The sequence below is a fragment of the Flavobacterium noncentrifugens genome, assembly GCF_900100375.1.
GTDB classification, from domain to species: domain Bacteria; phylum Bacteroidota; class Bacteroidia; order Flavobacteriales; family Flavobacteriaceae; genus Flavobacterium; species Flavobacterium noncentrifugens.
In genome coordinates this window covers 288,356-335,912 of sequence record NZ_FNEZ01000005.1, presented here as the reverse complement: position 1 = coordinate 335,912, position 47,557 = coordinate 288,356, and the positions used below count along the sequence as shown (strand labels likewise).

The following is a 47,557-nucleotide window of genomic DNA, read 5'->3' as shown; positions in this document are numbered from 1 at the left end:
CTTTTCCAAACTTTTTGAGCATTTAATTTGATAGTTTTTTGTTGAAATTATGTAACTCGCTGGAAGGTAGTTTTTTGAAGGCGAAAGTTTTTTTGAAGGTTTTTGCTTCGGTTTACCAAGATGCCCATTTTGAACACAATGCCCCTAGCCCCGATTGAAGCGGAAATCCTTTTTTATGGGTTTACTGTAGCGCAGCGGAAGGAAAATCTATAAAAAAGATTGCAGCGCAAAGCGGGAAATAGCTCCTGAAAGAATAAAAGCGGGACACGAGCGCAGCGAATTGGCGAAGCAAATAGCTCCTGTAAATAAAAACTACTCGAAACGGATCGCTTTGACCGGGGAAATTTTTGTAATCACGTAAGAAGGAATCAATAAAACAAGCAAACAAATTACAACGGTGCCAACATTTAAAGCCAAAATATACATCCAGTTGAAATAGACCGGCGCTTCGTTTACATAATAATTTTCGGGATTCAGTTTGATGATCCCGAAATACTTTTGCGCAAAAACCAATCCGATGCCAATGATGTTGCCCCAGAACAATCCGCGCAATATTAAATAGAATGCATTGTACAGGAAGACTTTTCGAACTGTCCAGTTGTTTGCACCGAGCGCTTTCAAAATTCCGATCATTTGCGTGCGCTCGAGAATGAGCACCAACAATGCGACGACCATATTAATAGTCGCGACGATGATCATAATGACAAGAATCACGACAATATTGAAATCAAACAATTGCAGCCATTCGAATATATAGTAATATTTCTCAACAATGGTTTGGGTGTCGAGCGTCGAGCCGGTTTCTTTATACACTTCTTCGCCTTTTTCCTTGATCTTTGAAAAATCATCTACGAAAACCTCAAATGCGCCCACCTGATCCGGCTTCCATTTATTGATGCGCTGCAAATGGCGAATGTCTCCTATAATATATGCGGCATCGAATTCCTGGAAACCCGAATTGTAAATTCCGGCGATTTCAAAAACGCGCAGGTTTGGCAGGCCGTTTCCGTTTTCCTTCATGAAGAAGGTATTGAAACGGTCGCCGGTTTTAAGGTTTAACCGGTCGGCAAGGTATTTTGAAATTAAAACCTGCTGATTGAGTTGATGCGAAACATCTGGGATTTTTCCCGAAATGAGGTATTCTTTAATATTGTCCCATTGGTAATCTTTTCCGACTCCTTTATATATGATGCCTTCAAAAGCATCGGCGGTGCGGATGATTCCGGCTTTGCTGCCCACGGCCTGAATGTGGCTGATCCCGGAAACGGAAGTAAATTTCGGGTAAAAATTCTGATGCGTCGAAATCGGCGTCATACTCACCTGCGACTGGTTGTCTTCATAATTCGTAATGATAATATGCCCGTTGAAAGCCGAAACTTTCTGGCGTATTTTTTGTTGCAGCCCGATTCCTGTCGCAACCGAAACGATCATCATAATCATTCCGATGGCGATCGCCGAAATGGCAATTTTTATAATTGGCGCAGAAATACTACTTTTACTGCCTTTAGCAGTAATGAGTCTTTTGGCGATAAAATATTCTAAATTCAATTTAAAGTTGGCTTTGTGATTTCAAAAATACGGCTTTAGACAGGATTTTTTACTGCATTTAGACAAATTAATATTCACAGCAAGACATTTTATGAGTTCTTACACCGTTTCAAAAAAAATTCCTTTTTCGTTCCCGATATTTAAAAATACGCATTTATGGTTTCTGGCTTTGGTTTCGATCGTAGTCGTTTCGTGTAAAACGCAGCAGATGAAAGGAACGCAGACGGCAAATTCAGTTCCGGCGCAGGCAATGGTGAAAAGCCGAATCAAATCGACCAAATTCCTAACTGGCGCAGACAATATCGAGAGTTACATTTCGATACTGAAGAATAAGAAAGTTGGCGTTTTAACGAATCAAACAGGAACCGTGACTTTTGAATATCCTTATTCAATCTACGATAGCGTCACGAAAATGCAGGTTAAAGGAATGAAATCGGCCACCAAACACATTGTAGATTATCTGGTGGAAAACACTTCCGTGGATGTCGTAAAGATCTATGCTCCCGAACATGGTTTTCGCGGTGAAGCTGCCGATGGCGAAATGATCGTCGACGGAAAAGATACCAAAACAGGCTTGCCGATCATTTCGTTATACGGAAACAGCAAAAAACCTTCACCGCAGCAACTCGAAGGAATCGATGTGATGCTTTTCGACCTTCAAGACGTTGGTACGCGATTTTATACTTACATTTCTTCGCTGCATTATGTGATGGAAGCCTGCGCCGAAAACAATATTCAACTGATTATTCTCGACCGCCCAAACCCGAACGGAAATATGATCGACGGACCAACACTCGAAAAAGAAAACAGCAGTTTCGTTGGCATGCACCCGATTCCGGTTTTACACGGCATGACCATTGGCGAATATGCACTGATGATCAATGGCGAAAAATGGCTTAAAGACAGTATTCAATGCAAAGTTAAAGTCGTTCCGTGTGAAAATTACCGCCGTGAAATGCACTACAGTTTGCCTGTAAAACCTTCTCCAAACCTACCAAATGACCAGGCGATCAATCTGTATCCGAGCTTATGCTTTTTTGAAGGTACGAACGTGAGCATCGGGCGAGGAACCGACAAACAATTCCAAATTTACGGCTCGCCTTTCCTGACAAGTTTCCATTACAGCTTTACGCCGATGCCAAACGTTGGGTCGACTGCGCCACCAAATAACGGAAAAGTGTGTTGCGGCGAAGACTTATCGCATGCGCCAAAAATGAATAAGATTGAATTGAAATGGCTGATCAACGCCTATCGAACCACAGAACAACCGGAAAAATTCTTTATTCCGTATTTTACAAAACTTGCAGGAACCAGGAAATTGCAGCAACAGATTGAAAATGGCATGTCGGAAGATGAAATTCGTGCGACCTGGAAATCCGGAATTGATTCATTCCGGGAAATGCGCAAAAAATACCTGATCTATCCTGACAGTTTTCTTACGGTAACGAGCGCGAATTAAAGCGGCATCCGTTTTTTCATTTCTTCAACAATCCGATACGTCGCTGGGCAAATTGGAATATTCTTTAAAGTAATGGCTGAAATTTGCTGAAACTTTTTCCGGTCGGTGTGCGGAAATTCGCGACACGCTTTCGGCCGGACGTCATAAATCATACAGTAATTTTCAGCATCCAAAAAAGTACACGGAACACTTTTCAGCACATAATCATTGTCTTCATCAATCCGCAAATGCTGGTCGATGAATTGCTGCGGCTTTTGCCGAAAGTGTTTTGAAATCCGTTCAATGTCGGCAGTTGTAAAAAGCGGGCCGGTGGTTTTACAGCAGTTTGCACAGGTCAGGCAATCGGTTTTTTTGAATTCGGAATCATGCAATTCCTGCATCACATAATCCAGATTTTTGGGCGTTTTCTTTTTAAGCTTATCGAAATACTTTTTGTTTTCGTTATGCTTATCTTTGGCGAGCTTGGGAAGATTTTTTAAAAATGCGTCCATCCGGATGTTGATTAGATTCAGATCAGGCGGCAAAATTACAATATTTGAACGATCAATATTGAATACTGAATAACGAATTTCGAAATACAGCCATGAAAGACCTTTTTGGAAAAGCCATTTTAGATTATCAAACCAACAATTCGCCCGAAGATTTAATTACCGAAACTTCCATTTCAGAAGCAGATGACATGTCGGTCGCGTATTTGTTTCGGTCGTTTAATGACATGCCTGCGACGGAGCAAAAAGCGCTGACATTGGCAGAAGGCAAAATCCTTGACGTAGGTTGCGGCGCCGGAAGCCACAGTTTGTATTTGCAGAATGAACGCAATCTCGATGTTACAGCCATTGATATTTCTGCAAATGCTATTGAAGCTTGTCGTTTGCGCGGCATCAAAAATGCGAAAGCCCAAAATGTCATGGACTTGGAAAACGAAAAATTCGACACCATTTTACTGATGATGAATGGCGCCGGAATGTGCGGCAAATTGAAAAATGTTGCGAAATTCCTGCAAAAACTAAAATTTTTGCTGAATGAAAACGGACAAATCCTGCTTGACAGTTCCGATATCATTTATATGTTTGACGAAGATGAAGACGGCGGAAAATGGATTCCATCGGAACATGAATATTACGGCGAAGTCATTTTCAATATTTCATATAAAGGCGAAGCTGAAGACGCTTTCGATTGGATGTACATCGATTACAACACGCTTCAAAACGCAGCTGTAGCCAATGGCTTAAAATCAGAACTCATTTTAGAAGGCGAACATTTTGATTATCTCGCGCGGCTTTCGGTTTAAACTTTTTGTTGTCTCAAAATAATGAGTCTTTATTTTTAGCCGCGAATTACAAGAATCATCATAAATTTTTCGTGCAAATTCGTGGCAAACTCTCAAATTTTGTTTTACACAGTAAGTGAAATTCGAAATCACATATTATTTTAGGACTGTGCTAAACTTTTAATAAATCTGTTGTTGCAATAATGTCTTTTAATGCGAATCGCAATACTTCAAGGTCGGATTGTGAATTGTAGCCATTCAACGAAATCCTAATAAACGTGCGGTTTTCGATTTTCATCACCGGAATTTCAATTTTATATTTTTCGAATAATAGTTCTTTAAGTTCGAATGGTTTTTCAGTCTGAATCGGAACGCTGCACATTTGCCCTAAAAATTCTGCTGTCACCGGACAAATCGTTTTCGTGTTCAACAAATCGCAAAAACTTTCATAATTTGAAAGTATCTTTTCTTTGGAAAAGGCTATTTTTGTGTTCCAATCCTGATCTTCGAAAAATTTCAATGCTGCCGGAATGGTCAAAAATGCTGAAATATCACGCGTTCCCTGCTGTTCGTGATAATCTAAAAATTGGCTTTGGCCTGGAAATTCAGGTTCGTAGCCCCAGCTTACTATTAATGGATCGAGCATCTTCTGAAAATCTTTCTTCACATATAAAAAGGAACTGCCTTTTGGCGTGAGCATCCATTTGTGTGAAGTTCCGGTATAAAAATCTGGATTGAGTGTGCTGATGTTTAAATCGATATGGCCCGGAACATGCGCACCATCGACAATGGTAATCAATCCAAGTTCGCGGGCTTTGTCGCAGATTTCCTTTACAGGAAAAATCAACGCGGTCGCACTTGAAATCTGGTTGATGAAAATGACTTTTGTATTGGCATTGTAGCCGCTCCAGAATTCTTCCAGCAGTTGTTCTTTCGAAATGACCGGAATCGAAATTTTCTGCCGAATGTATTTTGTTCCGGTTTGTTTCGAATAAAAACTCCAGGTTTTGTCCATTGCGCCGTATTCGTGGTTGGTTGCGAGGATTTCGTCTCCGGGATTTAATTTCAGGCTGCGCATGACTGTATTAATCGCAAATGTTGGATTTGTCGTGAAGAAAAAATCCTCGGCTTCACAACCGATGAAATTTGCAAGTGCTGTTTTTGATTGTTTTAAATATGCTGAAGCATTTTTGGTGATGAATTGTACAGGCTCACGCTCCAAATCAAGTTGCCATTTCTGGTAATCTTCAAAAATGGGTTTTGGGCAGGCACCGAAAGATCCGTGATTTAAATACGTAATTTCAGGATTGAGGAGAAAATGTGATTTCATATTGCTTTTTGATTCAGACAAATATAAAAAATCCCAGACAAGAATTCTGTCCGGGATTTTTTTTATTGATATTTAAATCTGATCAGGTTCGTTTAAATACCATGGGATATTTGATTTCGATACTAATTGCTTTTCCGTTTCTTTTAGCAGGTTCCCATTTTGGGCAGAGGTTTAAAACACGGATCATTTCTGCTGCAGATCCGGCATCAATATATTCTACAAGTTTAATTTTTTTCACGCTTCCGTCAACATCAATAGTAAATGCGGCTACCATTTTTCCGGGCTTTTTGACTTTTGAATAATTGAAATTCCCTTTTACAAATTCCTGGAATTTTTCTATTCCGCCGCCGTTGAATTTGGCCTCGATGCGGTCGCCTTTTAAATACACTTCGTTTTCACCCTGGATTTGCGCGGACGAAATCATCGGAATCAAAACAATGAATAATAAATAAAAGGATTTAATCATTTATGGAATGTTTAAATATTTATGGGTTTGCAGGGAAACTCGCCATTTTGGGTTGTTCATTACATAATCTACAATCAGCGGAGTCATTTCTTCTTTCTTGCTCCATTCAGGTTGCAGGAATAAGATCGCATTTTTGTTGACTTTTTCGGCCTGTTCTTCTGCGAAGATGAAGTCGTGCTTGTTGTAAATGATGACTTTTAGTTCATGCGCATGGTCATAAACCGTTTGCGTCGGCAATTTATTTTTCTTTGGCGAAAGGCAGATCCAGTCCCAGGTTCCCGATAACGGATAAGCGCCGGAAGTTTCAATATGTACTTTTAGGTTTTTTTCTTTGAGCTTGTTTGTCAATAAAGTCATGTCCCATGTTAAGGGTTCACCTCCAGTGATCACAACTGTATTTGCGTGTAAGTTTGCATTGTCTACAATTTGTTCGATGGCTGTTGGCGGATGTAAATCGGCATTCCAGCTTTCCTTGACATCGCACCAATGGCAACCGACATCGCAACCGCCGATCCGGATAAAATAAGCGGCGGTTCCGGTGTGGAAACCTTCGCCCTGAATGGTGTAAAACTCCTCCATTAAAGGCAACATCGCGCCTTTTTCAACTGCTGATTGTATTTCTTTGGGTAACATTTTTTGATTTTAAAGCGCAAAGATACGGAATTGGTTTTTGAATGGGATTCGATTTAGGATTTTGGATAAGAGACAGGTTTTTTTGGAATTCAATGCCCTAGCCCGGATTGCTTCGCCAGTTCGCTTTACTCGGGTGCAGCGGAAATCCTTTTTGAGGTTTTTCACCTAAAAAAGATTGCAGCGTATAGCCGGAACAGCTCCTAAAAAAATCAATAAAAAAACCGACAGCTTTTGACTGTCGGTTTAAAATGCTATTAAAATAGATTATTTCAAAGTTTTTAATGCGCTTGTTGCGAATTCGTTTGTTGCATCGATCGCCAATGTTTTGTTGAAATATTCTTTGGCTTTCGTTTTATCAGTGTTTGCGTAGCTTGAACCGATGTTGTTGTAAGCTTCAATGATTTTCGCTTTGTTTTTGGTCACTTCTTCAGCACCTTTTTCATTGACTACACGAACATAATCTTCGTAATATTTGATGATGTTGGGTTCATTTTCGAGCAATCTGTTTGTTCTTGCGCGGAAAATGTAAGCGTCTTGTGTTGTTGGAGAAGCTTCAGCTACTTTTCCGAAAGCGGCATCGGCTTTTTGAAGCGCGATTGGATCTGGTTTTACAACATCTTTTCTGGTGTTGTCGTAGTAAATTGAGTTTCCTAAGTAGAAATTGTCAAGCAGGAAGTTTTTTGATTCTGGGTTTGTCACGGCGATTTCGTAGATCGCTGCCGCTTGTTTGAACAATTTTTGCTCGTAGAATTTTTTACCGACTTCACTTAAATCGTTGGTCATGGTAATTTCCATTTCGACAGATTTCTTAATATCGGCTACACCTGAATCAAATGTTGGCTGATCAACAGTTTTTGTTTCTGCGTTGTTGGATTTTTTCAATTTAGATAGGCCTAAATACAAATAATCTCTTGCAATTACTTTATTTGCCGGGTTTGAAATGAAATCCTGAAGCGATTTGATCGCCACATCAATGTTGTCATTTTCGTAAGCAGAATATCCTAAGTAACGCAAGATTCTTGGGTTGACTTTGTCAAGCTCTTTCATTTTGTTTGCTTCCACTTCAAGTGCTTTGTAATCTTTTGCAAGAATCAGGAAGTCGGCGTGGCGCATGCGTGAAGCCAAAGAATAATCGGTAAGGCTCATGTATTTTTCGTAGAAACCTAAAGCTTTTTGGATGTATTCTGTATAATTTTTAGGGTCATTGTTTCCCCAGTAGTAATACGTTTCAGCCAATTCCCTGTAAACCGGACCATAATTTGGGCTGATCGCAATGACTTCATTGTATGCTTTTACCGCTTCATTGTATGCTTTTGCACCTTTTAACAAAACACCCAATTGCATTTTTGCACGGATTAAAGTATTATCTGCCTGAAATGCATTTCTGTAAGCTGCATAGGCTTCGTTTTGGTTTTTGTCACCGTAAAATGCATCACCCAAAGCCAATTGTACGTAAGCATTCATTGGATCTACAGCTTTCGCTTTATTTAAAATTGCGATGGCGCTTTTATAGTCTGGCTTGTCGGCATTTATGTAAGCGTTTGCTACGGCTACGTATTCTTCTGTATCTTTTTTCTTCACATCTTTGGTTGCAAGATCAAAGTTTGATTTTGCTGCGGTGGCATTTCCTTTGTCGAGATCGATCTGACCCAATCCGATGTAATTTAATTTTGCGCCTTCAGAGCCCGACAAACCTTTTTGGAAATAGATTTGTGCAGAATCGGCAACATCTTGTTTAAGATAAACATTTCCTAAGAGAAAAGCGGCGCGGCCATTTGCTGGTTTGGATTGTACAATTGATTTAAGCATTGCTTTTGCTTTTTCAAATTGTTCTGCATCAATCGCTTTTTTTGCCTGGTCAACATCCTGCGCCTGAGTAGCTCCTGCAGCAGTTAATAAGGCAAAACTAAAAATCTTTAATTTATTCATCTTGTGTGGTTTTTATTTTTTATTAGTTTCTTTACCATTTCTGATAAGAATTTGTCGTGATGGTGTTTTGACGGGCACCAATCCCGCTTTGAGTATAATCCGCTGCCCGGTTTCGCTGGTTACGAATGAAGAAAATCCCATTCCCAATCCGGCATAACCCTGACAATTGACGATGTACAAATCGCGTGCCAAAGGATAAATGCCTTCTGCTATATTATTCTGGCTTGGGAAGGTATAAGAATTTGATGAGTTTCCTTTTACACTTAAGACATTTATCTTTTCAAGATATGGTTGCGTTTCCGGTTTTGGATCATTGATCCAGTTCATTCCGACAACACCGATGATTCCGCTATTCTCAGAAACATATTTGATTACTTCGTCATTGGTCTTAAAAGAGAAAACGCCTTTTTCGGGAAAACTTTTTATTCCGGCCAATTCATTGATATATCTTGCGGTGCTTGAATTTGGATTGTCAAAAACCAATCCTTTGATTGATGAAGGCTTTTGCTGCATGAATGCAATGATATCCTGCAACGCAATAATTGTATCTTTATCGTTTTTATTTGAAATCAGCGCAATGGCATCGGTGGCGATCTTTGTAATTCTTGGGATAATTTTCTTGTTTTTGAAAATCTGCTCTTCGTTAGGATTTAATCCTCTGGACAAAACGGCAATCTGCGAAGTATCATTGGCCAGCTTTTGGATTACTTCTGCTTCAGATTTACTTTCTAAAGTAATTTTAGCATCGTATGTACTTTCAAATATCTGTACCTGGTCTTCGATGATCGGAGTTAGCGTTTCATCAACCAAAATTGTCACTTTGCCGGAATTGATCGATTCTTTCGAATGACCTGCTTCTTTCTTTTTGCAAGTGATCACTAAAATGGCCAATAAAACAAATGCTGCAACTTTGAACTTTGCTTTCATATTAATCCTTATTTGAATTGAAAAAACGCAGAAACCTGAAGAAAGAATATACGATCAGCAATACGCCGAAAGCAATTCTGTAATTTTGCTGCATCTGAATCGGAAAGCGTTTCCAAAAGATGACAGCCAATCCCAAACAGAGGTAAATCAGAAAAAACAAAATCCCTATAACGAGAAGAAATCGCTCTTTAAGCGATTTCTTCCTGATATTATTTATTATTTTATCGATCACTTATTCTGCAGATTGAATGTTGATTGGCAAGGAATACAATACCCTTACCTTTTTACCATTCTGCTCTCCAGGATTCCATTTCGGACAAGATTTCAAAACGCGGATCGCTTCTTTACCTGTTCCGTAACCGATATCCCTGATCACTTTAATATCTGTAAGTGAACCGTCTTTTTCAACTACAAAAGAAACGAATACTTTTCCTTTTAAACCTTCTTCTTCAGGAACCTGATAATTCTTACCAACGAATTTGTAAAACTTATCGATACCTCCTGGAAAATCAGGTTTTACTTCGATACCTGCGGTGTTGTAAATGTTGTTGTCTTCTTCCACTACATCTTTAGGCCCGTTACCAACTGGCTCAACAGTCAATTCAGCATCCGGATCCCCTTTGATGGTTTCAGCACCAATTTTTTTATCTACGATCTCTTTGATCTTTGGCGGTTCTTCAACGACCTCATCTGCTTTAGCTACGACTGGCTTCACAAATTTCACCTGGTCTACTTTTGGTGGCGGTGGCGGTGGCGGTGGTAAGTTTTCTTTAGGTTTTTCCTTTGGCGGTAACTTTACCGTTGTAATTTTCTGGTCCAAAGTAACTTCATCTGAACTATCCGGAAGCAAATTTGCCAGTACAGGAATACTTACTAAAAAGGTAAAAATCACTCCTCCGATAATAAGCGCCTTAGTGGTCGTTTTGCCATTTGAAGTTCTCAGTTCGTAAGCACCATACAACTTGTTCCGTCCGTCAAAAACGACATCCAGCCATTGTTTTTTTAATAAATCTAATTTCATTTTTATATTTTTTTTTAATTTATTCTGAAAGTATGTAAGCTGTTGTTAGAAAAGCTGACTTCCAATCTTCTTAAATTAATTAGATTATTTATTTTGTTAAGGATTAGGAACTGCTGCTGGAGCAGTTTTTTCTGCCGAAGCGCTTTCCCCTAACAATTTTGTTTCTTCCGGTGAAAACTCATTTACGATTGCATAAGTCGGAACATTTACAATTGCCATTTCATCAAGTATGTCTACGAGATTTCGGTAATTTGATTTTTTGCTCGGCTTGATAATTACAATCATTCCTTTGTCTTTGTTTCCTGTATATTGAAGAACTGCTTCTTTTCTACTCAACAATTCTTTTCGGATCCCATCGCTGCCGTATGCAAAATCTTTTGGTGCTCCACCTGAAACAGGCGTTGCCAATAAACCTACATAACGAACCAATTTGTTATTGTCTCCCAACAGTATGGTCATCGTACGATTTTCATCCACTTTGACATCTATGTTTTTATCTTTGTCCGGGTCTTTATCTGGCAACCCCAAATTCATAGATTGTGGTTTTGACAACGTTGTGGTAAGCATAAAGAACGTAATTAATAAGAAAGCCAAATCTACCATCGCAGTTAAATCTACTTTAGAGTTCGATTTTTTACTTCTTACCTTTCCACTGCCTTTTTTACCACCGCTGTCGCCAGTATTTAATTCAGCCATTTAGTATATTTTTTAAATTATTTTTCTTTTCCTCTCAAACCAGTAACCAAACTGAAGTTATTGATTTTTTGATCCTGCAAAATATCCATGACCCTTTTAATGACCGGATATTCTTCTTTGGCATCTCCTTTAATAGCGATCTCAAGTTCTTTATCCTGTAGTTCAATATTTGCGAGCCTTGCATTCTGGATCCACTCTGCCAATTGGTTGTCAAGAGAATCCTTAGGAATTCCTGGCTGAATAATATTCTTTCTTTCTGAAGGCTTCGCATCAAGCACTTGTTTCAGGCTTTGAATTGGCACACCAAAACTTTCCATTGAAGCAAATTTATTCTGATCGTCGTCTGAAAACTTCACACCGTATTTGTTGCTCATTAACTCAAGTGTTCTTTTTCGAACATCTTTTCCTTTCACGTCAAAAAATACTTTTCCATTACCTACGGTCAAAGTAGCCAGATCTTTTTCAGGCAACTTTGTTTGCACGGTAGATGCAGGTGTATCAACAGGCATTACTTCAGGAACTTTAGCGGTAGCAGTCAAAATAAAGAACGTAAGCAAAAGGAATGCAACATCACACATCGCCGTCATATCGGTAGATGTTGACTTTTTTTTCATTTTTATTGCCATTATTTTATTTATTTAAATTGATAAAAAATACCAACAATTATTGTTTCAAGCTGCCTCTGAAATATCTGTAAGTATTTACAATTGTAGTACCAGCTTCGTCAATTGCGTAAGTAAGGCTATCAATTTTTGATGTAAAGAAGTTGTAACAAATAATTGCCAAAGCTGAAGTCGAGATTCCAGTTGCCGTATTGATCAATGCTTCAGAAATACCGTTTGCAAGTTCAGCAGAATCTGCCCCACCACCACCTGCTAATCCAGCAAATGCTTTAATCATACCTGTTACTGTTCCAAGCAATCCTGCAAGAGTTCCCAAAGAAACCAATGTTGAAAGAATTGTCATGTGCTGCTCTAACATTGGCATTTCCAATGAAGTTGCTTCTTCGATTTCTTTGTGGATGGTTTCAGCAGCTTCTTCACTGTTGAATCCTTCTTTTTTAACATCCTGATATTTAACCAATGCTGAACGAATCGCGTTTGCTACAGAACCTTGTTGTTTGTCACAAGCAGCAATAGCTTCGTCAATATTTCCGCCTCTGATGCTGGCCTGAACAGTTTTCATGAATTGGTCAAGGTTTCCTTTACCAGTTGCTTTAGTAATTACAAAATATCTTTCAATTGAAAAAACAACAACCATTAACAACAACCCCATCAAAACAGGAACGATTGGGCCTCCTTTGTAAACCATTGCCAAATAATTTCCTTTTAGTGGTGCACCGGTATTCACGCCTCCTTCAAAATTACCACCATTACCCATGATAAAATTCCAGATAACCCATCCTACTAATATACATGCTACAATCACAATCCCAGAGAAAATTCCTCCTAAACTTGAACCACCTTCTTTTTTAACGTTTGCCATTTTTTTTAAATTTAATAGTTTTAATTAATTTATAATTTTAGTTGTAATAAAATTTGAATAGGAGCAAATTTAAATTTTTAGTTTAAATAAAAAAACTTTTTTTAATTTTATTATGATTAATTTATCGCTGAATATGCCTGAAAATCCAAGCCTTTTGAGATTATTTAACGAATATTGACTAAAACATCAGATTTATAATCATTTGAGTCCTCAATCGTTGTATAAGCTGTAAATAATGCACTATTATTTTTGGTGGCATTTTGGTAAATATTCTTACCAAATGCCTTAAATTGCATTTTTTAAACAATATTATACGCCAATGAACTATCATTTAAAATTCTCAGACAAACACGCACATGAGCAGAAAAGACGATTTTATACAGTATATTAACGAAGGTTACAGTTCAAAAGGCGACAGCATTATCCTAGGCGGTGCCATCTTCGAAGGTGAGCCGCTTCCGGATGCCCATGTCAAAATCCCTTTGAAGACCATCAACCGCCACGGGCTGGTTGCAGGTGCGACCGGAACCGGAAAAACCAAAACGATACAGGTGCTTTCTGAACAGCTTTCATCCTTTGGGATTCCTGTTTTAATGATGGACATCAAAGGGGATTTTAGCGGAATCGCCAAAGAAGGAACCGAACTTCCGTTCATTACAGAGCGCCACACAAAAATCAATATTCCGTATAATGTATCTGCTTTTCCTGTCGAATTGATGTCGCTTTCAGAACAAAATGGCGTCAGGCTGCGCGCTACCGTTTCTGAATTTGGCCCGGTACTGTTTTCACGGATTTTAGGGCTGAATGACGTTCAGGCCGGAGTGGTCGCAGTCATCTTCAAATATTGCGACGACAACAAAATGCCGCTACTCGATTTAAAAGACATCAAAAAAGTCATCAATTACATAACCGAAGAAGGCAAAGACGAAATTGAAGAACATTACGGCAAAATTTCCACTTCGACTACCGGAACGATTCTTCGGAAAATTATCGAACTCGAACAACAGGGTGCCGATATATTTTTTGGCGAAATGTCTTTCGACATCAACGATCTGATGCGCATCGATGAAAACGGAAAAGGCTACATCAACATCATCCGCCTGACGGATATTCAGGACAAACCCAAATTATTTTCGACTTTCATGCTGAGCCTTTTGGCCGAAATTTACCAGCAAATGCCCGAACAAGGCGATTCCGGCCAACCCGAACTGGTCATTTTCATAGACGAGGCACATCTCATTTTTAATGAAGCCAGCAAAGCGTTATTGGAACAGATTGAAAGCATCGTAAAGCTGATCCGCTCCAAAGGCATCGGGATTTTCTTTGTGACCCAAAACCCGATGGACGTTCCCAGCGGCGTATTGGCACAACTCGGATTAAAAGTCCAGCATGCCTTGCGCGCGTTTACCGCCAATGACAGAAAAGCGATTAAAATGACTGCTGAAAATTACCCGATCTCCGAATATTACAAAACCGATGAAACGCTTACAAATCTCGGAATTGGCGAAGCGCTTGTCACCGCACTAAATGAAAAAGGAATCCCAACGCCGCTCACCGCAACGATGATGCGCGCGCCAATGAGCCGCATGGATGTTTTGACGACTGCTGAAATTGACGACATCAACGCCCACTCAAAACTGGTTAAAAAATACAGCGAAGTCATTGATCGTGAAAGCGCTTATGAAATGCTGAATAAGAAAATAGAAGCAGTCGAACAGGAAACTGCGGCAAAAGAAGAACAAGTACAACAACAAAAAGAAGCTAAAAAGGAAGCCAGCGAACCGATGAGCCAAACCACAAAATCAGTGATTAAAGTATTGACCAGTGCCACGTTCATTCGCGGTGCCTTTGGGATCCTAACCAAATTATTCAGGAAATAATGAAAGGCTTCGCAACGATCGGATTGCTGGTTTTATCGAATGTTTTCATGACACTCGCCTGGTATGGCCATTTGAAATTTAAAGAACTCAAATGGTTTGAAAATGCCGGATTGATTACGATTGTTTTAATCAGTTGGGGATTGGCGCTGTTTGAATATTGCTTTCAGGTTCCGGCAAATAAAATCGGTTACGACGGAAATGGCGGCCCTTTTTCATTGATGCAACTCAAAGTAATCCAGGAAGTAATCACGCTTGTCATTTTTGTGATTTTCTCATTGTTGTTTTTTAAAAATGAAACTTTCAAGTGGAACCATGCCGTTGGATTTTGCTTTTTGATTCTTGCGGTTTATTTCATCTTTAAGAAATTTTAAACGTTAACAAAATCCTAAATTAATTGATACCTATACACAAAAGGTTGATTCCGAATGGTTCAAACACACAGCCGACTTTTTGTCGGCTTTTTTGCGAATTCTAATTCAAACCCATCGAATTCTAATTGGCTCAAAATAATTCGGCTTAAAAATGCCATCTTTAAAGTCTGAAGTTATTTATTATGAAAAAAACATTTCTGTTATTATTGATCGGCACGGGATTTCTAAACGCACAGATCGTACAAATCCCCGAAGGAAGTTTTAAAAATTTACTGCTGAATTACAGTCCGACAATCGACACCAACGGTGATCACGAAATCCAGGAAAGTGAAGCGCTGGGCGTAACAACGCTTAGTATTCTAAATCTTTGGATGGCAGATTTGACAGGATTGAGCGCTTTTCAAAACCTGACTTCATTATCAATTGAAGGCTATGCCTTGACGAATGCCAATCTAAACAGCCTCACCCAACTCAAAAATCTTGCTTTAAAAAATGTGAGTTTTGACGACCAGGCGAATCTCGACATTACGATGTTGCAGCAGTTGGAAACTTTGTACGTATACTTCTACACAGGCGATATCTTACTGCCTTCCGAAAACATCAATTTAAAAACGGTCACACTCGACGCGTGTCGCTTTGACATTTTAGATGTTTCAGGTTATCCGAACCTCGAGCATCTAGAAGTCCCAAAATCTTATTTAAACACACTTCTCTTGCCCGCATCAAGCGCAAATCTCAAATACATTTCGTTTACGCAATTGCTTTATAGCCAAGCTGACGTTACTTTTGATGCGTCTGTCTTTCCTTCGTTAGAATATCTGAATGCACAATCTTCGGGGATTGGTCATTTCAATCTAAGCGGCTTAACCCATTTAACTGAATTAAATATTTCGGGGAATGGGCTCACTCAAATCGACCTGACTGATCCTGTAAATCTGATAAGCCTTGATCTATCTGTAAATGAACTGACAACGATAAATGTCAACCATTTACAACAGCTCAAAAATCTGAATACCAACCGAAACTGGAGCTTACCGGAATTAAACATCAGCAACCTGACCAACCTGACAGCATTGGAATGCAACACAAATCACCTGACGTCTTTAGATGTAAGCCATCAACCAAACCTTCTTAAGCTTGACTGTGGACTGAATAGGATTACTACGCTTGATGTATCGCACAACACGGCACTTACAGAATTGTCTTGCAATTCGAATCTCCTGACTGCAATTGATGTGTCGCCTCTAACAAATCTTACCTTTTTGATGTGTTATGACAACAACATTTCAAACATCAATGTAAACATGCTTGTGCATTTAACAAGTCTTGACTGCGGGCTCAATCCGATACAAACCCTTAACGTAAGCAATCTGATAAATCTCGAATCGCTTCATTGTGCAACAAACGGGCTTGCCGCATTAGACATCACAAATCTTACACTTTTAAAAGAATTAAACTGCATCAACAATGCGTTAATGGCACTCGATGTTACGCATGCGCCACTACTGGAACGTTTATATACGAATGACAACCAACTTTCCTTAATAGATTTATCGAACAACCATATACTTCATTACGGCGATTTTTACAACAATCTTTTTACATCTATTGATTTTAGTCAACAAACAGATGGCCTTTTATTTATGAATGTTTCAAGCAACCCGAATCTTGTTTACATCAATTTTAAGAATGGCATACGAAACAACCAACTGTTCAGAAACAACGAATTTAATTGCCCAAGCTTAAGGTTCATTTGCGTGGACGAATTTAATGTAGCCAACATGCTGGACGAGATTAGATATGTTTCAGCAACAAATGTACAGGTCAATTCCTACTGTTCGTTTTCTCCGGGAGGTTTGCAAAACACCATTTTCGGGCACATTTCATTAGACGTGAACAATAACGGATGCGATGCAACAGATGCCTATTTTCCAAATATTAAAGTCAACCTTGTTAACGGATCTGCAACCGGGGCGACATTTACAAACGCGGCAGGAAATTATTTCTTTTACACACAGGAAGGCAGTTTTCAAATAACACCGCAATTCGAAAATGCTTTTTTTACGATTTCACCTGCATCGGCAAATGTCAATTTTGATGTTGTTGACGGTTCGTCGCAGACCCAAAATTTTTGCGTGACGCCAAACGGAATCCACAAAGACCTCGAAATTGCCATCATTTCTGTCGTTCCTGCACGGCCGGGATTTGACGCGAAGTACCAATTGGTATACAAAAACAAAGGAAACCAAACGTTATCGGGTTCCGTTTCGCTTGCATTTAATGATAACGTTACCGATTTCGTTTCGGCCGTTCCTGCAGTTTCAAACCAGTCTGTCGGACTTTTAAATTGGGCTTTCACCGATTTGCAGCCGTTCGAAAGCCGGGTCATTGATCTTACTGTAAATGCCAATGGCCCGATGGAAACACCTCCGGTAAATATTAATGATGTGTTGAACTATTCAGCTTCCATAACGCCATCCGATAATGATGAAACACCATTGGACAACGTGTTTACATTAAACGAAACCGTCACCGGATCGTATGACCCCAATGACAAAACCTGTCTTGAAGGAAATGCCATTGATCCTGCAAATATTGGAAAATATGTACATTATCTGATCCGTTTCCAAAATTCAGGAACCGCACCTGCCGAAAATGTCGTGATTAAAGATGTGATCGATACGGCAAAATTCGACATCGCTTCCTTGCAATTTACAAGCGCATCACATCCGCAAACGACAAAAATCACAGGAAACAAAGTGGAATTCTATTTTGAAAACATCAACCTTCCCGCAGAACAGGATAACGAACCCGGAAGCCACGGATTTGTTGCATTCAAAATCAAAACAAAAAGCAACCTGGTTGTCGGCAATACGATTTCAAACGTGGCCGATATTTTCTTTGATTACAATTTCCCGATTACAACCAATACTACCGAATCGACCTTTGCCATACTCAGGGCGAATGATTTCGAAAATGCGACAGTTTCTTTACAACCGAATCCTGTAGTTGACAAATTGCAGGTCACCGCAAAAGGCAACATGACGTTAATTCAGATTTTTGACGTTCAGGGCAGGCTGATCCAGACAATATTACAAAACAGCAATATAGCAACAATCGATTTCTCGAAACAAACAATCGGCGTTTATTTCATTAAGATCCAAACTGAAAACGGCACCAAAACCGACAAAATAATCAAGAAATAACACTGGTTTTTATTTTCTTTAATAAATGTTAATACGCAGAGCCAACGCTTTTTTAATCGGTAACTTTATGCTGCCAAAATAAAAAAACACATGGAAACGCGAAAACGCATCATCATTGCAGGCGCCGGATTTGGCGGCCTGCAACTGGCGCAAGATTTACAAAATACCGATTATGATGTCCTTTTAATAGACAAAAACAATTACCACCAATTCCAGCCTTTAATGTATCAGGTCGCGACAGCAAGGCTCGAACCGGCGAGTATTTCCTTTCCGCTTAGAAAAGTTTTCCAGTATTCTAAAAATGTCCGGATTCGCATTGCCGATGTATTGGGTGTAGACACTACGTCAAAAACACTCAGGACCTCAATAGAGGATTTCCAATACGATTACCTGGTTTTGGCCTTTGGCTGTACGACGAATTACTTCGGAAATAAAGAAGTAGAGCAGTTTACGTTTCCGATGAAATCCGTTCCCGAAGCGATCCAGCTGCGCAACCGGATTTTACAGACTTTTGAAGATGCGCTTATAGTAAAACCTGAAGATTTACAACCTCTAATGAATTTTGTAATCGTTGGTGGTGGCCCAACCGGAGTCGAACTTGCAGGCGCTTTGTCTGAAATGAAAAAGAACATTTTGCCGCGCGATTATCCCGATAAAGATTTTTCAAAACTCACCATTTATCTACTCGAAGGCTCGCCGTTCACATTAAGTCCGATGAGCGACGATTCCAGAAAAATGTCGCGCAAATATCTCGAAGATCTTGGCGTAATCGTAAAAACCAGTACCGTAGTAAGCAATTATGACGGCCGTACTGTTTCATTGCAAAGCGGCGAAAAAATCGAAGCGTTAAACGTGATTTGGGCAGCCGGCGTTACCGGAAATACGATCGAAGGCATTCCCACAGAAAACATGACGCGCGGCAACCGTTTTACAACAAATCGCTTCAGTGAACTCGAACATTTAAAAGATATTTACGCCGTTGGCGATATTGCATTTATGCCCACACCAAAATACCCGAAAGGACATCCGCAGGTGGCAAGCGTTGCTATTGCACATGCGAAGGCATTGGCGAAGAATTTTAAAAAATTATCTGAAGGAAAAAAATTAGAGCTTTTCGAATACCACGACAAAGGATCGATGGCAACCGTTGGGAAAAGAAAAGCGGTAGTTGATTTGCCAAAATTCAGCTTTCAGGGAAGATTGGCGTGGCTCACCTGGATGTTTGTGCATTTGATGCTGATCTTAAGCGTTAAAAACAAACTGTCGATTTTCATTACCTGGATGTACAGTTATTTCAACAACGACAGCACACTTCGGGTGTTACTGAGATCGACAAACAAAAAAGTAGAAAATATTCCGTTACCGAAAATCCCTAGCCCTGATGGCAGCGGAAATCCTTTTTTGTAGCGCAGCGGAGAAAAAGATTATAGCGAACAGCAGGAAAAAGCTCCTAAAACTATTTCAGTAAATCTAAAATTCTGTTTTCAACTGCTTCACTATCCCAGATTTTTTCAATTTCGGGAAGCTGCATCACTTTGCTCATAATCTCGTTTTGTTTGTCGCCAATGGCCAGCGCTTCGCTATATGGATTGTGGCTAAATGTCACGCGGCTGTACAATGGCAGCCATTTATCAGGGAATTTTTCTGAAAAGCGCTTTTCTATTTTTTTCTGTAATAAGAATTTTTCATCTGCGGTGTTCGAGCTCATTTCCATGAAATTGCGGTAAGACAATTCGGCTATCGCATCGGCATTTGGCTTCCTGGATTTTTGGTATTCTGAGAAAACTGTTGTCCAGTCGTCGCCAAATTGTTGCATCATTTCATAAAGCACAGTGATGTCTTCAAAACCCGCATTCATTCCTTGCCCATAAAACGGAACGATCGCGTGGCAGGCATCGCCAATGAGTGCCACTTTATCTTCAAAAGTCCATGGAAAACATTTCATCGTAACCAGTGTACTCGTTGGATTTTTAAAGAAATCCTCAGCAAGTTTGGGGATCACGTCAATCGAATCCGGAAAGTTTTTCTCAAAGAAATCTTCCACTGATTTCCGGTCGGTCAATGCTGCAAACGAGTTTTCGCCTTCAAACGGCATGAACAGCGTGCAGGTAAAACTGCCGTCCAGATTTGGCAAAGCGATCAGCATGTAATTGCCGCGCGGCCAGATGTGGAAAGAGTTTTTATCTAATTTGTGCAAACCATCTGCATTTGCCGGAATGTTCAGTTCTTTGTAACCGGTGTTTAAAAATTCCTGCGAATAATTAAACATGCTCTGGCGTTGCATCCTGTGGCGGATCCTCGAAAACGCCCCATCGGCACCAAAAACCATGTCGTATTTCACGTCTTTCCACTCGCCTCTTTCGGTTTCGCCAATGTGCAAAGTAGCTTCTGCGAGCGACACATCCCAAATGCGCTGTTCGAAGAAAAATTCGGCTCCGGCTTCTTCCGCCAGATCGATCATTTTCCGGTTTAATGTCCCACGTGAAATCGAGTAAATGCTCTCGCCTTCTTTGCCGTAATGCTGAAAATTGAGTTTGTCTTTTAAATGAATTGCGCGCTTGTCCATCGGGATTGCAATTTCGCGTACTTTATCGCCCACGTCCACGCCGTCAAGCGCTTTCCAGCCGCGGTGCGACATCGCTAAATTGATTGATCTTCCTGAGAACTGGATTTTGCGAATGTCCGGACTTCTGTCATAAACATGCACCGTATGCCCGGCTTTTTTGAGGTAAATTGCGAGCAGCGAACCCACAAGTCCGGATCCGACCACTGCAATTTTTAATGATTTCTGCATCAGCAACAAATAATAGTAAGTGCGTAAATTTAAGCAATAATTGAAAGCATCGCTTGGTTTTATTGATTTATTTGGGCGTGTCCTTCGTGCCTCAGGCCGCGCTTTCGGCTTTATCTTTCCGCTGCGCTGCAAGGATACCGCCTTAATCGCTCACGCGGATCAACATTGCATTCAAAATGATGTTTGTCGCAAACAAAAAAGACGGACAAACTGTCCGCCTTTGTATTAATTCCTCTTGAAATTGATCTTTTGTCCCACTTCGAGCCCGTTGTTTTTCGCAAGGACACCGCACATGTGGTATAGCATCCTGGCGCCCACGTTTCCGTCCCAGTCGTCATCGCCGGGAGCGACTTCAACAAGATCAAACCCTATGATTTCTTTTCCGCTGCCGGCCAATTTGCTTAACAAATACGTTGCCTGCTCGAATGAAAATCCGCCTGGAACCGGCGTTCCTGTATTCGGGCAATACCACGAATACATGCCGTCGATATCAAAACTGATTGTGACTTTTTGCGGAAGCGCAGCGATAATGTTGTCGCATTGCATTTCCCAGGTCATGCCTTGGAAGCTTTCTGCTTTTAAATCCATATCGGTATGCACAACGACGCGGTCAGATTGTGCCACTTCCACTTCCTGTTTGCAAAAATCACGGATTCCGACCTGTACAATTTTTGAAACCTGCGGGATCTGCAACGCATTGTACATAATGGAAGCGTGTGAATATTTAAATCCTTCGTAGGCGATCCGCAAATCCATGTGCGCGTCCAAATGCAAAATCCCAAAGTTGTCATGTTGTGTTGCCAAAGCCTGGTAATAGCCGAGCGGCGTAGAATGGTCGCCGCCTAAAAGCACGACTTTTTTGCCTCTGCCCATCCAGTGCAAAGTGCGGTCACGGACTTCAGTATTGAGATCGCCACACACTTTATTGATCTTATCGAGATCAGCCTGAAGCTTAGGGTTATTTTCAATTGCTTCTCCGCTTTCAAGCGCTTCGATGATCGGTTGTGCGAGGTTTTTGTATCTGGCACTGTCGTCATTCCATTTTGCGGTTTGTTCATTCAGGTCGAGGTACATCCCGAGTTTCCACAATTCTGGGAATTCCTGGTGGTGCAAATCGACTTGAAATGACGCGTCTAAAATTGCTTCTGGACCTTCAGAAGCACCAGCGCCGTAGCTCACAGTCACTTCCCAGGGAACAGGGATGATGATGATTTCGCTTTCATCTGCCGTAAAGGGCAATCCGAAAATACTTTGGTCAGCTAATCCGGGTTGCGACGGATCGAAACTGTTTATTTTTTGTTCTTTAGTCATTTTTTAGTGTTCTTTCAATCGGACGCAAAGGTACTTTATTTGCCAAAAAAAAAACCGCAATGAAATGTTATTTTCACTGCGGCTTGCTTTAATGGTTTCTTAAAATTAGTTTTTCACGAATTTGTAAGAGAATTTGCTGTTGTTAAAATTGATCGTGTAAACGCCTGATTGCAATTTAGAAACATCTACTTTTTGCTCTTTAGAATCGATTGCTTTTTCGATTACTTTTTGGCCAAGCATGTTGTAGATCGAAATGGAATCAGTAGTATCAAGGTTTCCTTTGATAGTGATTTCATTGACGGCAGGGTTTGGATACACTACGATGTCATTTGCTCTTGCATTGTCATTAAGCCCTAACGCCGGCTCTACCACAAGGGTGAATGTATCAGAAGCAGTTCCGCTGGTCATTGTAATCACATAAGTTCCTGCACGAAAAACCGTTCCCGGCGGTGGAGATTGAACTGCGGGAACATCACAATTCGGACTGTATACAATCGTTTCTGAGGTAAAATCCCCAAGAATATAATTACCCTCTGCATCAACTGTGACAGTTTCAGTTTCGGGCGCACTCACCACCAACAATGCAGGCATCGTATAACCTGCAGCGGTAAATTTCTGGGTAATGGTCCTCACATCAGCACAACTGTATCTCATGTCTATGGCCGCTTGTCTTAAAGCCCTGGCGCTGTTTTGTTGATTGCTGCTGCTGTTTGTAAGTACTAAACCTTCTAGGAACATTTTGTCTGTTTTTTCCCTTCCGATGGCATCCCATATTTTCATCAGGACTGTCGCCCAGATCTGTCCGTCGGTATGTGCTGCGCCACCTTGCAATCCAACCAGTCCACCTGGATAGAGTGCTGCATAATTGGTAGTTCTTCCATCCCAACAGGTATTGTGACCGTCCCAGCTGAACATGTAATTGTATGCCGCATCAGAAGATGTCCATTGGTTTAGGCTTCGGCTGTAAGATTGAGCCCAGTAATCACCATTTCCTTCACCAATATATGGCGAAGTGCTTCCGTTTGTCAACCAGTCGTGAACGCCGTGACCAAATTCATGCCAGATGACATCAGCATCTTCAGCATCATCTACACAACCTTCACCAAAAGCGATTCTTTCCGTAGAAGGAACATAATGTGAATTGTCGTCACCATCCAATCCCGAAGGATCATATAAAAGAACCCCGCTATTTAAACTCGGCTTACATACAATGCCTAATGTTTCATTGATATATCTTAAACTTTTGTCCAATTGGTAAAAAACATTTACCGCTTCAAAACCGTCATTGTCCCTTGTAAAATTAAAATCACTTGTTGCCCGGGTAAACAAACCTTTATTTGGTGTTTCAAAGTCGCCTATTTGTACATAAGAACTTTTTAACTTATAAATGCCTGCCGTCAAATCAATTTCTGGCAACGTTACTGCTGTTCTTGCTGCAGCCAATTGCGTAGTATTTGCATCATTTCCATCAACATAACCTGTCGCTCCATAAGCAACATGTGCAGCAGACAACGGATCTGAAAGATACACCATCGCTGTTCCTGTTACGAAAGCAAAAGGTGCCATCGAAACAATTGAATTTGTTTTTTTAGGTTGTTCAATACTATTTTTTTCATGACGGTGGTATATTGCAACGTCTTTGGTGCTTAAAACAGTCCCTGTTTGAGCATCGACCAAAACTTCCCAACTGGCTTTTCCATTTGCTGGATTCGTTACGATTCTATAGACCAATTTGGTTTGGTCATTGATTTCGGCAACAATCAATTCTTTTTCATCAACCGTATAGCTTACGTTAAGTTTCAAGCTTTCTTTTGAAGCAGTTAAAGCGGCATCTGTAGAAAGGCTTGGCGTAGTCGTGATATTTTTTGCTGCAGCATCAAAAGACTCAGAAGTAAAACTGAGTTTGTCATTCTGATTGAAATGCACTACAATTTCTGAATGGTAAACCGGCACATTGTTGATCATTTGCTGAAAACGAAGCGTTTCCCCTGCAAGGCTTTTCTTTACAAAGTTCAGTTTAAATGTATGATAATCTTTAATTCCCAGTTCTTTCGAATGATCTGTAATCCATTTTCTTGCAGCGTTTTCGTTTTTTGAAACCTGCGCGTTAGTGGCAAACCCGAAAGCAGCAACCAATGCCATGAGAGGTAATTTCAATTTCATTTGTAGTAGTATTTAATTTGACACATTGTTTTCAGTAGCTTACAAAGCTAAAATATTTTGTTTATACTTTTTCAATTCTTTTTATTTTCATCAAACTTTTAAGAATTCGGCTTATGAATTTAGTATACCTGCTTTTAAAACTTGGCCAAATTCGTACATATCTTCATAAGAACAATACAAAGGAACCGGCGCCAGGCGAATTACGTTCGGTTCACGCCAATCGGTTATGACGCCATTTTTCATCAGGTAGTCGAAAAGCTTCCTGCCTTCGCCGTGCAGGAAAACCGACAACTGCGAAGCCCTTTCTGAAGGTGCCAACGGTGTAATGATTTCAAATGTGCTGTCGACTTCTTTGTCAATTTCGTGCAATATGAATTCGAGATATGCTGTTATTTTATCCCTTTTTTCGATGAGCGCGTCCATTCCAATTTCGTCGAACATTTCAACCGAAGCCAGATAAGGTGCAAGCGAAAGCACCGGAAGATTGCTGATTTGCCAACCTTCGGCGCCGTTTGCCGGATCAAAATCTGGTTCCATTTTAAAGCGGCGTTCTTTGTTGTGTCCCCACCAGCCTGCAAATCTTGGCAATTCTTTATTGTGGTGGTGTTTTTCGTGAACGAAACAGCCTGATGCATTTCCTGGGCCGGAATTCATGTATTTGTAACTGCACCAGGCAGCAAAATCGACATTCCAGTCGTGCAGTTCTAGTTTGATGTTTCCCGCGGCATGTGCGAGATCCCAACCCACTTTTGCACCCGCTTCATGACCGGCTTTTGTGATCGTTTTGATATCGAAAACCTGCCCCGTGTAATAATTGACACCGCCGATCAAGACCAACGCCAATTCATCTCCAACTTCTTTGATTTTTGCCAATACGTCTTCAAGGCGGATGTTGTGTTCGCCTTCGCGTCTTTGGATTTCAACAATCGCATCTTCTGGTTTGTAGCCGTGGAATTTCACCTGCGACTGGATCATATACTGGTCGCTTGGAAATGCTTTTGCTTCGCAGAGGATTTTAAATCTTTTGCCTTCGGGCTTATAAAAAGACACCATTAATAAGTGTAAGTTTACAGTTAACGTATTCATTACAGTGACTTCAGACGGCTTGGCACCGACGATCTTGCTCAACGGATTTGCAAAGCGTTCCTGATAATCCCACCAGGGTTTATGCGCGTAAAAATGGCCTTCAACGGCAAGTTCTGCCCAGTCGGTCATGATTTCATCGACATAGGCTTTGGTTCTTTTGGGCTGCAATCCGAGGGAATTTCCGGTGAAGTAAATCACTTTTTTGCCGTTGACTTTCGGGAAGTGGAATTCATCGCGGTATTTAGAAAGCGGGTCTTCAGCATCGAGTTGTTGCGCGAATGCTTTGGTATTTTGAAAGGTCATAGGTTGTTGTTTGTTTGGTAAAAGTAGGGAAAACAGTCGAAAGTCAAAAGTCAAAAAGTCGAAAGAAGGTATTGTCGAAGAAGTAATCCCGGTTTAAGGTTCGCGTTAGGGATTGCAGTGGAAATCCTTTTTTGGAATGACCTGCAGCGCAGCGGAAGGAATTCAAAAAAGATTGAAGCGGAAAGCCCGGCCGCAGGCAACGCCCAAAAACAAAAAATCCCACCATTGCTGACAGGATTTTATTTTTGAACAGGCTCAAGCTTTTGTCTTTTGCCTTTTTACTTATGCCTTACAAAATCAGCATCGCGTCGCCGTAAGAATAAAATTTGTATCCTTCTTTGATCGCTTCTTCATAGGCTTTTTTCATTAAATCGTGGCCGCAGAATGCAGAAACCATCATCAGTAATGTTGATTTTGGCGTATGGAAATTTGTGATCATACAATTGGCAACACTGAAATCGTGTGGTGGGAAAATGAATTTATTCGTCCAGCCTTCAAATGGATTGAGTGTTTTTGCCGATGAAACCGAGCTTTCGATCGCACGCATCGAAGTCGTTCCTACCGCACAGATCCTTTTCTTTTTAATTTTGGCGTCGTTTACAATATCACAGGCTTGTTGCGTGATGATGAGTTCTTCCGAATCCATTTTATGTTTGGAAAGATCTTCTACTTCAACCGGGTTGAAAGTTCCAAGGCCGACGTGTAAAGTGACCTCAGCGAAGTTTACGCCTTTGATCTCCAATCTTTTCAGCAAGTGTTTTGAGAAGTGCAAACCGGCAGTTGGAGCGGCAACAGCGCCTTCTTCTTTGGCGTAAATCGTTTGGTAACGCTCGGCATCTTCGGGCGTTACTTCGCGGCTGATGTATTTTGGGATGGGCGTTTCACCAAGTTCTGTCAGTTTATTCCTGAATTCTTCGTATGAACCGTCGTAAAGGAAACGCAATGTTCTTCCGCGTGAAGTCGTGTTATCGATGACCTCAGCAACCAATGAATCGTCGTCGCCGAAATACAATTTGTTCCCGATCCTGATCTTTCTCGCCGGATCGACTAATACGTCCCAAAGGCGCTGCTCTGAATTGAGTTCGCGAAGCAAAAACACTTCGATTCTTGCGCCGGTTTTTTCTTTGTTTCCGTACAAACGCGCAGGAAAAACTTTGGTGTTGTTGAGTACCAGAACGTCGCCGTCACCGAAATAATCGATCACGTCTTTGAACATTTTGTGCTCTATGGTTTTTTTCTCGCGGTTGATGACCATCAGGCGCGATTCGTCGCGGTTTTCAGCCGGATATTCTGCAAGCAATTCTTTTGGTAAATTAAAATTGAAGTGTGATAATTTCATATATCGTTTTGGTTTAACTGCGTTCTTTTGGGGCTATTTGGCCTGAAGTGGGTGCAAATATACGATTGTGCGACAGGCGTTGTCAAGTGTTTTGGGGTTTATTTTCAGGAAGCCAACAACAGCAAGGCATCGCGAAGTTTTAGTTTGTTTCTTCGATTAAAAATCCGAGTGTTTTTAAGTCGCTCCAGAAATCAGGATAGGATTTGGAAACGACGCCCGCATCTTCGATCAAAATTGGTTTTTTGATGGCCAATGGAGCGAAGGCCATCGCCATTCGGTGGTCGTTGTAGGTTGCGATTTTAATTTCAGGATTTATGAAGGTTGATTTTTCGAGAATCAGGCTGTCATTGGTTACAGCGATCGTGGCCCCGAGTTTTTCGAGTTCTGTTTTTAAAGCTTCTAAACGATCGGTTTCTTTGATTTTGAGCGTATGCAAACCGGTTAAGCGGCATGAAATCCCGAGTCCGAAACACGTTGCGGCGATGGTTTGCGCGATGTCTGGCGTTTTATTTAAATCGAAAGCGATGACTGGGGTTTCCCGATCGTTTTTGGTTATAATGATCTGGTTGTTTTCGAAAACGGTTTTTACGCCCATGGTTTCATAAATTTCAGATAAATGGCTGTCGCCCTGTAAGCTGTTTTCTTTGTAACTTGAAAGTTTAATTTGTGTACCGATCGGCGAAAGCGCAACAATGGAATAAAAGTAGGAAGCTGAAGACCAATCAGATTCCACAGTTACATTTGTTGGGTTTTTGATTTCAGATTTTGAGCTTACTTTGATCACATTTCCGATAAAAGAAGTGTTTACTCCAATCTCATCAAGCAGCGCCAAAGTCATATTAATATAAGGAACGGATGTGATTTTGCCTTCGAGTGTCAGTTCGAGTCCGTTTTCGAGTTTCGGTGCAATGAGCAGCAAAGCAGAAATGTACTGGCTGCTGACATTCGCATTCAGCGTGACTTGATTCTGAACCAGTTTTTTTCCTTTGATTTTTATTGGCGGAAAGCCTGCATTTTTAACATACGAAATATCGGCGCCAAGCTGTTGCAGCGCTTCAACCAAAATTTCGATTGGGCGTTCCTGCATTCTTTGCGAACCGGTTAGGATGATTTCCCGGTTTTCCTGAATAGCGAAATAAGCGGCCAGGAAACGCATGGCAGTTCCGGCGTGGTGAATGTCGGCCAGGCCGTTTTGGATGGTCAGCGCGCGCATCATGGCTTCACTGTCGTCTGAATTTGAAGTGTTTTTTATGGCGAGTTCGGGAAACAATGCCTGCAGCAATAAAAGCCTGTTGGTTTCACTTTTGGAACCTGAAATATTTAGAGCGGCATTTTTTACGGGCTGTGGCGAACTGATCCTTAAATTCATTGGAGTGCATTATTTTGAAGAATCCAAAAGTAACCCATTTTAATATTTTTGGACGTATAAAATGTCATTTCTATTGCTTAAAAAAAAGCCGTCGCGAAAATCGGACAGCTTTATATTTTTGTATTTATAAACTTATTTTAGCTTTTCATTGTTCTTGTGGCGGTCTTTGTCGCGCGAAGATTTGAGGTCGAGTTTTTTATCGAAAGCTTCCTGAAGATCGATTCCGGTTTGGTTCGCGAGGCACAATACGACGAAAACAACATCTGCCAATTCTTCACCGAGGTCTTTGTTTTTGTCGCTTTCTTTTTCTGATTGTTCTCCATAACGGCGTGCGATGATACGTGCGACTTCGCCTACTTCTTCGGTTAGCTGCGCCATATTTGTGAGTTCGTTAAAATAGCGGACACCGTGGTTTTTGATCCAGTTGTCTACTTCCAATTGCGAATCTTTGAGGTTCATATCATTTATTTTTTAGAACGATTTTCTCGTTCAGTTTTTCATTCATTTGTTTGTAGAACGCTTTAAGCGGCTCATAAAAATCGGCAGAGATCATAGGCATTCTGATCTCTGAGGACATGGTGACCTGGATTTTTGTACCAGTGACCTGCGCTGCATACGTAAAAAAGCCAACGTTCTCACCAGTTGAAATGGAAACCGAAGCCGGAACCGAAGCAATCTCAAATCCGTCAGGAATTTCAACATTAACCATGATTTTTTTCTGGGTCGGATAGGCATAATAAATCGGGTATTGCCTTTTTTCGGCCACGAACGGATTTCCGCTCCCTACAAAATCAAGCAGCGGCCTTATCATGATATTTCCGCCTAAAAACTCAGCACTATTGTTAGATGCAAAGGTAAATGTTTCGGTAACAGGTTTTGATACCTCTGCATCATTTTGAACTGAATAATCAGAAATTTGCATGTTGTTAAAATTCGCTTCAAGCTTATCGAGATAATCGTTTTTATTAAATCCCCTGTATTTTTGCCTGAAATCGTAAGCTTCGTAGTCTGTTTTAAGAATGCGCGCTTTTCCGGTAAATTTTCCGGTGGCATCCATATTGGCAACGACTGTAATCGCTTCTTTGGAAATCGCTTCAGGTGTCAGTTTAATTTCCTGCGATGTGCCGTCCTGCCGGATCAGCCTGCCCGTCCAGTTTAAATCGCGCAATGGCAAAATGTTAGCGGTGGCATTTTTATCGGTAGCATCCAACAGGAGCGTTTTCCCGTCTATTTCGGCAGCTGCAATGACGGCATTAAAAATGGTGCGGTTTGGGAACACCGGAATGCCGTTTGAAACTGTGCTGATTAAAACCGGATTGGCATTGATCCCGGCGTGGTTCAGCATAGCGATAAGCATCAGATTAATTTCTGCAACGTTTCCTGTTTTATCTTCAAATGCTTTTTTGACACCTTTTTTAGTCAGATAGCCATACTTTCCGTCCCAGTTCATCCTGGTTTTTACGAAATCGAAAACGGCGTTGACTTTCGCAGCAGCTGTTGCAGCATTTTTAAAATAAGGCGCGGGTTCGGCCTCGAAATACGAATGCGCATTGAGTTCTTTTCCAAAACGGTCTTCCTTATAAATCATTTTCGCAACACCTTCCCAGGTCATTGCATAATTTTTCTCAGGAACTTCAGGGAAGCGCGTTTTTTCGAGTTCGTGCGATACAAACGACCTGTAGTTGCTTAGGTTGTCTACGTAAGGTTCGCTTTTTAATGCGGGAACATTTTTAGCGGTATAAATGCTGTTGATCTGCTGAAACGACAGGTTTACGGTTTGGTTGTATTCATTGGCAAAGTTCTGGTAACCGTTGACGATTTTTGATTCTGATTCGACTTTTTTGAAACCCGACAATATCGGTTTGTAAATGAAAAATTCAGGGATTTCTGTACGGTATTCCGAATAATTGACCGGGATTTCATATTGGAAACAATAATCCGGAAACTCGGTGATGTTTTCTGAAACCAGCGTGTATTTGAATTCGATTACCGAGCCAACTTTTACATTTGGCATCGCAATCGAAGCTTCATTCCAAAATTCATTGACATCTTTTTTAAACTTTCCTTCGCCGGTGAGTTTGGTTTTTACGATCGCTCCATCAACTAAATTGTAAGTGATTCCATCCGAAAACCTTACCATTTCATTATTCAGGTTTTCATAGCCTACATAATATGGCACTTTAAAATCGGCCCAGATGAGTCCTTCTTTTTTATAAATTTTGATCCGGAATTCGTATTCATGCTTAACCGAAAAACCTTTGTGGTTATCGTATTTATACGTGGTTTTGCCTTTATTGTATAAAATTGCAGCGGCAGCGCTGGTGTCATTCGGGTTTGCTTTTTCCTGCAATTCGCTGATGGTGACTTTTCCCAGTTCGAATTTTTGGGCTGTTGCCGAAAGAAAGCCCAAAAGCAAGAAAACCATCCAGCATATTTTTATTTTCCGCATCATCAGGCTTTTATCAATACGATTTTCTCGTTTTCTTTATCGTACATTTTTTGGAAATAATCTTTCAGCACTGCGTAATAATCAGCAGGAAGAATCGCAGTGTTAATGTCTGAAGTGATCGTAATTTGTATTTTATTTCCAGTGCTTCCAATGATGTATTTGAATGCGCCAAACTCATCTGCGGTAATGATGTTTGCAGCGGCAGGCAGTGTTTGTATCTTGTAACCGTCGGGAATTTCGAGCGTCAGGTTGTATTTGCTTTGGGTTGGATAACCAAAATCGACAGGATATTCCCTGACTTCCTGCTTAAACGGATTTTCTTTCATCCGTAAGAAAAGCATTGGAGAAATGTATATTTTGCCATTGATGTTCTCTACTTCGTTTGTACTTTTAAAAGAGAAATTTTCGACAACGGGTTTTGCAATGTCCTGATCGTTATCACGCTGGTATTCGCTGATTTCAATATGATGCTTGCTTTCCTGGTTTTCCTGATAAATTTCCTGGTTTACCGATACATATTGCTGCCTGAACTGCAATGCTTCGTAATCGGTATATTGCTTCCTGATTTTTCCCGTTACAAAGCCCTCTGGATTGATCGTGCCATTCATGAATATGATTTCTTTCGAAGGCTTTTTAGGAATGAGTTCAATTTCTTTAGAGGTTCCGTCCTTTCTAATGAGTCGGCCAATCCAGTTTAAATCGCGCAACGGCAATATGTCGGGTTGCGAAAATTTCTCTGTGGCATCAAGCAGTGTCACGCCGTTTGGGTTTTCTATTGCTGCGATGACATAATTGAATGCGGTTCGGTTTGGAAAAAATGAAATTCCGTTAGATCTGGTGCTGATCAAAACCGGATTGGCGTTGATTCCCGCATAGCGAAGCATTGCCACAAGCATCAGGTTGATTTCGGCAACATTTCCTGTTTTGGTCTTATAGGCATTTTTCACGCCGTCATTGCACGAATATCCGTAGTAATTGTCCCATTTTACATTGGTTTTTACATAATTTAAAATAGCTGCAACTATTTCGGGTTGGGTTTTCAGGCCTTCAGTTAACGTTTTCAGGGCATTTTCAAAGTAGCCTGTTTTATTCAGTTCGATTCCAAAATCGTCATTGTCATAAATGGTTTTTGTAACACTTTCCCAATCGGTCGAATAATTTTTCAAGGGCACGTTTGGATATTTAACCATTGACAGTTCGTGCGATATGGTCGCCATGTAATTTTCGATATTATTCACGAAATTCTCATCGCGCAAAGCCGGCAGGTTTTCTGCAATATAAGTAGTCTTTGTTTCCGAAAATTTGAGGTTTTCCTGTGAACCTCCACCGATTGTTATGTCTCCGGGTTTGGCTTGTTCCCGATACGTATACATAATCGACCGTTCGAGTTTTTCAACACTCGCTTTCGGGAACAGGTAGCCTTTTTGATTCACCCTGTAAATGAAATATTCAGGAATGAAAGTTTTGAATTCCGAATAATTTACCGGAATCGTCGCCTGAAAATCCCAATCGCGGATTTTGCCAATGACTGGAGATTTAATCTCATATTCAAATTCGATGATCGAACCTTCTTTTACCGCAGGCATCGTAATTTTCTTTTCGCCAATATACCGCGTTAATTTTTCATCAAACTCGCCTTCATTTTTTAGTTTGGTTTTCACGATTTTGCCATCCACAAGATTGTAAGTTACCGCATCCGAAAAGAAAACATTTTCCTTCACATTGCTTTGCAAGCGGTACCAGACTTTTTGGTTGGCCCAATCAAATCCTTCTTTTTTATAAATCTTGATCTTTGTTTTTACGGTAGTGATCATCGTAAAACCGTCAGATTGGGTGTAATCAAATTTTGAAATCCCTTTTTTAAACAGGATCGCCGCAGGTGCAGATGGGTCTTTGGGATGGCTTTTTTCTTCGAGTTCCGCGAGGGTCACTTTCCCGAGCTCCATTTTTTGGGCATTTGCCATGGTGCTGAAAGCAAACATTAAAAAGGAAATGAAAATCAATTGTTTTTGGTTCATACGATTGTAGTATCAGTTGTCTATTTGTTTTGTCGTTCCTGAAAAACTCAATATTGCAGCGCTAATTTTTGAGCAATACAATTTTGGCATTGTCATTCCGCGCCACCTGATCGATGAAATTGCGGTATGTTTCATAATCATCACTTGGAAAACTTCCCTTTTTCATCCAGAGTTTTCGTTTGTACACAAGATGGTGCGCATCGGTTTGCACAAGTTCTGTTTTGTATTCCCCGAATTTTCCTGAAAGCTCAAAGTTTTTCGGTATTGATTCTATTGCAAATCCATCGGGAAGCGCAATCGCAATTTCGTCTTCATCATAAAATCCGCGCAAAATCTCAAAAGGCGTTTTGCGGTTTCTGATCCTTTTCAGATTGGCCGAATACTGATTGTAAAGATTCACAGGGAAGATCATCCGTGGCGCGGTAACACTTCCGTAATTCACCGCATCAAAAGTTACGTTTTCGGTAAACTGTACTTTTTCCTTGTCGTTGCGAAACGCAATTTTATTCATTTTCAGGTTGTTGATGTTGTTCCAATAGGATTTATAATGTTTTTCATTTTCTGTCGGAGCGTTATTTTCCAACGGAAATTTTGTTCCGTATTGCGAGCCTTCAGAAGTGATCGCGACATTTGCCGAAACCATGCCGTCTGCTGCAACATTGTATTTTCCAACGCTGAACTGCCTGTTGTCTTTGTCAATGTATTTTGTTGTATGCACGATTTCGCCGCCGTCCGGTTTAATGACAAGCACATCGCGGTCATCGGTAAAATTGGCCTGATAGCCAAACGGATTGTCCTGGCTCGTGCATTCCAGAAAAATGTACTCTTTACCACTCGGAAGCGCTAAAATCATGTGGTCGCCCTGCATGGAAACAAAGTCGCCATCAATGCTGCGCTGCCTGCGGTTCCCGTATAAAACGGTATGATATGACGGAACGTCAACGGCGTCAAGAAGCGCTTTGGTATAATTGGTCAGCGCTTTGCAGTCGCCATAACCAAGCCGGTCGACATCAGCGGCCTGCATGGGTTTAAACCCGCCAATCCCAACCTGGATGCTTACATATCTGGATTTCTTCTGAACAAAATCATACACGATTTTCGCCTTTTTAATCGGGTCATTTTCATTGCCGACGAGTTTTTTGACCGCCGCTACTGACGATTCGCTCAGCTTGGTGACATCCGATAAAATCTTCTCTGAATACCATTTTCCAAATTCCTGCCAGGTCGACGCATTTCCATCAACACCTTCAAGATGGAATTTTTCGAGGCCAAACATGACGACCGGGAAAATATCCAAATATTGCGGACTGTAATCTTCCTGCTTGCGTGCGATAAAATTTGTTGCTGTGTAAGATAGAAAAGTGGGAGAATCTGCAGTTTTCTGAATCTGAAAACCTGAAAAATGAAGCTCTTTTTTCTTAAATCCTAAATTTTCAGGATAAGTGACATTTACAATGCTTTTTTCAACACTCAGAAAATAATCGTTCATCGGCAGCCAAAGCGGAATAAATGCGGTATTTGAAGTCGATCTTTCGCTCTCAAAAACAATGGTAAACGGATATTGGACCGGCGTATAATCGAGGTAAATGATTCGGTTGTCTGAAAAAGTGGTCACGCCGTCAATCACACATTGGTCCCTGAAATCCTTACGCCTGATTTTTTTAATTTCTTTCCCAAAAGCATCATAAACAGTCGCTTCGATGCTTTTTACAGACGATGTTTTGTCATAATATTCAGTCGCATCAATATTGCCAAGCCCTTTTTCATTCAAGACCGTGACAATCCTTTTATTGCTGACCGATAGGTTGCGTTGCGATAGAATCCTGATGTCAGTCTGATCTAATCTCACTACGGCGTTCGCATTTTCCTTTAAGCTATCCGCAATTGTAGCAAATAAATAATCTGTTTTTTGAGCATGGAGAATTCCAATGGAAAAGAAGATAAAGGCGTATAGGAAAACAACTTTCATGGGCTATAATTTTCCCAAAAATATACTTTTTTTTAAGATTTAATTAACTTTTAGGATTTATTTTTCGTGTCGATTAAAATCGTTACCGGCCCGTCATTAACCAATGCCACTTTCATATCGGCACCAAATTTTCCGGTTTGGATTTCTTTTCCGAAAGCAGTCTCAAGCGCCGCTACAAATTGCTCGTAAAGCGGAATTGCAATCTCGGGTTTTGCCGCCTGAATATATGATGGCCGATTGCCTTTTTTAGTAGAAGCATGCAAAGTAAACTGGCTCACGACGATGATTTCGCCGTCAACATCTTTAACCGACAAATTCATCACGTCATTTTCATCACCAAAAATCCGGAGGTTTACGATCTTGCTGCAAAGCCAATCAATGTCGTTTTTATCATCGGATTCTTCAATGCCCACAAGAACGAGCAAACCTTTTTGAATGGTTGCACATTTTGCGCCGTTAATCGTTACGGAAGCTTCAGAAACCCTTTGCAAAGCGATTTTCATCAGTTCTTCCGGCTTTCATCACTCGCAATGCGGTCGTCGTTGTAAATATCGGTGCGGTAATGTTCGTCGTCGCCTTCGAGGATCTGAAGGTAGCTTCTGTAGCGCGACCACGCAATTTTATCTTCTTCCAGCGCTTTTTTGATCGCGCAATTCGGCTCTTCTTTATGCAGGCAATTGTTGAATTTGCATTGGTCCTGAAGCTTAAAGAATTCGGGGAAATACCCGCTGATTTCTTCCTTTTCCATATCGACAATCCCAAAACCCTTAATTCCCGGCGTATCAATTATTTTTGCATCAAATGACAGGTCATACATTTCTGCAAAGGTCGTCGTATGCTGTCCCTGCTTGCTTTGTTCTGAAATATTCTTGGTTTTTAAATGCAAACTCGGCTCCAAAGCATTGACCAAAGTCGATTTCCCAACGCCCGAATGTCCCGAAAACATGCTCACTTTTCCAACCATCATTTTCTTCAACTGATCTACGCCTTTTCCTTCAGTTGAAGAAACACGCAGGCATTTGTATCCAATTTCCTGGTAAATGTGCTGCAAATACAATTGCTCGTCAAGCGAAGTTTCATCAAGCGTATCAATCTTATTAAAAACCAAAACGGTTTCAATTTTATAGGCTTCGGCAGTGACTAAAAATCGGTCAATAAAACTCGTAGTCGTCGGCGGGTTGTTAATTGTAACCAACAAAAAAACCTGGTCGATATTCGCCGCAATAATGTGCATCTGCTTCGACAAATTCACCGATTTTCTTACAATGTAATTCTTCCGTTCATGGATTTTATAAATCGTTCCCGTTCTCGCATCCGAAGTTTCATCAATCTCATAATCTACAATATCGCCCACCGAAATCGGGTTTGTACTCTTAATTCCTTTCATGCGGAATTTTCCCTTCATACGGCATTCCATAAAATCGCCAGCATCAGATTTCACGGTATACCAGCTTCCTGTAGATTTATAAACGGTTCCAGTCATGTATTCGAGATTGAACTGCAAAATTACGTTTTTAGAATCATACATCCGAAACTTGCCTTAAATTATTATGGCGTGCCCCTGCGGGTCAGGCTATCCGCTGCAATCTTTTTTGCCATCAGCAGTATGGTTTGAAACACGCGCAATCCCGGCAAAAAAGGATTTTCACTACTATCCTTCACGCGAAACACCGCGCAAACCTGTCATTCCGACGCAGGAGAAATCCAGAACGCAACCGCATAAAAAACCATTTAAAACATCTGATTTTCAATAAATTATACTTATTTTTAATAACTTTTGATCTGTAGCTTAACCTCAAAACATTAATTTAAACCAACAAATTATGAAAAAAATGATGTTCAAAGGAATGGCTTTCTGCATGATTGCCGCAACCATTTTAGCCTGCACCAAAAAAGACGGTCCACCACCGCCTCCACCAATGGCAGATGCCTCACAAATCAAAACCGAACTCCAATCCATGGAAACCGCTTTCGCCGATGCCATGACTGCCGGAAAACCGGACGGAATTGTTTATTATGCCGATGACGCCACGAGTTTTTCACAAAACAAAGCACCTTTCGTTGGCCGGGAAGCCATTCATAAAAACATGAAAGAAGAAATGGCTACTGCACCAAAAGGCGCCAAAGTCACCTATGAAACGCAGGAGGTTTTTCCTTCCCCCGATGGCAGCCAGGTCGTAGAAATTGGCAGTTATAAAATGACTGACAACACAAATGCCGTGGTTTCAAGCGGAAATTTCATGGCTTTATTCCTTAAAAAAGATGGAAAATATGTTTGTATCCGCGACATGGGAACATCTGACATGCCGAAAAAATAAAATTCCCAAAACAAAAAGCGCTTCAATTGAAGCGCTTTTTCATATATTCTAATAAAATAAACCATTAAGAATAACGGCTTAATATGTCTTAATCCCTTAATGGTATTTTTTTTCAACCTAAGCGTTGATAATTTTCTCCTGGTGCGAAATGCTTTCCTGGTGAATCGCTTTAAAAATCCGCAGGATAAATTCCTCACTCAAGCCTTTCTGTTCACCGTCAAGGATCATTTTTCCAAGAATTTCATTCCATCGTTTGTTTTGTAAAACCGCAACGTTTTTGGCTTTTTTCAATGCGCCGATTTGTTCTGCGACGCGCATTCTGTTGCCCAATATCTCCAATAATTTACTATCGGCGATGTCAATATTCGCGCGCAGCTTGATCATTTCGTTGTTGTAATCCGATTCTTCAGTCGTTTCCTTCCGGATTTTCAGGTCTTCAAAAATTTGTTTCAAGGCAGTTGGCGTGACTTGCTGAGCCGCATCGCTCCAAGCATTGTCGGGATCAATGTGTGTTTCAATAATCAATCCGTCATAATTCAGATCCAATGCTTGTTGCGACACTTCTAAAATCATATCGCGCTTGCCTGTAATGTGCGATGGATCGCAGATCAATGGTAAATCCGGAAAACGGTTCTGCAACTCAATTGCGATCTGCCATTCCGGAATATTCCTGTATTTTGTTTTTTCATACGTCGAAAATCCGCGGTGAATCACGCCAAGTTTTTTGATTCCGGCATTGTACAAACGTTCGACGCCGCCAATCCACAAAGCCAAATCAGGATTTACCGGATTTTTGACCAATACGATTTTTTCAGTTCCTTGTAATGCATCGGCAATTTCCTGCACCGCAAACGGATTTACAGTCGTTCTTGCGCCAATCCACAACACATCAATATCGTGTTCCAATGCGAGTTTTACGTGAGCGGCATTCGCCACTTCTGTCGCCATCAACAATCCGGTTTCCGCTTTGGCTTTTTGCAGCCATTTGAGCCCAATCGCACCAACGCCTTCAAATCCACCCGGACGCGTTCTCGGTTTCCAGATACCCGCGCGGTAAATGCTGACATCGGAATTCTTGAGTTCGTGTGCAATCTTCAAAACCTGTTCTTCGGTTTCGGCGCTGCAAGGCCCGGCAATCACAAGCGGATGCGTTAAATTGAAATCATCGAGCCAGGTTCTCATTCGTTTGTTATTTTCCATAGTTTTTGTTTTTAGAAGAAAGACCGCTTCGCTGCAAGAAGCAGGAGCCAAGACTGATTTTGTTTGCTTTTATAACTCCGCAACCCGTCAATATTTTTCCTAATTATTTACTGTTAATTATTTCTTCATTCCATTCAAAATCTCCTTGATCCTGTTGACGCTTTCCATTTCATTGAAAATCGCATCATAATCGTCATTTTCGAGCAAGTTTTTGAACTGTTGCAAATTCAAAATATATTCATCGAGACTTTTAACGACCTGCTTTTTATTCTGCTGAAAAATCGGTGTCCACATCGCAGGTGAGCTTTTCGCCAACCGTACCGTACTTTCAAATCCGCTACCGGCCATGTCAAAAATATCGCGTTCGTGCTTTTCCTTTTCGATGACCGTTTTCCCCAGCATAAACGAACTGATGTGCGACAAATGCGACACATAAGCGATGTGCTTGTCGTGTGATTTTGGCTCCATATAGCGGATTCTCATGCCCAGATCTTTAAAGAACTGCATGGCTTTTTCCTGCAATTTAAATGTTGTTTTTTCGACCTCGCAGATGATATTCGTTTTTCCATCAAACAAACCTTGTATCGCTGCTGAAGGCCCGGAAAATTCAGTTCCGGCAATCGGGTGCGTTGCCATGAAATTGCGCCTTTTAGGATGGTTTGCCAATGCTTCACAGATTGGGTTTTTCGTCGAACCGGTTTCAATGACCAATGCCTGATCGGAAATTAAATCGAGGACTTTCGGCAACAATTCCAGCGCAACATCCACCGGAACGGCAACAATGACGAAATCGGCATTTTTGACCTCTTCGAGAACTGCTTTTTGATGGATCACACCCAATTCCAACGCCTGATCCAGATGTTTTTCAACACTGTCGATGCCGTAAATCACAGCTTCTTTAAATTTGTCCTGAAGATCCAAAGCAAATGATCCACCGATCAATCCTGGCCCGATAATGTATATTTTCATAGGATTAATTGTTAAATCGTTCGATGGCTTTTGCTATTTCTTCCTCTTTGACGCAAAGCGAAAAACGAATGTATCCTTCACCATTGCTGCCAAAAATCGTTCCCGGTGTAATAAAAATGCTTTTGTCGTATAAAATATTATCGATAAATTTTTCAGAGGAATCGATTCCGGCAGGCAATTTTGCCCAGACAAACATCCCGACAGCGTTTTTATCAAACGTGCAGCCGAGTTTTTCAGCGAGTTTGAATGTCAGTTCGCGGCGTTTCTGATAAATTTCGTTTTGTTGTTCAAACCATGATTTGTCGCTTTTCAACGCTTCGATCGCACCTTTCTGGATGCCGTAAAACATGCCGCTGTCCATATTGCTTTTAACTTTTAGAACCGCATCGATCAATTCCGGATTTCCCAAAACCATCCCAACGCGCCATCCGGCCATGTTGAATGTTTTAGAAAGGGAATTCAGTTCCAAAGCCACTTCTTTCGAACCTTCAATTTGTAAAATCGAAATCGGATTGGCATTCAAAACAAAACTGTACGGGTTGTCGTTGACCAGTAAAATTTGGTGCTTTTCAGCGAATGCGACTGCTTTTTTAAACAACTCCAAATTTCCTGCTGCGCCCGTTGGCATGTGCGGATAAGACAGCCACATAATTTTGACTTTCGATAAATCGGCTTTTTCCAAAGCTTTAAAATCGGGTTCCCAATTTTCATCTGCAGCCAAATCGTAATAAACTGGTTCTGCACCAACCAATTTCGTTACCGAACTATAGGTTGGATAACCCGGATTCGGGATCAAAACCTGGTCGCCTTCGTTCAAAAATGCCATTGAGATGTGCAGGATTCCTTCTTTCGAACCCATCAACGGCAGGATTTCATTTGCCGGGTTTACCTCAACATCAAAATGAATTTTATAAAAATCGGCCATTGCATTTCGCAGTTCAGGCAAACCCTGATAACTCTGGTATTGGTGCGCATTATCGTCGTGCATTGCATGCTGGATCGCTTCAATAACGGCTTGCGACGGTGCCAGATCCGGGCTTCCGATTCCCATATTGATCACTGGTTTTCCTGCTGCCATCAATTGGCGCACTTCCCGCAATTTGGACGAAAAATAGTATTCTTCAACGGTGTGTAAACGTGTGGCTGTTGCGATCATGGCTGTTTGTTTTCGTATTCGCCAAGCACTTTAAAATGTGAGGCCATAATTTCTAAAAGGGATTTTGCTTTTTTATAATCGTCGTATTTTTCGAAAGTCACATCGACGAAAAAAGCATATTTCCAGGGTGTTTCTATTTTGGGCAGCGACTGGATTTTTGTCAGGTTCAGCTTGCAATCGCTCATCACATTTAAAATCACCGCAAGGCTGCCGCGTTTGTGTTCGAGTTCAAATTTCAGCGAGGCTTTGTTGATTTTTTCTTCGGGCAACACCGTTTTTGTTTTTTGGACAATTACAAACCGCGTCATATTGTTGTTGATCGTCTGGATTTCGGGCGCAAGGATTTCGAGATCGTATAATTCCGCAGCAGCTTTACTGGCAATTGCAGCGATGCTTTTAAGTTGGTTTTGGTGGATGCGGCGTGCTGTTTCGGCGGTGTCTTTATCTTCAACCAATTTAATGTGCGGATGCTTTTTGAGGAATTCCATGCATTGCAAGAGCGCCATCGGATGCGAATGCACTTCGGTAATATCTGAAATCTGCTGGCCTTTTAAAGCCATTAAATTTTGGTGGATGTTTAAAAAATGCTCGCCGGTAATCTGTAGTTCGTGACGATCGATTAATGCATAATTCGGAATAATCGATCCGGCAATAGAGTTTTCAATGGCCATTACAGCTTCGGCAACTTCTTCTTTCAAGATGCTTTGCACCAGATCCTCAAAGGAAAGGCATTCATCCACCAAATGGTTTTGCCCGTAATATTCCAAAACCACCTGATGGTGGAATGATCCGACAATGCCCTGTATTGCAATTTTTGTATCCATATTTTTGGCAAAAAAAAATCCCGATTTGCATCGGGATTGTATATTTCGTTTGAATTAATAATTTTTCAAATAACGTTATACGACAATCCCTTTCAGCTTCCAAAAGAAGTAAAATGAATTGCTGTAATAAAAATTGTTATTTAACATGCCTTTATTTTGAATGGCTAAAATAGAGAAATATTTTTCTTATTCGGAAAAAATATTTTTTTTAACAAAAAAAAAGCATCCGTTGGAGAATGCTTTTAGATGGGTTGGGGTGGAACTAGAAGTTTTTAGAAATCCCGATGTTTATTGTTTTTCCAAAATTAAAATAGAAACGACGGTTATCACTTACGCTATGATCCTGGTTTAATGTTTCATAACCGAGTCCGCCAATGCTGAAATTTAACCCGAAGCTTTTCTTGAAGTTGATGAACAATGCCGGTGTTAAGCCTACATACATTCCATTTCCTTTGTAAGTTGCGCTCGTTGTACCAAATTCCTCAGTTTGTGTCAGTGTCGTTTTTGCATTCTGCAGTCCGGCCCCTAAATCAGCATAAACCGCAAAAGTTTCGCTTAAAGCCCTCGAATAACGCACGAATGCACCGGCAGCAAAAGTCGAATTTTTTTGTTCTGTAAAACTATATACCGGGAAAGCAGCAGCATGTTTTTCTTTTGATGAAGCGATATTTGCCTCAACACCAACGGTCCAATGGTCATTAAACTGATAGCCGACTTTTGGTCCGAAAGTAAATGTATTCAATGTTGCCTCGTTGTATACCTGATCTTGTTTGGTTGATTCATAACCAATGTTTCCCATAACTAAGACGGTTCCTTTTTGTGCATTTGCAAATGAAATTACAGCCAAAGCTGCCAAGAGTAAAAATTTTTTCATGTTTGTTTGTTAAATTGTTAAAACCGCGCAAAAGTAACAAAATTGAGTAACAAATCTTTTTTCTGCTTACTTTTGTTCCAAATCTTTTCAGACATGTCAATAGAAATCAGCAATATTTCCAAAAATTATGGCAGCCAGAAAGCGCTGGACAACATTTCCTTCTCTGTAAAAAGGGGAGAAATCGTAGGGTTTCTTGGTCCAAACGGTGCCGGAAAATCGACGCTGATGAAAATATTGACGACTTACATCAATGCCGATTCGGGAACTGCCGCCGTGAATGGTTTTGACGTGAATGAAAACGCAAAAGCCGTGCAGCAATCTGTGGGCTATTTGCCTGAACACAATCCGTTGTATCTGGATTTGTATGTGCGTGAATATTTGTCTTTTAATGCTGATGTTTATAAAGTAGCGAAATCGCGTATTGAAGATGTGATTGTTTTAACCGGATTGTCGCCTGAAAGCCATAAAAAAATCGGGCAATTGTCTAAAGGATATCGCCAACGCGTTGGGCTTGCGAATGCGCTTTTGCACAATCCCGAGGTTTTGATCCTGGATGAACCTACGACCGGACTCGACCCGAACCAATTGATTGAAATCAGGAATGTGATCAAAAATGTCGGAAAAGACAAAACGGTTTTTTTATCGACACACATCATGCAGGAAGTCGAAGCCATTTGCGACCGCGTGATCATTATCGATCAGGGAAAAATTGTAGCCGATAAAAAACTCGATACTTTAATTGCCGGAAAAGAACAGGTCATTGAAGTCGAATTTGATTTTCGTGTCGAAGAAGAAGCAGTGGCGAAAATCCCGCATTTAAAATCGTATGTAAATACGCACGACATGATTTGGGAACTGACTTTTGAATCGGATACAGATATGCGGCCGGCGGTATTTGATTTTGCCCATGACAACGGACTCAAAACGTTGCAGCTGAACCAGAAAAATAAAAACCTTGAAGCTGTTTTCAGGGAAATCACTAAAAAATAGCAGAATGCCCTAGCCCTGATTACCTCACTCTACTCTTATTTTCATAAAAGTTCGGTGAATGCTTACGCATTTGCAGCGGAAATCCTTTTTTGTGGCGCGCAGCAAAATAAAAAAGATTGCAGCGGAAAGCAGGAAACAGCTCCTAATCAAAAATCAACCTTCCGCGGTAATGCGCGTTTACACTAACGATTCCCGGCCTGAAAACCGCGTGAACATTACCTACATTATAAATATCTCCTGAAATTTTATTTAGCGGATGCACGAACATGTCGTTTGAGCCGCGGTGGAATATCTTGACAGCATCTGCCATTAAATTTTCTGCTTTGAGCGTGCTGTTGCCGCTGTAAAAATCGGATTCCAGGTATTTGGTTTTGCCTGAAAGATAAAACCTGGTTACGGTATTGCTTTCTACAATAACATTCTCATTTTCGATACTTAATATAAAATCTCCGGTTCCCGCGCCTTCCATTCCGTCTTCAGAATCGATGGCCGTGAGGTGTAAGTTATCGTATGCCAGAATGCCGTCAGAAGTGATATTTTGCTCAGTTTTGCTAAAAATATCGGTAATGTTTGGCGCGGTAATATAAACCGTCGTTTGCCCGTAATCGCGCACCCAGTTGCAGCTCGTGTTGTCGTTGAACGTGATCAGGCTGTCGGAAACTGTGACTTCAATATCATTGATCAGGTTTTCGCCAGAAACGACTTTTACAGAAGTTTCTGCACCTTGCTTTAAAACCAACGCAATGCCTTTATTGATGCGGATTTTAGTAAACTTTAAATCGGTGAAATCCTTTGATTGCATTGGCCCTGTCGACTTGACGCAATCGACACTGTCACAGCCTGCCACACATAAAATCACCGCTAAGAAGAATATTATTTGTTTCATTTTTATAATCTGACGCCAATTCCAAATTCGAGTGCTTCTGCGAGAAATCCGTGGGTTTTTACAGCCAGTCCGGTGAATATTTTTGGTGTAATGTAATATTTTACCCCGACGCGTTCGTAAACCACATCGTCGAGTTTAAAAGGTCTGTATGCATAATATCCGATCTGCGTTTCTACCGAAATCCTGTTGATGAACAATTCGTGGCCGATAAAAATCCCCAATCTTTTATAATCTGTCGATTGAGTAACGCCGGTTTCAGGATAGGCAATTGCCTGGAATTTCAGGTATTCTTTGAAGGAAGTCGTCAGGAACAATTCGGTTCCGATTTGGATCGCGCTTTTGCGGTTGAGGCGTTTGTCAACGTAAAACCCAAAATGGTAAAATGGTTCCTGCCCGCTGCCGATGATCGGGCTTTCGTTGACGCCGCCGCGAAAAACAATGTTGAGTTTGACCGGTTCGGTAAATTTCATTGTTGGCATATTTGTCGTATCGATAACTTTGAATTTGGTTTCGCCGAGGTTGTAGTTGAGCCCGACATTCAATCCATAGGTATTGATGCCGCTGTTTGGCGATTTCGTACGGCCCATTGAAAAATGCGTATAGATGAATCCGGCCTGAATGCCAAATTTATTGAAGATGTTTTCTTTTTTGTAGCTGAGCCCGAAATCGATATTTGCCATGATCTTCGAACCGAATGCGCTGTTTTTCGGGTTGCTGACCTTGTCGTATGGATTTGTAGTCATCGCAATTCCCTGTGCCACATTGAGCATCAGGTGCCGCTTCAGAAAATAGAAATTGTAGTGTACGCCGATGGCATAATTTTTTCCCAGAATCGGGTTTTTAAAATCCTGATATAAGAAATAGCCGCCATAATCCGGGTAATTGTAAAGCGATTCCCAGTCTTCGTTTCCGTCGGTTTTTACAGAATAACTAATGAGCGCACCTTCGGGATGGCCGGTGATGAGTTGGGTCAGATCGGGTGAATGGAGTAAAATGTTGCTTCTGAAAAAATTGGCGTCAACCTGTCCGCTCTGAAATACATTCTGAGCAACGCACGTTCCGAAAAATACTAAAAAGAAAACGCAAATTAGAGCTCTCATCTGACACGAATTGCGCAAATATATATTCTTTTTTAAAATATAGCCTGCGCGATCGCCTTAATATTTTCAGCTTTTCCCATCGAATAATAATGCAGCACCGGAATTCTCGATTTTACAAGTTCCTTACTCTGATTGATGCACCATTCGATCCCAATTTCCTTTACCGCGTCATTGTCCTTCGCCTTGACGACCTCCATAATCAGATCATCGGGCAAATCGACTTTAAAACGGTGCGGCACAAGGTTTAATTGCTTTTTGGTCGCAATCGGTTTTAATCCCGGAATAATCGGAACCGTAATGCCTTCTTTCCTGCATTTGGCCACAAAATCAAAATATTTTTGGTTGTCAAAAAACATTTGCGTGATGATATAATCGGCGCCATTCTTGATTTTTTGCTTCAGGAAATGAATATCGCTGTCCATGCTCGGCGCTTCCATGTGTTTTTCGGGATAACCTGCAATTCCGATACAAAAATCGGTTTTGCTTGAATTTTGCAAATCTTCATCAAGGTAAATTCCTTTGTTCAGATTTGAAATCTGCGAAACTAACTCGGTTGCATAATGATGGCCTTCTTTCTCCGGACGGAAATAAATCTCGCTTTTGATCGCATCGCCGCGCAACGCCACGACATTCTGGATGCCGAGGAAATCAATATCGATCAGGAAATTCTCGGTGTCTTCTTTTGTAAATCCGCCACACAAAATATGCGGAATCGCGTCGACTTCGTATTTATTCTGGATCGCTGCACAAATCCCAACCGTTCCCGGACGTTTTTTGACAATTTTTTTCTCAAGCAAACCGCTCGGCAATTCCTTGAATTCATATTCTTCACGATGGTAAGTGACATCAATAAACGGCGGATTGAATTCCATCAGCGGATCAATGCTGTCAAAAATCGACTGGATGTTCTGCCCTTTTAATGGCGGTAATATTTCAAATGAAAATAACGGATTTCCGTTGGCGTTTTCAATATGTTGGGTAACTTTCATTTAAAGATTTATTTTTTGGCGTGCCACCGGCGCACCGTGATTTTTCTGTTGATTCAAATTTGTCCTGCGCCGCTGTCAGGCTTTCCGCTGCAATCTTTTTCGGCCTTCGCTGCGCTGCGGCCGCAAAAAGGATTTTCACTTTAATCCTTCACGCAAATACTCAATCGGCTATATTCGGATTCAGCCATTTCATCGCCTTTTCCGTAGGAATGCTGCGGCGTTTGGCATAATCGACCACCTGGTCTTCTTTGATTTTTCCAAGCCCGAAATACTTGCTTTCCGGGTTTCCAAAATAATAACCCGAAACCGATGAAGCCGGCCACATCGCCATACTTTCAGTCAAGGTCACGCCAATAGCTTCTTCTACATTTAGCAATTTCCAGATCGTTGGTTTCTCCAAATGGTCAGGACAGGCCGGATAGCCTGGTGCCGGGCGAATGCCTTTGTATTCTTCTTCAATTAAATCCTGCTTCGACAAATGTTCCTCAGACGCATAACCCCAGATTTCGGTGCGGACTTTCTCATGCAGGTATTCGGCGAAAGCTTCTGCCAGACGATCGGCGAGCGCTTTGACCATGATCGAATTGTAATCGTCTAAATTTTTTTCAAATTCGGCTGCCCATTCGTCTACTCCAAAACCGGTCGTGACGCAAAAAGCACCCATGTAATCGGTTTTCCCGGAATCTTTCGGAGCGACAAAATCGGCCAAAGCCAAATTAAATGCGCCTTTTGTTTTTTGCGATTGCTGTCGTAAAGTCAAAAAGGTTTGCAGTTTTTTTCCGTTTTCGTCACACAATTCAATGTCATCGTCATTAATTGTATTCGCAGGAAAAATCCCGTAAATGCCTTTTGCCGTCAGTTTGTTTTCTTTCAAAATCACGTCGAGCATCGCTTTGGCGTCTTTGAAAACATCCTGCGCCTGTTCGCCCACGATTTCATCGGTTAAAATCGCCGGATATTTCCCGAACAATTCCCACGTCCTGAAAAATGGTGTCCAGTCAATGTACGGAACCAAAGTTTCGACATCAACTTCTATCGTTTTTACGCCAATAAATGTTGGTTTTTTCGGGGTGAAATTTTCCCAGTCGAGCTTTAATTTATTGGCTCTCGCCTGCTCTATCGTCAGGAAATTTTTATCGCGGGAACGGTTCAAATAACCTTCGCGCAATTCGTCATATTCTGATCTTAGCGCCTTTGAATATTCGAGTTTTGTATTGGCATTGACCAGA

The 47,557-nt window shown here is 41.0% G+C and carries 40 protein-coding genes (1 of these 40 only partly in view); 8 read left to right on the top strand and 32 right to left on the bottom strand.

Going from position 1 to position 47,557, the window contains the following annotated elements; all coding sequences use genetic code 11:
• Positions 1 to 312: 312 nt before the first annotated feature.
• On the bottom strand, positions 313 to 1,548 hold the full coding sequence (locus tag BLS32_RS15145) for an ABC transporter permease (RefSeq protein WP_091397718.1): 1,236 nt from the start codon (positions 1,546 to 1,548) through the stop codon (positions 313 to 315).
• Positions 1,549 to 1,639: 91 nt separating this feature from the next.
• On the opposite strand from BLS32_RS15145, the gene BLS32_RS15140 reads away from it, so the two are divergent.
• On the top strand, positions 1,640 to 3,007 hold the full coding sequence (locus BLS32_RS15140; protein WP_091397717.1) for an exo-beta-N-acetylmuramidase NamZ family protein: 1,368 nt from the start codon (positions 1,640 to 1,642) through the stop codon (positions 3,005 to 3,007).
• Here BLS32_RS15140 and BLS32_RS15135 read toward each other — a convergent pair.
• Positions 3,004 to 3,498 carry a YkgJ family cysteine cluster protein gene (locus BLS32_RS15135; RefSeq protein ID WP_091397716.1) on the bottom strand — a complete coding sequence of 165 codons (495 nt, stop codon included), beginning with the start codon at positions 3,496 to 3,498 and terminating at the stop codon, positions 3,004 to 3,006. The genes BLS32_RS15140 and BLS32_RS15135 overlap by 4 nt on opposite strands.
• A gap of 92 nt (positions 3,499 to 3,590) precedes the next feature.
• Here BLS32_RS15135 and BLS32_RS15130 point away from each other — a divergent pair, with 92 nt between their 5' ends.
• The gene (locus tag BLS32_RS15130) at positions 3,591 to 4,298 is read left to right on the top strand and encodes a class I SAM-dependent methyltransferase (RefSeq protein ID WP_091397715.1); all 708 of its coding nucleotides are present in this window, start codon (positions 3,591 to 3,593) and stop codon (positions 4,296 to 4,298) included.
• A gap of 151 nt (positions 4,299 to 4,449) precedes the next feature.
• Here the strand turns inward: BLS32_RS15130 and BLS32_RS15125 are convergent, their stop codons facing one another.
• The 9 genes from BLS32_RS15125 to BLS32_RS15080 all read right to left on the bottom strand — a co-directional run bounded on the left by BLS32_RS15125 (position 4,450) and on the right by BLS32_RS15080 (position 12,764).
• Positions 4,450 to 5,607 (bottom strand): aminotransferase class V-fold PLP-dependent enzyme, encoded by a 1,158-nt coding sequence (locus BLS32_RS15125; protein WP_091397714.1) that lies wholly within the window; start codon positions 5,605 to 5,607, stop codon positions 4,450 to 4,452.
• A gap of 82 nt (positions 5,608 to 5,689) precedes the next feature.
• Entirely contained in the window at positions 5,690 to 6,073 is a 384-nt protein-coding gene (locus tag BLS32_RS15120) for an energy transducer TonB (protein WP_091397712.1), read from the bottom strand.
• Complete coding sequence (locus BLS32_RS15115) at positions 6,074 to 6,706, bottom strand: 7-carboxy-7-deazaguanine synthase QueE (protein ID WP_091397710.1); 633 nt, start codon at positions 6,704 to 6,706, stop codon at positions 6,074 to 6,076.
• 264 nt (positions 6,707 to 6,970) lie between these two features.
• Positions 6,971 to 8,635, bottom strand: a complete 1,665-nt coding sequence (locus BLS32_RS15110; protein ID WP_091397708.1) for a tetratricopeptide repeat protein — start codon at positions 8,633 to 8,635, stop codon at positions 6,971 to 6,973.
• Between the two features lie 12 nt (positions 8,636 to 8,647).
• Positions 8,648 to 9,562 carry a PstS family phosphate ABC transporter substrate-binding protein gene (locus BLS32_RS15105; RefSeq protein WP_091397705.1) on the bottom strand — a complete coding sequence of 305 codons (915 nt, stop codon included), beginning with the start codon at positions 9,560 to 9,562 and terminating at the stop codon, positions 8,648 to 8,650.
• Between the two features lie 232 nt (positions 9,563 to 9,794).
• Positions 9,795 to 10,583 (bottom strand): energy transducer TonB, encoded by a 789-nt coding sequence (locus tag BLS32_RS15095; RefSeq protein ID WP_091397699.1) that lies wholly within the window; start codon positions 10,581 to 10,583, stop codon positions 9,795 to 9,797.
• 96 nt (positions 10,584 to 10,679) lie between these two features.
• The gene (locus tag BLS32_RS15090; protein ID WP_091397697.1) at positions 10,680 to 11,279 is read right to left on the bottom strand and encodes an ExbD/TolR family protein; all 600 of its coding nucleotides are present in this window, start codon (positions 11,277 to 11,279) and stop codon (positions 10,680 to 10,682) included.
• Between the two features lie 17 nt (positions 11,280 to 11,296).
• The gene (locus BLS32_RS15085; RefSeq protein ID WP_371860033.1) at positions 11,297 to 11,893 is read right to left on the bottom strand and encodes an ExbD/TolR family protein; all 597 of its coding nucleotides are present in this window, start codon (positions 11,891 to 11,893) and stop codon (positions 11,297 to 11,299) included.
• A 49-nt stretch (positions 11,894 to 11,942) separates the two neighbouring features.
• Complete coding sequence (locus BLS32_RS15080; protein ID WP_091397692.1) at positions 11,943 to 12,764, bottom strand: MotA/TolQ/ExbB proton channel family protein; 822 nt, start codon at positions 12,762 to 12,764, stop codon at positions 11,943 to 11,945.
• 356 nt (positions 12,765 to 13,120) lie between these two features.
• Here BLS32_RS15080 and BLS32_RS15075 point away from each other — a divergent pair, with 356 nt between their 5' ends.
• From BLS32_RS15075 to BLS32_RS15060, 4 genes are all read left to right on the top strand, one after another.
• On the top strand, positions 13,121 to 14,644 hold the full coding sequence (locus BLS32_RS15075; protein ID WP_091397690.1) for a helicase HerA-like domain-containing protein: 1,524 nt from the start codon (positions 13,121 to 13,123) through the stop codon (positions 14,642 to 14,644).
• The gene (locus BLS32_RS15070) at positions 14,644 to 15,015 is read left to right on the top strand and encodes a DMT family protein (protein ID WP_091397688.1); all 372 of its coding nucleotides are present in this window, start codon (positions 14,644 to 14,646) and stop codon (positions 15,013 to 15,015) included. The genes BLS32_RS15075 and BLS32_RS15070 overlap by 1 nt, the downstream gene beginning before the upstream one ends.
• Positions 15,016 to 15,197: 182 nt before the next feature.
• Positions 15,198 to 18,221: a DUF7619 domain-containing protein gene (locus BLS32_RS15065; protein ID WP_091397684.1), complete on the top strand. Its 3,024-nt coding sequence runs from the start codon at positions 15,198 to 15,200 to the stop codon at positions 18,219 to 18,221.
• A 90-nt stretch (positions 18,222 to 18,311) separates the two neighbouring features.
• A complete protein-coding gene (locus BLS32_RS15060) occupies positions 18,312 to 19,628 on the top strand; it encodes an NAD(P)/FAD-dependent oxidoreductase (RefSeq protein WP_091397681.1) in 1,317 nt (438 codons plus the stop codon).
• Between the two features lie 49 nt (positions 19,629 to 19,677).
• Here BLS32_RS15060 and BLS32_RS15055 read toward each other — a convergent pair whose 3' ends face one another.
• The 12 genes from BLS32_RS15055 to rsgA form a co-directional block, all read right to left on the bottom strand.
• A complete protein-coding gene (locus BLS32_RS15055) occupies positions 19,678 to 21,015 on the bottom strand; it encodes an FAD-dependent oxidoreductase (RefSeq protein ID WP_091397678.1) in 1,338 nt (445 codons plus the stop codon).
• Between the two features lie 225 nt (positions 21,016 to 21,240).
• Positions 21,241 to 22,326: an agmatinase family protein gene (locus tag BLS32_RS15050; RefSeq protein ID WP_091397676.1), complete on the bottom strand. Its 1,086-nt coding sequence runs from the start codon at positions 22,324 to 22,326 to the stop codon at positions 21,241 to 21,243.
• 105 nt (positions 22,327 to 22,431) lie between these two features.
• Positions 22,432 to 24,489: a T9SS type A sorting domain-containing protein gene (locus BLS32_RS15045; RefSeq protein ID WP_091397674.1), complete on the bottom strand. Its 2,058-nt coding sequence runs from the start codon at positions 24,487 to 24,489 to the stop codon at positions 22,432 to 22,434.
• Positions 24,490 to 24,600: 111 nt separating this feature from the next.
• On the bottom strand, positions 24,601 to 25,878 hold the full coding sequence (kynU, locus tag BLS32_RS15040; protein ID WP_091397672.1) for a kynureninase: 1,278 nt from the start codon (positions 25,876 to 25,878) through the stop codon (positions 24,601 to 24,603).
• Between the two features lie 289 nt (positions 25,879 to 26,167).
• Positions 26,168 to 27,217 carry a tRNA preQ1(34) S-adenosylmethionine ribosyltransferase-isomerase QueA gene (gene queA / locus BLS32_RS15035; RefSeq protein ID WP_091397669.1) on the bottom strand — a complete coding sequence of 350 codons (1,050 nt, stop codon included), beginning with the start codon at positions 27,215 to 27,217 and terminating at the stop codon, positions 26,168 to 26,170.
• Between the two features lie 139 nt (positions 27,218 to 27,356).
• Positions 27,357 to 28,586 carry a 3-phosphoshikimate 1-carboxyvinyltransferase gene (locus tag BLS32_RS15030; RefSeq protein ID WP_091397668.1) on the bottom strand — a complete coding sequence of 410 codons (1,230 nt, stop codon included), beginning with the start codon at positions 28,584 to 28,586 and terminating at the stop codon, positions 27,357 to 27,359.
• Positions 28,587 to 28,718: 132 nt separating this feature from the next.
• Complete coding sequence (locus tag BLS32_RS15025) at positions 28,719 to 29,045, bottom strand: nucleotide pyrophosphohydrolase (protein ID WP_091397665.1); 327 nt, start codon at positions 29,043 to 29,045, stop codon at positions 28,719 to 28,721.
• A 1-nt stretch (position 29,046) separates the two neighbouring features.
• The gene (locus BLS32_RS15020; RefSeq protein ID WP_245699485.1) at positions 29,047 to 31,011 is read right to left on the bottom strand and encodes a DUF3857 domain-containing protein; all 1,965 of its coding nucleotides are present in this window, start codon (positions 31,009 to 31,011) and stop codon (positions 29,047 to 29,049) included.
• Between the two features lie 26 nt (positions 31,012 to 31,037).
• Positions 31,038 to 33,053 (bottom strand): transglutaminase family protein, encoded by a 2,016-nt coding sequence (locus BLS32_RS15015; protein ID WP_091397663.1) that lies wholly within the window; start codon positions 33,051 to 33,053, stop codon positions 31,038 to 31,040.
• Positions 33,054 to 33,114: 61 nt separating this feature from the next.
• Positions 33,115 to 35,022 (bottom strand): DUF3857 domain-containing protein, encoded by a 1,908-nt coding sequence (locus BLS32_RS15010; protein ID WP_091397660.1) that lies wholly within the window; start codon positions 35,020 to 35,022, stop codon positions 33,115 to 33,117.
• A 50-nt stretch (positions 35,023 to 35,072) separates the two neighbouring features.
• Positions 35,073 to 35,525 (bottom strand): D-aminoacyl-tRNA deacylase, encoded by a 453-nt coding sequence (dtd, locus tag BLS32_RS15005; protein WP_091397657.1) that lies wholly within the window; start codon positions 35,523 to 35,525, stop codon positions 35,073 to 35,075.
• The gene (gene rsgA / locus BLS32_RS15000; protein ID WP_091397654.1) at positions 35,525 to 36,505 is read right to left on the bottom strand and encodes a ribosome small subunit-dependent GTPase A; all 981 of its coding nucleotides are present in this window, start codon (positions 36,503 to 36,505) and stop codon (positions 35,525 to 35,527) included. The genes dtd and rsgA overlap by 1 nt, the downstream gene beginning before the upstream one ends.
• A 340-nt stretch (positions 36,506 to 36,845) precedes the next feature.
• Here rsgA and BLS32_RS14990 point away from each other — a divergent pair, with 340 nt between their 5' ends.
• Positions 36,846 to 37,340, top strand: coding sequence for a YybH family protein (locus BLS32_RS14990; protein WP_091397648.1), 495 nt, complete (start codon positions 36,846 to 36,848; stop codon positions 37,338 to 37,340).
• Between the two features lie 117 nt (positions 37,341 to 37,457).
• Here BLS32_RS14990 and BLS32_RS14985 read toward each other — a convergent pair whose 3' ends face one another.
• The 5 genes from BLS32_RS14985 to BLS32_RS14965 form a co-directional block, all read right to left on the bottom strand.
• Entirely contained in the window at positions 37,458 to 38,540 is a 1,083-nt protein-coding gene (locus BLS32_RS14985; RefSeq protein ID WP_091397645.1) for a bifunctional 3-deoxy-7-phosphoheptulonate synthase/chorismate mutase type II, read from the bottom strand.
• 117 nt (positions 38,541 to 38,657) lie between these two features.
• On the bottom strand, positions 38,658 to 39,509 hold the full coding sequence (locus BLS32_RS14980; RefSeq protein ID WP_091397641.1) for a prephenate dehydrogenase: 852 nt from the start codon (positions 39,507 to 39,509) through the stop codon (positions 38,658 to 38,660).
• Between the two features lie 4 nt (positions 39,510 to 39,513).
• Positions 39,514 to 40,665 (bottom strand): pyridoxal phosphate-dependent aminotransferase, encoded by a 1,152-nt coding sequence (locus tag BLS32_RS14975; protein ID WP_091397638.1) that lies wholly within the window; start codon positions 40,663 to 40,665, stop codon positions 39,514 to 39,516.
• Entirely contained in the window at positions 40,662 to 41,489 is an 828-nt protein-coding gene (locus tag BLS32_RS14970; protein WP_091397635.1) for a prephenate dehydratase, read from the bottom strand. Before BLS32_RS14970 ends, BLS32_RS14975 begins: the two co-directional genes overlap by 4 nt.
• A gap of 262 nt (positions 41,490 to 41,751) precedes the next feature.
• A complete protein-coding gene (locus tag BLS32_RS14965; RefSeq protein WP_091397631.1) occupies positions 41,752 to 42,363 on the bottom strand; it encodes an outer membrane beta-barrel protein in 612 nt (203 codons plus the stop codon).
• A 93-nt stretch (positions 42,364 to 42,456) separates the two neighbouring features.
• On the opposite strand from BLS32_RS14965, the gene gldA reads away from it, so the two are divergent.
• The gene (gene gldA, locus BLS32_RS14960) at positions 42,457 to 43,353 is read left to right on the top strand and encodes a gliding motility-associated ABC transporter ATP-binding subunit GldA (protein WP_091397628.1); all 897 of its coding nucleotides are present in this window, start codon (positions 42,457 to 42,459) and stop codon (positions 43,351 to 43,353) included.
• Positions 43,354 to 43,495: 142 nt separating this feature from the next.
• Here gldA and BLS32_RS14955 read toward each other — a convergent pair whose 3' ends face one another.
• From BLS32_RS14955 to metH, 4 genes are all read right to left on the bottom strand, one after another.
• On the bottom strand, positions 43,496 to 44,239 hold the full coding sequence (locus BLS32_RS14955) for a head GIN domain-containing protein (RefSeq protein ID WP_091397625.1): 744 nt from the start codon (positions 44,237 to 44,239) through the stop codon (positions 43,496 to 43,498).
• Between the two features lie 2 nt (positions 44,240 to 44,241).
• Complete coding sequence (locus BLS32_RS14950; protein ID WP_091397623.1) at positions 44,242 to 45,339, bottom strand: acyloxyacyl hydrolase; 1,098 nt, start codon at positions 45,337 to 45,339, stop codon at positions 44,242 to 44,244.
• A 32-nt stretch (positions 45,340 to 45,371) separates the two neighbouring features.
• Complete coding sequence (metF, locus tag BLS32_RS14945; RefSeq protein WP_091397620.1) at positions 45,372 to 46,328, bottom strand: methylenetetrahydrofolate reductase [NAD(P)H]; 957 nt, start codon at positions 46,326 to 46,328, stop codon at positions 45,372 to 45,374.
• A 160-nt stretch (positions 46,329 to 46,488) separates the two neighbouring features.
• Positions 46,489 to 47,557 carry the final stretch of a methionine synthase gene (gene metH / locus BLS32_RS14940; RefSeq protein WP_091397617.1) on the bottom strand. It continues 1,613 nt past the right edge of the window, so only the last 1,069 of its 2,682 coding nucleotides appear in the window; its start codon lies beyond the right edge, outside the window; it ends in the stop codon at positions 46,489 to 46,491.

What these genes read in the sequence shown, in the direction of transcription:
- BLS32_RS15120 (WP_091397712.1), bottom strand. Translation starts at nt 6,073, where the DNA reads ATGATTAAATCCTTTTATTTATTATTCATTGTTTTGATTCCGATGATT.
- BLS32_RS15085 (WP_371860033.1), bottom strand. Translation starts at nt 11,893, where the DNA reads ATGAAAAAAAAGTCAACATCTACCGATATGACGGCGATGTGTGATGTT.
- BLS32_RS15140 (WP_091397717.1), top strand. Translation starts at nt 1,640, where the DNA reads ATGAGTTCTTACACCGTTTCAAAAAAAATTCCTTTTTCGTTCCCGATA.
- BLS32_RS15075 (WP_091397690.1), top strand. Translation starts at nt 13,121, where the DNA reads ATGAGCAGAAAAGACGATTTTATACAGTATATTAACGAAGGTTACAGT.
- BLS32_RS15010 (WP_091397660.1), bottom strand. Translation starts at nt 35,022, where the DNA reads ATGAAAGTTGTTTTCCTATACGCCTTTATCTTCTTTTCCATTGGAATT.
- gldA (WP_091397628.1), top strand. Translation starts at nt 42,457, where the DNA reads ATGTCAATAGAAATCAGCAATATTTCCAAAAATTATGGCAGCCAGAAA.
- BLS32_RS15045 (WP_091397674.1), bottom strand. Translation starts at nt 24,489, where the DNA reads ATGAAATTGAAATTACCTCTCATGGCATTGGTTGCTGCTTTCGGGTTT.
- BLS32_RS15090 (WP_091397697.1), bottom strand. Translation starts at nt 11,279, where the DNA reads ATGGCTGAATTAAATACTGGCGACAGCGGTGGTAAAAAAGGCAGTGGA.
- rsgA (WP_091397654.1), bottom strand. Translation starts at nt 36,505, where the DNA reads ATGACTGGAACCGTTTATAAATCTACAGGAAGCTGGTATACCGTGAAA.
- BLS32_RS15110 (WP_091397708.1), bottom strand. Translation starts at nt 8,635, where the DNA reads ATGAATAAATTAAAGATTTTTAGTTTTGCCTTATTAACTGCTGCAGGA.
- BLS32_RS15115 (WP_091397710.1), bottom strand. Translation starts at nt 6,706, where the DNA reads ATGTTACCCAAAGAAATACAATCAGCAGTTGAAAAAGGCGCGATGTTG.
- BLS32_RS15015 (WP_091397663.1), bottom strand. Translation starts at nt 33,053, where the DNA reads ATGAACCAAAAACAATTGATTTTCATTTCCTTTTTAATGTTTGCTTTC.
- kynU (WP_091397672.1), bottom strand. Translation starts at nt 25,878, where the DNA reads ATGACCTTTCAAAATACCAAAGCATTCGCGCAACAACTCGATGCTGAA.
- BLS32_RS14970 (WP_091397635.1), bottom strand. Translation starts at nt 41,489, where the DNA reads ATGGATACAAAAATTGCAATACAGGGCATTGTCGGATCATTCCACCAT.
- BLS32_RS15065 (WP_091397684.1), top strand. Translation starts at nt 15,198, where the DNA reads ATGAAAAAAACATTTCTGTTATTATTGATCGGCACGGGATTTCTAAAC.
- metF (WP_091397620.1), bottom strand. Translation starts at nt 46,328, where the DNA reads ATGAAAGTTACCCAACATATTGAAAACGCCAACGGAAATCCGTTATTT.
- BLS32_RS15030 (WP_091397668.1), bottom strand. Translation starts at nt 28,586, where the DNA reads ATGAATTTAAGGATCAGTTCGCCACAGCCCGTAAAAAATGCCGCTCTA.
- BLS32_RS15060 (WP_091397681.1), top strand. Translation starts at nt 18,312, where the DNA reads ATGGAAACGCGAAAACGCATCATCATTGCAGGCGCCGGATTTGGCGGC.
- BLS32_RS14955 (WP_091397625.1), bottom strand. Translation starts at nt 44,239, where the DNA reads ATGAAACAAATAATATTCTTCTTAGCGGTGATTTTATGTGTGGCAGGC.
- BLS32_RS15020 (WP_245699485.1), bottom strand. Translation starts at nt 31,011, where the DNA reads ATGGTTTTCTTGCTTTTGGGCTTTCTTTCGGCAACAGCCCAAAAATTC.
- BLS32_RS14985 (WP_091397645.1), bottom strand. Translation starts at nt 38,540, where the DNA reads ATGGAAAATAACAAACGAATGAGAACCTGGCTCGATGATTTCAATTTA.
- BLS32_RS14975 (WP_091397638.1), bottom strand. Translation starts at nt 40,665, where the DNA reads ATGATCGCAACAGCCACACGTTTACACACCGTTGAAGAATACTATTTT.
- BLS32_RS14980 (WP_091397641.1), bottom strand. Translation starts at nt 39,509, where the DNA reads ATGAAAATATACATTATCGGGCCAGGATTGATCGGTGGATCATTTGCT.
- BLS32_RS15050 (WP_091397676.1), bottom strand. Translation starts at nt 22,326, where the DNA reads ATGACTAAAGAACAAAAAATAAACAGTTTCGATCCGTCGCAACCCGGA.
- BLS32_RS14965 (WP_091397631.1), bottom strand. Translation starts at nt 42,363, where the DNA reads ATGAAAAAATTTTTACTCTTGGCAGCTTTGGCTGTAATTTCATTTGCA.
- BLS32_RS15070 (WP_091397688.1), top strand. Translation starts at nt 14,644, where the DNA reads ATGAAAGGCTTCGCAACGATCGGATTGCTGGTTTTATCGAATGTTTTC.
- BLS32_RS15130 (WP_091397715.1), top strand. Translation starts at nt 3,591, where the DNA reads ATGAAAGACCTTTTTGGAAAAGCCATTTTAGATTATCAAACCAACAAT.
- BLS32_RS15125 (WP_091397714.1), bottom strand. Translation starts at nt 5,607, where the DNA reads ATGAAATCACATTTTCTCCTCAATCCTGAAATTACGTATTTAAATCAC.
- BLS32_RS15055 (WP_091397678.1), bottom strand. Translation starts at nt 21,015, where the DNA reads ATGCAGAAATCATTAAAAATTGCAGTGGTCGGATCCGGACTTGTGGGT.
- dtd (WP_091397657.1), bottom strand. Translation starts at nt 35,525, where the DNA reads ATGAAAATCGCTTTGCAAAGGGTTTCTGAAGCTTCCGTAACGATTAAC.
- BLS32_RS15080 (WP_091397692.1), bottom strand. Translation starts at nt 12,764, where the DNA reads ATGGCAAACGTTAAAAAAGAAGGTGGTTCAAGTTTAGGAGGAATTTTC.
- BLS32_RS14950 (WP_091397623.1), bottom strand. Translation starts at nt 45,339, where the DNA reads ATGAGAGCTCTAATTTGCGTTTTCTTTTTAGTATTTTTCGGAACGTGC.
- queA (WP_091397669.1), bottom strand. Translation starts at nt 27,217, where the DNA reads ATGAAATTATCACACTTCAATTTTAATTTACCAAAAGAATTGCTTGCA.
- BLS32_RS15135 (WP_091397716.1), bottom strand. Translation starts at nt 3,498, where the DNA reads ATGGACGCATTTTTAAAAAATCTTCCCAAGCTCGCCAAAGATAAGCAT.
- BLS32_RS14990 (WP_091397648.1), top strand. Translation starts at nt 36,846, where the DNA reads ATGAAAAAAATGATGTTCAAAGGAATGGCTTTCTGCATGATTGCCGCA.
- BLS32_RS15095 (WP_091397699.1), bottom strand. Translation starts at nt 10,583, where the DNA reads ATGAAATTAGATTTATTAAAAAAACAATGGCTGGATGTCGTTTTTGAC.
- BLS32_RS15025 (WP_091397665.1), bottom strand. Translation starts at nt 29,045, where the DNA reads ATGAACCTCAAAGATTCGCAATTGGAAGTAGACAACTGGATCAAAAAC.
- BLS32_RS15105 (WP_091397705.1), bottom strand. Translation starts at nt 9,562, where the DNA reads ATGAAAGCAAAGTTCAAAGTTGCAGCATTTGTTTTATTGGCCATTTTA.